Here is a 57671-nt window from a genome sequence, read left to right as displayed (position 1 = left end):
AGGTCGGCGGCGACGGCGATGACGAAACCGGCCAGCGTCAGCAGGACCCGGCCGGGTGCACCGGTCAGGCCGATCGCGTCGGCGAGCCGGCGGGCCAGGGTGGTGGCGCCCGCGGAGGCGGCGAGCGAGAGGAGGCAGACCGCGCCGAGGCCGGCCAGGACGACGCAGTCCCAGGCCTTGCGCAGGACGGCGTTGCCGGGCACCTCGGGCAGCCGCCAGACGGTGCGGATCGCGCCGCGCATCGTCTCGACCCAGCCGAGGCCGGAGATCAGCAGCAGGACGCCGCTGATGACGCCGACGGTGGCGGCGTTGGCGACCAGGGCGTCGAGGTCGAGGGAGTCGGCGAGGCCGGCGGCCTGCTCCTCGATCTTCTTCTGGAGCTCGTCCACGCGGGCGTCGGTGAGCGTCGCGGCGGCGATCGCGAGCGCCACGGTGAGCAGCGGGAACAGCGCCAGGAAGCCGAAGAACGTGACCGAGCCGGCCAGCCGGTTCTCCTGGGTGTCGGTGAAGAGCCCGTACGCCCGCCAGGCGCGGCTCCGCATCAGGCGGGCCGCGATCGGCCCGATCACCGGGAGCCGGACGAGGAAATCCACGGGCAAGTCCCCCGTATCACCTGGAAGCGCGATGGACCGCTCCTGTATACCGCGAGGTCAGCGCCGTATCCGGGCGCCGCACGGCGCGGCGCCCCGGCGACCCCTGTGCGGCCCAGAGAGCGGCTCAGTGCGGCCGGCGGGGACGTCAGGAGGCCGAGTCGGAGACCGTGTTCTCCTGGCGGCGGTCGGGCTGCTGGGCCGGGGTGACGTCGCGGGGGGCGGCGGCGGGCCGGACCCGCCGTGCCGCCCGGCCGGCGAGCTGCCGCGTCCGGGCGAGCGCCCGCACGCTCTGGTAGGTGAGGTAGCGGCCGTGGCTGAGCAGTTCGGTCCGGACGCCCTCGGCGCCGGCGGCCGGCCGGTAGCCGGAGGGGCGGAGCCGGGCGCAGTGCTCGGCGGCGCGGCGGAAGAACTCCCGGCGGTCGCCGGGCGGCACCCGGTCGGGCCGGCTGACGACCGTGTTGAGGTGGTGCACCATGCGGCCGAAGACGACGGGCCGCCAGCGGTCGAGGGCGGGGCGGCGGTCGAGGAAGGCGAAGACCAGGTCGTACTGGTCGAAGATGTCGAAGTGCTTGCGGCTGACGGTCGCGAGTATGTTCCCGCCCTGCTTGCGCTGGCGGTAGTGGAGGCCGACCAGGTCGAGCATGGTGATCCGGCCCGCGGCGAGCAGCGCCGGGAAGGTCCACGGCGTGTCCTCGTAGTACCCGGCGGGGAAGGTGAGGCCCTCGGCGTCGATCCAGTCCCGGCGGTAGGCCTTGTTCCAGACGACCATCAGCAGGTCGAGGAGGTCGGGGCGGTCGTCGAGGTCGAAGACGTCCGGGCCCGGGCGGGCGAAGACCGGGGCGGAGGCGGAGCGCACGACGCGGCCGTCCCAGTAGGTGCGGGCGTAGTCGTAGACGAGGACGTCCGGGTCGGCGCAGGCCGACAGGCGGTCCTCGACGGCCTGCAGCATGCCGGGGGTGAGGGTGTCGTCGCTGTCGAGGAAGATCACGTAGTCGCCGGTGGCGACCGCGAGGCCCGCGTTCCGGGCGCGGCCGAGGCCGACGTTGTCCACGAGGTGCAGCACGCGGACGCGCGGGTCGCGCTCGGCCACCGCGTCGAGGATCGCCGCGCAGCCGTCGGGCGAGCGGTCGTCGACGGCGATCAGTTCGAAGTCCGCGCACGACTGTGCGAGCACCGAGTCGAGACACTCGGCCAGGTACTCCTCGACCTGGTACACGGGGACGATCACACTGAAGCGGGGCATTTGCAGCTCATTCTAAGGGGGCGCTCAGCCGACCGTGATCTCCGGACGTCAGTGGACCGGTGACCGGCGCTCGGCCAGCGGCAGACTAGCCGCCGCAGCCCGGAGAGCGCATCCCCCACCGGCCGCGGGCCGGATCGGCCGTGGCCGTACGGTGCGGCGGGCCGGGCGCCGGGAGGACGCCTCCCTCCCGCCGCCGGAGGCCCCGGGCAGGATCCCCGGACCCGCCGAGCACGCGCCCGGGGATGCCGTTCCGCGCCGGAGCGGGACCGGGGGCGCACGAGCGGCGGACGGTAGGATCTCCGTACATCTGTGCCGATTCACCCGCGGCCGACGCCCCCGATGAAAGGCCCGCAACCCCGATGGCCCCTCGACTGTCCGTCGTCGTCCCGATCTACAACGTCGAGCGCTACCTCGAGGAATGCCTCGACTCCATCGCGGCCCAGACCTTCACGGACCTGGAGTGCGTGATGGTCGACGACGGCTCCAAGGACGGCAGCGCCGCGATCGCCGAGGCGTACGCCGCCAAGGACTCCCGCTTCCGGCTCGTCCGGCAGGAGAACAAGGGCCTCGGTGCGGCTCGCAACACCGGCTACCGCCACATCGCCGACGGCACGGAGTTCCTCGCGTTCGTCGACAGCGACGACACCCTGCCGCCCAGCGCGTACGAGCTGATGATCGGCACCCTGGAGGAGACCGGCTCGGACTTCTGCACCGGCAACGTGCAGCGCTTCCGCGCCGTCGGCTACTACCAGTCGGGCGGGCACCGCAAGCCGTTCAGGGAGACCCGGCTGCGGACGCACATCACCGAGATCCCCAGCCTGGTCACCGACCGCACCGCCTGGAACAAGGTCTACCGGCGCAGCTTCTTCGACGGCGCGGGCGTCCTCTACCCCGAGGGCATCCTCTACGAGGACGCCCCCGTCAGCGTGCCGCACCACTACCTCGCCACCAGTGTCGACGTGCTCTCCGAGCCGATCTACCACTGGCGCGAGCGCGAGGTCGGCGAGATGTCGATCACCCAGATGAAGACCAACCCCAAGGGCCTCGTCGACCGGGTCACCTCGATGGAGCTCGTCCGGGCCTGGCTGCTGGGGCAGACCGACCCGAAGTTCAAGCGCTACCTGCGCACCTACGACGAGAACAACCTCGTCGAGGAGATCCCGATGTTCTTCTGGTCCGTCCTCGACGGCGACAAGCCGTACCGGGACGCCTACCAGGAGTGCGTGGGCCGGCTGCTGCGGGCCATCGGCCCGGAGCAGATCCGCAAGCTGCGGGCACCGCTGCGCCTCAAGTACCACCTGACCCTGCAGGGCCGGATGGACGAGTTCGTCGAGCAGCTGAGCTTCGAGAAGGACAGCAACGGCGCCGCCCCGGCCCGCGGCCTGCTCCGTGCCTACGCCGACTACCCGTTCCTGCGCGGCGGCCGCAGGAGCGTGCCCGCCGACGTGCTGCGCCTCGACAACGCGCTCGTCATGCGCAGCCGCCTCTACGAGGCCTCGTGGGAGGACGGCCGGCTGCGGCTGACCGGGCACGCCTTCCCCGAGCACCTCGGCGTCGAGCACCGCACCGACATGGTGCGGGTGCTGGTGCTGCGCGAGGCCAAGGGCCGCCGGGTGCTGGCCCTGCCCGCCAAGGCGCAGTTCAGCCCCGAGGCGACCGCCAGCTCCCCGCACGACCTGTACAGCTGCGACTGGGCGGGCTTCTCCGCCGTGATCGACCCGAAGCGGCTCAAGCACCGCGGCAACTGGCGCGAGGGCTCCTGGCGGGTGCTCGTGGCCGGCGTCGGCAAGGGCGGCGTGTACAAGGGCCGGATCTCCGGCGGCTGGAGCGACACCGCCGAGTACCTGCCCACCCACTGGGTCGAGCAGGACGTCCGCGTCGTGCCGTGGCTCAAGGAGAACCACGTCAACCTGCGTGTCGAGAAGGTGCGGGCGAGGGTCTCGGCCGTCACCGCCGAGCGGGGCCGCGTCACCCTCACCGGCCGGGCCGTCTCCGGCATGGACCTCGCCGGGGCGCAGCTGCGGCTGCTGCACGTCGAGTCCGACCGCGACCTCCTCTTCCCGCTGGAGCTGACCGCGCCCGTCGGCCGCGAGGTGCCGTTCACCGCGACGTTCCCGGTGGTCGACCTGACCGCCGTCCGCGAGGCGTGGGACGCCCTCGACCCGCTCTCCGCCGAGCGCCTGCGCGACCGCTGGGACACCGAGCTGCGGCTCGCCGACGGCACCACCGTGCCCGTCGTCCTCGACGACCGCGAGAACCCCGAGCAGCTCGACCTGCCGATCGGGGCGGACACCCGGGCGCTGTACACGAAGGCCTCGCCCAGCGGGTACCTGCAGTTCAACGACCAGGTGCTGCAGCCCGTGATCGACGAGATCACCGCGGCCACCGGCACCGAGGGCTTCCTGGTCAGCGGCTCGTTCCCGCTCGCCGGCACGCACCGCTACGAGCTGGTGATCCGCCACAACTGGCGCGAGGAGGAGCACCGCTACCCGGTCGAGATCACCGACGGCCGGTTCCGTGCCGCCCTGCCGGCCGTGCCGACCGCGTCGTTCGCCGGCGACGTGCCGCTCGCGCAGGGCACCTGGGAGGTCTACTTCCGCCCCGACGGTGCCGACGCCACCGCCTTCTGGCCGACCGCGCTGCTCGCCACCGCCAGCCACACCACGCTCCCGCTGGAGGTCGAGGCCCGCGGCAAGCGGATCACCCTGGAGCGCCGCGACTTCGACCGGCTCTCGCTGGAGTCGCACCAGGACCTCCTGCCGGAGGAGCGCAGCGGTTACGGCCAGCGCAGGCTCCGCAGGGCGTTCCCCGACCTCCAGGCCCGGCCGCTGACCGACACCGTGCTGTACATCGGCCCGCTCGGCAGCCGGTACGCGGACTCGGCCCGTGCGATCCACGAGGAGCTCGTGCGCCGCGGGGCGCCGCTGCGCCACCTGTGGACCTCCGAGGACATGCAGGCCGACCTGCCGCAGACCGCGGAGCCGGTGCGCCAGTGGAGCCCGGAGTGGTTCGAGGCGCTCGCCACCGCGCGGTACGTGGTGACCGGCACGCACCTGCCGGAGTTCTTCACCCGCCGCGACGGCCAGACCGTGCTGCAGACCTGGCACGGCACGCCGCTGAAGCGGATCGGGCACGACTTCGAGAAGATCTGGTTCACCGACGCGGAGTACCTGAAGCACCTCGACCGGGAGGTGCCGCACTGGAGCCTGCTGGTCTCGCCGAACCGGTACTCCACGACCGCGCTACGGCGTGCCTTCCGCTACGAGGGCGAGGTCGTCGAGTCCGGTTACCCCCGCAACGACGTGCTCTTCGCGGCCGACCGCGAGAAGACCGCGGAGCGGGTGCGCGAGCGCCTCGGCCTGCCCGAGGGCAAGAAGGTGGTGCTGTACGCGCCGACGTTCCGCGAGGACCGGCGGCGCCCGCAGGACGGCTACCAGTTCGACCTGCGGCTCGACCTGGCGGCCGCCCGGGAGGCCCTCGGCGACGACCAGGTGCTGCTCGTCCGCACGCACGACATGGTGTGCGGGCAGGTCGCGGACGCCGGCAACGGCTACGTCTGGGACGTCTCCACCTACCCCGACGTGGCGGAGCTGCTGCTGGTCGCCGACGTGCTCGTCACCGACTACTCCTCGGTGATGTTCGACTTCGCGAACACGGGCCGGCCGATCCTCTTCTTCACGTACGACCTGGAGCACTACCGCGACAACCTGCGCGGTTTCAGCTTCGACTTCGAGGCCTCGGCGCCCGGTCCGCTGCTGGCCACCTCGGAGGCCCTGGTCGAGGCCCTCGGGCGGGTCGACCGGGTCGCGGCGGAGCACGCCGACGCGTACGCCGCGTTCCGCGAGGTGTACGGCGACCTCGACGACGGCCGGGCCGCGGCACGCGTCGCCGACGCGCTGCTGGGCTGAGCACGGCGGCGGCCGGGGGATCACCCGATCCCCCGGCCGCCGGTTCGGGCTCGACGGATCCGCTCCTCCCTGGGGAAATTCGCAGAAACTGCCGGTTGACCTGCGCGTCGGCAGCGGTGTGAGATGACATCCGCAGGTCCCGTCAGTGCCGTCGCCGCTCCCCCGGCCCTCCCCCAACCGACACGACGCGGGCCGCCGGCCCCACCTGGCCGACAGTGTCTCGGAGAGCCGTCCCAGATGACCACGACCACCGCCGCGCCCGCCGACGCCCGCACCGGGCCGACCCCGGACGCCGAGCCCGACCCCTCCCCCGTCTTCGGTGCCCGCGCGCTCCGCTGGACGGACGCCGGCCTGGAGATCACCGGCTTCGCGCATCCGGGCGACCGGAGCACCGGCAAGCTCGCCGCGGGGTTCACCTCCCTCGTCCTGGAAGCGGGCGGGCGGGCGCGTCCGCTGCGGGTCCGCACCCGGCAGGTGCACCTGCCGGAGGCGACCGACGAGAGCGGGCAGAGCCGCTTCAACCACGACTGGTCGGGCTTCACCGCCGTCGTGGACCCGCGGCGGCTGATGCGGCGCGGCGAGTGGCGCAACGGCACCTGGCGGGTCGGCGCCGTCCTGCGGGCGGGACTGCGCCGCCAGACGGGCCCGCTGGCCCCGCACTGGTGCGGGTCGGGCGAGTACCCGGTGCCGCAGTGGGTCGACCGCGACGTCCGGGTCGTGCCCCACTTCAACGACCGGGGGCTGCGCCTGCGGGTCGAGAACGTGCGGGCGCGGATCACCTCCGCCGCCGTCACGGACGCCGTCCTGCGGTTCGGCGGCCGGGCCGCCGCCCTTCCGGCGGACAGCGTGCTGCGGGTCCGCCACCGGGGGTCGGCGGCCGAGCTGGTGCTCGCCACCGCCCTCGCCGACGGCGCGTTCACCGCGGACCTGCCCCTCGCCGGGCTCACCGGCGACGGCCTCGGCACCGAGGAGTCGGAGCAGTGGGACGCCGAGTTCCTGCTGCCCGACGGCAGCACCGTCCGGGCGGTGCTCGACGACCGGGAGGGGCCGCTCGCCGCGCTGCACGACCTGCCCGGCACCGGCCGCGTCCTGCAGGTCAAGCAGCTCTCCGACGGGTACCTGCAGCTGTGCGTGCAGCGCAGCGGCGTCCTGGTCGAGGGCATCGCCCCGGCCGAGGGGGGTTTCGACCTCGCGGTACACGCCGTGCTGCCGGGCGACGGCCCGCTCGAACTGGTCCTGCGGCACGGGAACGGCACCGGTGAGGTCCGGCTGCCCGTCGCCCGGGCCGACCGCGCCACCGTGCACCTGCCGGCCTCCGTCCGGGCGTCCGACGGCGTCCCGCACCCGCTCCGGCAGGGTGTGTGGGACCTGCGGCTGCGGCCCGCCGGCGACCCGCAGGGCGAGCAGTCGCTGATGCTCGCGCCCGCCGCGATCACCGCCCTGCCCGTCTCCGTCGCGGCCGGCGGCGGCAAGCACGTCCTGCTGCAGCGCCGCTGGCACGACACGCTGGTCCTGGACTCCACCCCGGTGCTCGGCGCGGCCGAGCGCAGCGCGTACGCGCAGGAGCAGTTGCGGACGACCGGCTACCGGTCGGCCCGGGAGCGGCCGCTGCGCGACGCGGTGCTGTACGACGTCTTCGGCGGCCGCGGCTACGCGGACTCCCCGAAGGCCGTGCACGCCGAGCTGCTGCGGCGGGGTACGCCCGTGGAGCACCTGTGGGTGGTCGACGACGCGCAGGCCGAGGTGCCGGCGGGTGCCCGCGCGGTGCGGTCGCACAGCACCGAGTGGTACGAGGCGCTGGCGACCTGCCGCTACCTGGTGGGCAACACGCACTTCCCGGACTTCCTGGAGCGCCGCGAGGGCCAGGTGGTCGTGCAGACCTGGCACGGCTCGCTGCTGAAGCGGATCGCCCACGACGTCGACAACGCCTGGCTGGCCGACCACGGTTACCTGGAGGCGCTCGCCCGGGAGGTGCCGCAGTGGAGCGTGCTGGTCTCGCCGAGCTCCTTCGCGACGCCGGTGCTGCGGCGGGCGTTCCGCTACGAGGGCGAGGTGCTGGAGTCGGGTTACCCGCGCAACGACGTGCTCTCCGACGGCTCGGGTGCGGACGCCGTCCGGCGGCGGCTCGGGGTGCCGGACGGCAAGCGGATCGTGCTGTACGCGCCGACCTGGCGGGAGGACCAGCAGCGCGCCAACGGCGACGGCTTCGAGCTGGGCCTGCGGCTCGACGTGGCGGCCGCGCGGGCCGCGCTCGGCGACGACCACGTGCTGCTGGTGCGGCCGCACGCGCACGTCCGGGAGCCGCTGCCGGGCGCCGGCGACGGGTTCCTCTTCGACGTCGGCGACTACCCGGACGTCCAGGAGCTGCTGCTGGCCGCGGACGTGCTGGTGACCGACTACTCGTCGATCATGTTCGACTTCGCGATCACCGGCCGGCCGATCCTCTTCTTCACGTACGACCTGGAGCACTACCGGGACACGCTGCGCGGCTTCTACTTCGACTTCGAGGCCGAGGCGCCGGGGCCGCTCGTCCCGACCTCGGCGGAGCTGGTGGCGGCGCTGCGCGACGTGGCCGGGCCGGGCCGGGTCACGGCGGCGCACGCGGAGGCGTACGAGCGGTTCCGGGCGGTCCACTGCCACCTGGACGACGGTTCCGCCGCCGCCCGCGTGGTGGACCGGATGCTCGCGCTCGGCTGAGCCCGCGGCGACACGGCCGGCCGCACGGGCGTCCCCGGGTTCCGGCCCGGGCGCGCCCGTGGGGCGGCCCCGGCGGGACGCGGACCGTCCCGTACACCGGCCCCACCGCACCCGATCGGGAGTTCGGGTCCACGGGTAGGGTGGGCCCACCTCCGTCCCGGCGAATCTAGGCAGACCGATGACCGCACTTCTCGACGGCTCCAGGGCCGAGGATTGGGACCACGCACGGCACGCACGGCGCGTACCGGACCGCTGGCGGCTGCCGCTGGCCGTCGGGGCCGGGGTCCAGCTGGTGCTGCTGGTGTGGTGGGCCGCCTTCTCTCCCGGGCTGACCAGCTACGACTCCGCGGTGTACGTCTCCCAGGTGACCAGCGGGATCTGGACCTCGGAGCACTCGGTGGCGTACAACGCGCTGGTGTGGCTGGCCGTGCACCTGCCGGGCCGGCTCGCGGTGCTGACGCTGGCCCAGACGGTGCTGGCGTCCGCGGCGCTGGCCTACACCTGCGTCGCGATGCGCGGGCTGGGTGCCCGGGGCCGGTGGACGGCGCCGATCGCGCTGCTCCTGGCCGTGGCACCGCCGACCGGTGCGTTCGTGGTCTACATCTGGAAGGACGTGCCGTTCACGCTGTGCGCCGTCCTGGTCTTCGCGGCGTCGGTGCGACTGGTCGCCCGCAAGGCGGGGCGGATGGACTGGTGGATCCTCACGGCGGCGATGGTGGGCCTCGGCCTGTTCCGCAACAACGGCCTGGGCGTGGCGCTGATCGCCGGCCTGGCGCTGGCCGTCGCGATCCGCGGGCGGCGGGCGAGGCTCACCGTGCTGACGCTGTTCGCCGTCGGCGTGTCGCTGCTGTGCCAGCTGGCGGTCTACCCGGCGATCGGGATCAAGCAGCCCGCGAAGAGCTCGGTGTACTCGCTGAACTACCACGACGTGGCGGTGGCGTACGCCGCCCAGCCCGCGCTCTTCAGCGCGGCCGACCGGCGGGTGATGGCCCAGGTCACCCCGCTGGAGGACTGGACGCGGGGCGGCGGCAACTGCTTCGTCTCCGACCAGCTGGTGCTGGCCTGGAACTTCGACCGGCCGGCCGCCGAGCGCGTCAACGACCGGCTGATGGCGATCTGGACGAAGATCGCGAAGCAGCGCCCCGACCTGATCATGAACGCGCGGATCTGCCGCGGCCACATCGCGTGGGCCCCGTTCCCCGGCCCCGCCGAGAAGAACGCGTACACCTGGATCGGCGACCCGGCGCCGGCCCCGAAGGACCTGTACGGCGTCGCCGCCGCCGGCCAGCCGATGGCGTCCAACCCGAACCGCACCGCGGTGTACGCCCACCCGGTCTCGACCAAGCTCCGGCACGCCGCGGTGTTCTGGTACAACGCCGCCAAGACCAGGCAGCTCGACTGGATCCTCTTCCGCGGCGCGACCTGGTGCTACCTCGGCTACGCGGCGATCGTGCTCTTCGCCCGCGGCCGCCGGATGCGGTCGGCGTACGCGCTGGCCGGCGTCATGGTCGGCTTCCAGCTGACCGTGCTCGCGGCCAACCCGGCACCGCTGTACCGCTACATGGTGGCGCCGCTCTTCATCGCGCCGTTCTGCCTGGCGCTGATCCCGGCCCGCCGCTCGCGAGCCGGGGAACGCCGCGCCTGACCCGCGCCCCCGGCGCGGCTACCCGCCGAACGGGTAGCCGCGCCAGGGCCGCCAGACCTCGTCCGGACCGAACCGGGAGAGCCCGAACCCGGGCACGGTGAACTCCGCCGAGAAGCCGCGCGCCTTCTCGTACGCCTCGTCGAGGACGTCCTCGGCGAGGTCGTGCGCGACGGTGACGTGCGGGTGGTACGGGAAGGCGAGCTCACGGGCCAGCGGCCCGGAACGGACCGCCGCCTCCAGCGCGCGGCACTCCTGCGCACCGCCCTCCACCCGGACGAACACCACCGGCGAGACCGGCCGGAACGTGCCGCTGCCCTGGAGCAGCATCGGGAACGGCCTGTGCACGGCCGCGACCGCCAGCAGGTGCGCCTCGATCTCCGGCAGCAGCGCCGCCGGCACCTCGGTCGGCGGCAGCAGGGTCACGTGGGTGGGTATGGACCGGGCGCGCGGGTCGCCGTGGGCCGCGCGGGCGTCCTGGATCTCCGTGCCGTACGGGTCCGGGACGGATATCGACACGCCGATGGTGACGGTCTCCGGGAGCTCCGTGAGCCCCGGGAGACCGCCGCCGTCGGGAACGGGTCCGGCCGTCTGCCGCATCAGCGCTTGGGCACCAGGAAGCCGATGCGGTCGTAGACCGTGGCGAGCGTCTCGGACGCCACCTCGCGGGCCTTCTCGGCGCCGAGGCCCAGCACCCGGTCGAGCTCCGCCGGGTCGTCCAGGTAGCCCTGGGTGCGGGCCTGGAACGGCGTGACCCACTCGGTGAACAGCTCGGCCAGCTCGGTCTTGAGCGCGCCGTACATCCGGCCCTCGAAGTGCTCCACCAGCGCGTCGATCGACTGCCCGCTCAGCGCGGAGTGGATGCGCAGCAGGTTGGAGACGCCGGCCTTCTCCTCCTCGTCGTACGAGACGACGGTGCCGGTGTCGGTGACGGCGCTCTTGAACTTCTTCGCGCTGGCCCTGGGGTCGTCCAGCAGGTTGACCAGGCCCTTGGTGGAGGAGGCCGACTTGCTCATCTTGGCCGTCGGGTCCTGGAGGTCCAGGATCTTGGCGGTCTCCTTGAGGATGTACGGCTTCGGCAGGGTGAAGGTGGGGGCGTAGCGGCTGTTGAAGCGCTCCGCGAGGTCGCGGGTGAGCTCCAGGTGCTGGCGCTGGTCCTCGCCGACGGGCACGAGGTCGGCCTGGTAGAGGAGGATGTCGGCGATCTGGAGGATCGGGTAGGTGAAGAGGCCGACGGTGGTGCGGTCGCTGCCCTGCTTGGACGACTTGTCCTTGAACTGGGTCATCCGGGAGGCCTCGCCGAAGCCGGTGAGGCAGTTCATCACCCAGCCGAGCTGCGCGTGCTCGGGCACGTGGGACTGGACGAAGAGCGTGCAGCGCTCCGGGTCGAGGCCGGCGCCGAGCAGCTGGGCCGCGGAGATCCGGGTGTTCTGCCGGAGCTGCGCGGGGTCCTGCTCGACGGTGATCGCGTGGAGGTCGACCACCATGTAGAAGGCGTCGTTGGCGTCCTGCAGGGCGACCCACTGCTGGACGGCACCGAGGTAGTTGCCGAGGTGGAACGAGCCCGAGGTGGGCTGGATCCCGGAGAGCACCCGGGGACGATCCTTGACCGGACCTGCGACCGCTGCATTGACCATGCGGGCCATTGTTCCAGTTTCACCGACCACTCAGGAAACATCTTCCGCGTGAGCTTCGACCGGTGTGACGGCACTCACCCGGATCCGCTCGATCCGGCGCCCGTCGAGCTTCGCCACGGTCAGCAGGACACCGCCGCCGGTGGCCACCTGGTCGCCCGGCTCGGGCAGCCGGCCCAGCTCGCGGACGAGGAAGCCGGCGACCGTCTCGTACGGGCCCTCGGGCAGCACGACGCCGGTCTCGCCGGTGAAGTCGGCGAGGTTGAGCAGGCCGTCGAGCTCCATGCCGCCGCCCGCGAGGCGGCGGGTGGCGGTGGTGTCGAGGGCGTCGTACTCGTCGCGGATCTCGCCGATGACCTCCTCGACGAGGTCCTCCAGGGTGACGATGCCCGCGGTGCCGCCGTACTCGTCGACGACGATGGCCAGGTGGTGGCCCTCGCGCCGCATCTCGCCCATCGCCTCCAGCACCCGCTTGGTGGCGGGCAGCAGCTTGACCGGGCGGGTCAGTTCGCGCACCCGCACCGCCTGCACGCCGCGCGCGCCGTAGAGGTCGCGGACGTGCACGAAGCCGGTCACCGCGTCGTACGAGCCCTCGACGACCGGGTAGCGGGAGTGCGGGGCGGAGTCGGTCTCCGGCCGGACCTCGGAGACGAGGCGCTCGGCGTCGAGGAAGGTCACCTCGGTGCGCGGCTTCATCACCTCGCGCAGCTGGCGCTCGCCCGCCGCGAAGACGTCGTTGATCAGTGCCCGCTCGTCGCTGCCGAGCTCGGTGTTGGCGGCGACCAGGCCGCGCAGCTCCTCGGAGCTCATCGAGCCGCGGCCGGCCGCCGGATCGCCGCCGAACAGCCGGACCATGAGGTTGGTGGAGTGGCCGAGCAGCCAGATCACCGGCCGCAGCACCATCGACATGACGTCGACCACGGGTGCGGCGAGCACCGCGATGGAGTCGGCGCGCTGCAGGCCGATGCGCTTGGGGGTGAGCTCGCCGAGGACGAGCGAGGCGTAGCTGATGACCAGGGTGAGGACGACCAGGGCGACGGCGTCGGCGACCCCCGCGGACAGGCCGAGGCCGACGAAGAGCGGCGCGACCTTGCCGGCGAGGGTGTCGGCGCCGAAGGCCGCGGAGAGGAACCCCATGCAGGTCACCCCGACCTGCACGGCCGCCAGGAAGCGGTTCGGGTCGGCGGCGAGGTGCGCGGCGCGGGCCGCCCGCCGGGTGCCGACGGATTCGAGGGCGCGGATCTGGCCCTCGCGGAGCGAGATCAGGGAGATCTCGGCGACGTTGAAGAGTCCGCCCAGCATGATGAAGACGAGGACGAGCGCGGCGTCCCCGAGAGTTTCTGCCACGGCCCGAGTGTAGAAGCCGTGGCGACGCGGAACGGCCGGGCGCCCCCGGGGGGCGTCCGGCCGTCGTTGCCGCTGCGGCGGCGCGGGTCGTGCGTCGGCTCAGATGAGGCCGAGCTCGGCGACCGCGTCGCGCTCCTCGGCGAGCTCCTGGACGGACGCGTCGATGCGGGCGCGCGAGAAGTCGGAGAGCTCCAGGCCCTGGACGATCTCGAACGAGCCGTTCGCGGTGGTGACCGGGAACGAGGAGATCAGGCCCTCCGGCACGCCGTACGAGCCGTCGGAGACGATGCCCATGGACGTCCAGTCGCCGGCCGCGGTGCCGTTGACCCAGGTGTACACGTGGTCGATGGCGGCGTTGGCGGCCGACGCGGCGGAGGAGGCGCCGCGGACCTCGATGATGGCCGCACCGCGCTTGGCGACGGTCGGGATGAAGTCGTTCTCGACCCAGGCCTGGTCGGAGCCGGTGGCCTCGAAGCCGCTCTTGCCGGCGATCTCGGCCTGGAAGAGGTCGGGGTACTGGGTGGCGGAGTGGTTGCCCCAGATGGTGACCTTCTTGACGTCCTCGACGGTGACGCCGGCCTTCTTCGCCAGCTGCGCGACGGCGCGGTTGTGGTCGAGGCGGGTCATCGCGGTGAAGCGCTCGGCCGGCACGTCGGGCGCGTTGCGCTGCGCGATGAGGGCGTTGGTGTTGGCCGGGTTGCCGACGACGAGCACCTTGATGTCGTCCGCGGCGTTGTCGTTGATGGCCTTGCCCTGGGGGCCGAAGATGCCGCCGTTGGCCTGCAGCAGGTCACCGCGCTCCATGCCGGCGGTGCGCGGGCGGGCACCGACGAGGAGGCCGACGTTCGCGCCCTCGAAGGCGGTCGCGGCGGAGTCGGTGATGGTGATGTTGCGCAGCAGCGGGAAGGCGCAGTCGTCGAGCTCCATGGCGACGCCCTCGGCGGCCTTGAGGCCCTGCGGGATCTCCAGGAGGCGGAGGTTCACCGGCACGTCGGCGCCGAGCAGGTGGCCCGAGGCGATGCGGAAGAGCAGCGCGTAGCCGATCTGGCCGGCTGCTCCGGTGACGGTGACGTTGACGGGGGTGCGAGTCATTTCTACCTACTCCAGCAAATCGCCAGGTGCCCCAGGCACGTCGTCGGCGCACTGGAGCCGAGGATAATCTCTCGATATCGAGAGACCTGCGTCAGGTTATCGCAAAGGCAAGCGTATGCCTCCCGCCCGGACGTGGCTGATGCGTCACACAGTGTGCGACCCCCGCGGCGGCTGCCGCCGAGGGGCCGCACACGGCGGCGTCCGGGCGGCCGCCCGGGCGTGGCGGCCGCCCGGACGGGCCCGTCGGCCTGCGGCCGCCACCGCGATCAGCGGCGCGGACGGCCCACCAGGCGCCCGATGTCGTCGACGACGCCCAGGTGCAGCCAGGGATCCGGCTGCGCGACCAGGGTCAGCAGCACGACCGCACCGCCCAGGAACGCCAGCACCCCGACGTCGGTGAACCTGCTGCGCACGGCCAGCATGCCGACCTCCGGCAGGGCGAGCCGGAGCACCGCGGCCAGCAGGAGCGAGCCGCCGAGCACGAGCAGCCCGACCTTGAAGTCGCCGAACCAGGTGACGGCGACGCCGAGCCCGGCGACCGCCAGCACCAGCGATATCGGCCACTGCCGGACGGGCAGCGTGTGGCTGCGGCCCGCCGCGGCCGCCGAGCCCTCCGGCGGCAGCGTGCCGGTGGTCCTCGCCGGCCGCCGCCGACTGCGCACGGCCCGTACCGCTCCCATCGGGATCAGCGGCCGGCGCGGCGCTCGGCCGCCACGACGATGTTGTTGAGCAGCATGGCGCGGGTCATCGGGCCCACCCCGCCGGGGTTGGGGGAGATCCAGCCGGCGACCTCGGCGACACCCGGGTGCACGTCGCCGACGATCTTGCCCTCGCTGCGGCTCACGCCGACGTCGAGCACGGCGGCGCCGGCCTTGACGTCCTCGGGCTTCACGAGGTGCGGCACGCCCGCGGCGGCCACGATGATGTCGGCCTTGCGCAGGTGGTAGGCGAGGTCGCGGGTGCCGGTGTGGCACAGCGTGACGGTGGCGTTCTCGCTCTTGCGGGTGAGCAGCAGGCCGATCGAGCGGCCCACGGTGACACCGCGGCCGAGCACGACCACCTCGGCGCCGTCGATCTGCACGCCGTGGCGGCGCAGCAGCTCGACGATGCCGAGCGGGGTGCACGGCAGCGGGCCCTCGATGCCGAGGGCGAGGCGGCCGAGCGAGGTGGGGTGCAGGCCGTCGGCGTCCTTGTCCGGGTCCATCAGCTCCAGGACGGGGTTGGCGTCGAGGCCCTTGGGCAGCGGCAGCTGGACGATGTAGCCGGTGCAGGCCGGGTCGGCGTTGAGCTCGCGGACGACGTCCTCGACGTCCTGCTGGGTGGCGGTGGCGGGCAGTTCGCGCTGGATGGAGGCGATGCCGACCTCGGCGCAGTCCTTGTGCTTGCCGTTGACGTACCAGCGGCTGCCCGGGTCGTCGCCGACCAGGACGGTGCCGAGGCCGGGGAGGACGCCCCGCTCCTTGAGGGCCGCCACGCGGACGGCGAGTTCGGACTTGATCGCGGCCGCGGTGGCCTTGCCATCGAGAATCTGGGCAGTCATGGGTCCATTCTCCCGGATCGCCGCGGGCCGCCGCGCCGCGGGCCCGGGACAGGGCCGCGGACCGCCCCCGGAGCGCGCCGGAGGCCGTACGCGCCGTGGTGCCCGTCCGGGCGCCGTGGCCCCGCGCACGGGTCGGCGCGGTGTCCGCCGGGCCCCCGGCACGGGCCCGAGGAGGCCTCCCGGGCCCCGGACACGGAGCGTGCGGATCGGGTTGCGGTTCCGCCACATTTGCGTCCGGGACCCGGGCGCGGCTGGACACCACGGCGTGGTAAGGCCACGATGTCCCGAGCAATCTCTGCGGCCCACGTCCTGGTGACAGGCCATCGGGGACCACGGGGGACGATCGTCGGGGGAACACCAAGTGAGCAATCCGTACCAGCCTGACCCCTACGGCGGTTACGGCCAGCAGCCGCAACAGCCGTACGGGGCGCCGCAGTACGGCGCACCGCAGTACCAGCACCCGCAGCACCCGCAGCAGCAGCCGCAGCCGGGGTACGGCTACCCGCAGCAGCCGCAGCCCTACGTCCCGCCCGGGCCTGTGGTGATCCAGGCGAACTCGGCGGCGACCGCGTCCGTGGTGCTCGGCTTCATCGGCATCCTGACGTCGTGCTTCTACGGCGGCTTCATCGGCCTGGTGGGCCTCGGCGTCGGCATCGCCGGCCTGAACCGGTCGAACCGGACCGGGGTGGGCCGCAACGCGGCGGTCGGCGGGATCGTGCTGAACGTCCTCGCGGTGCTGACCTCCATCGGCTTCCTGGTCTTCTACCTCAGCGTCCCGACGACGTGAGCGTCCCTGCGCCCTCGCCCGCCGGTTCGCTGACGGCCCGTTGGCGGCGCACGGCCGACTCGGTGTCCGGCGGGCTCATGCGGGTGCTGCTGCGCGGTGCCGGCGGCGCGGCCGCGGCGGTGGCGGTGGCCCGGTTGCACGACGCGCACGACCCGGGCGTGCTCTGCCTGCTGCGGCGCTTCACCGGGATCCCCTGCCCGGCCTGCGGCAGCACGACCGTCTTCATCGAGGCCGGTCACGGCCACTGGGCGGCCTCGCTGGCCGCGAACCCGGTGACCGTCGCCGCGGCGGTGGCGCTGCTGTTCGCGCCGCTGGGGCCGGGCCGCTGGTGGTGGGGCCTGTCGACCGGCCGCCGCAACGCCCTGATCGGCACGGCCTTAGTGCTGGCCTGGACGTGGCAGTTGAACCGCCTCGGCATCTCCCGTCCATGAACTTCGCGGTACCCGGCGGGAATTGATCCCCGCAGTGTCGGGGCCGTCCGCTAGTGTCCCACCCGGTCGGCGCGACCTCCTTGCCCGTCCCCAGGTTTTCTCCGCTGTCCGTCCCACACACTTCCTGCCCGGAGGCACCGATGAGTTACCCGCCCGACCCGAACAACCCTTACGGCAAGCAGCCCCCGCCGCCCGGTTACGGCTACCCGCAGCAGCCCCCGCAGCAGCAGCCGGGCTACGGCTACCCGCAGCAGCCCCCGGCCCCCGAGTACGGCTACCCGCAGCAGCCGCCGGCCCCCGGCTACGGCTACCCGCAGCAGCCCCCGGCCCCCGGCTACGGCGACGGCGGCTACGGCATCCCGCAGCAGCCGGGCTACGGCCACGGCGCCCAGGTGCAGCAGTTCTACGCGGGCTGGGGTTCGCGGGTCGCGGCGTACATCGTCGACTACCTGATCGTCGGCGTGCCGACCGGCATCCTCTACGGCATCGGCGTGGGCGTCGGCGCGGAGCAGGCCACCTGCACCAGCGACCCTGACACCTTCGCCTACAGCTGCACCGGCGGCGGCATCTCCGGCCTCGGCCTGGCCATCATGGGCATCGGCTGGCTCATCGCCATCGCGGGCGGCCTGTGGCTGGTGTACCAGGAGGGCACCACCGGCCAGACCCCCGGCAAGAAGCTGGTCAACATCCGGGTGCTGCGCGAGGCCGACGGCCAGCCGCTGGGCTTCGGCATGGCCTTCGTCCGCAAGCTGTGCCACATCGTCGACGGCTTCTGCTGCCTCGGCTACCTGTGGCCGCTCTGGGACGCCAAGAAGCAGACCTTCGCCGACAAGATCATGAGCTCGGTGGTCGTGAAGTCGCAGTGACCTGCTGACGCGTGACACGCCGAAGGCCCGCACCGGACCTTGGGTTCTAACGGTCCTCGCAACACCCGCGATCTGTGGGAGTTGCGAGGACCGTGGGCGTTGGGCGTGATGATCTTGCTGGGTTGCGGGAGCGTTTCCTGGAGCGGCTGGATGTCGTAGGCAGCGTGACCGTGGCGGCGCGTGAGCTGGGGATGAACCGGAACACTGCCTTCGCCTGGGCCCGGCCGGGGGTGTCGCGCGTCGGGAGGCGGTCCGGCAAGTCGGGGTGAACGAGCGCACGGCCAGGGACTGGGACCAGGGCGTCAAGAAGAGCGCCACGACGCGGACCTATCCCGACGGCCGCCATGTCGACTACGCGGCAGGAACCGTCACGATGGGCCGTGTGACCACAGCACCCGTGGGCCTGGCCGCCCTGGACAAGCAACTCCACCCGAGGTTCCTGACGCTGGCCGAGCGCGAGCGGATCCGCGATCTGCGCGCGTCAGGCCACTCGTTGCGGGCGATCGGACGCACCCTGGACCGGCCGGCGAGCACGATCAAGCGGGAGCTCGGCGCGAACTCCGGCAGCGAGGACTACCACCCCTACGCGGCCCACCGGGCGGCCGCCGCGCGCCGGCCCCGGCCCAAGGAACGCAAACTGCCGCGCGAGGGCCGACTGCGCCGCTTCGTCCGGGACGGACTGCGCAGACGGTGGTCGCCCGAGCAGATCTGCCACGCTCTGCTGAGGGAGCATCCCGACGACGAGAGCATGCGGGTGAGCGTGGAGACGATCTACCAGGCGCTGTATTTCCAGGCCGCGGCGGTCTGAAGCGGGAAGTGCAGGCAGCCGTCCGCTCCGGGCGGACCCGCCGCAAGCCACGCCGGAACCCTGAGTGGCGTACTTCCCGGTTCATCGACCCGATGGTGATGATCAGCGACCGCCCCGCCGACGTCGAGGACCGGGCCGTGCCCGGTCACTGGGAAGGCGACCTGATCCTCGGTGCGGGCGGGCGCTCAGCGATCGCCACCCTGGTCGAGCGAAGCACGCGTTACACCATGCTGGTTCACCTGCCGGGCGGAACCCATGACGCCGAGACCGTCCGCGACGGGCTCGTCCGCACCGTCCAGACCCTGCCCGCCCACCTGCGCGGTTCTCTCACCTGGGACCAGGGCAGCGAGATGGCACGTCACAAGCAGTTCAGCATGGCCACCGACATGCCCGTCTACTTCTGCGACCCGGCCTCGCCCTGGCAACGCGGCTCGAACGAGAACACCAACGGGCTGCTGCGGCAGTACTTCCCGAAAGGCACCGACCTGAGCCTGCATGGTCCCGAAGACCTCCAACACGTCGCCCAGGAGCTCAACGGCCGCCCACGCAAGACGCTCGGCTGGGATACCCCAGCCGAGCGCCTACGTGATCTACTCACCACCTGAAACCACGTGGTGTTGCAACGACCCCTTGAACCCAAGGACGGTGCGGGCCTTCGGCGTACCGGATCAGTGGAAGAAGTGCCGGGTGCCGGTCAGGTACATCGTGACGCCGGCCTCGGCGGCCGCCGCGACGACCTCCTCGTCGCGGATCGAACCGCCGGGCTGCACCACGGCCCTGACCCCGGCCGCCACCAGGATCTGCAGGCCGTCCGCGAACGGGAAGAACGCGTCGGACGCGGCGTACGCGCCCCGGGCGCGCTCGCCGGCCCGCTCGACCGCGAGCTTGCACGAGTCGACGCGGTTGACCTGGCCCATGCCGACGCCGACCGAGGCGCCGTCCCTGGCGAGCAGGATCGCGTTGGACTTGACGGCCCGGCAGGCCCGCCAGGCGAACGACAGCTCGGCGAGCTCGTCGGCGGTGAGGGCCTCGCCGGTCGCGAGGGTCCACGTCGACGGGTCGTCGCCGTCGGCGTCCACCCGGTCGACCTGCTGCAGCAGGACGCCGCCGCTGATCCGGCGGACCTCCAGGCCGTCGCCGGGGGCGGCGGCGGCACGCAGCACGCGGAGGTTCTTCTTCTTGGTGAGGACCTCCAGGGCGCCGTCCTCGTAGCCGGGGGCGACGACGACCTCGGTGAAGATCGGGGCGATCTGCTCGGCGAGCTCGACGCTCACCGGGCGGTTGACGGCGATCACGCCGCCGTACGCGGAGACCGGGTCGCAGGCGTGGGCCTTGCGGTGCGCCTCGGCGACGTCCGCACCGACCGCGATGCCGCACGGGTTGGCGTGCTTGATGATCGCGACGGCCGGGCCGTCGTGGTCGTAGGCGGCGCGGCGGGCGGCGTCGGTGTCCATGTAGTTGTTGTAGGACATCTCCTTGCCGTGCAGCTGCTCGGCGCCCGCGAGGCCGCCGGTGCCGTCGACGTACAGCGCGGCCGCCTGGTGCGGGTTCTCGCCGTAGCGGAGCACGTTCTGGCGCTCCCAGGTGCCGCCGAGGAACGCCGGGAAGGCCTCCTCCGCCTCGGTGTAGCCGGACTCCTCGAACCAGGAGGCCACGGCGACGTCGTAGGCGGCGGTGTGCGCGAACGCGGCACCGGCCAGGCGCTTGCGGGTCAGCAGGTCGAAGCCGCCGTCCTTGACCGCGCCCAGCACGTCGTCGTAGCGGGCCGGGTCGACGACCACCGCGACCGAAGGGTGGTTCTTGGCCGCGGCGCGGACCATCGACGGGCCGCCGATGTCGATCTGCTCGACGCACTCGTCGGGGGTGGCCCCGGAGGCCACGGTGGCCTTGAACGGGTAGAGGTTCACCACGACGAGGTCGAACGGCTCGACGCCGAGCTCGGCCAGCTGCGCGCGGTGCGACTCGAGGCGCAGGTCGGCGAGGACGCCGGCGTGCACGCGCGGGTGGAGGGTCTTCACCCGGCCGTCCAGGCACTCCGGGAAACCGGTGAGTTCGGAGACCTCGGTGACCGGCACGCCGGCCGCGGCGATCCGGCCCGCGGTGGAGCCGGTGGAGACGATGGTGACCCCGGCGGCGTGCAGGCCCTGGGCCAGCTCCTCCAGTCCGGTCTTGTCGTAGACGCTGATCAGCGCGCGGCGGATCGGGCGTACGTTCTCAGAGACGGGGGGCGTGGTGCTGGAGGCGGCGCTCATGCCGGGATCCATACCTTTCGGTCTTCGATGCGGTGGCCTTCGCGGGCCAGCCGGCCCACGACCTCGACGAGCAGCGTGCGCTCGACAGTCTTGATGCGCTCGTGGAGCGCTTCGCCGCCATCGGCGTGGTCGGCGTCGCGGACCTCCACGACGCCCTGCGCGATGATCGGTCCGGTGTCCACCCCGGAGTCGACCAGGTGGACGGTGCAGCCGGTGACCTTCACGCCGTAGGCGAGGGCGTCCGGCACGCCGTGCGCACCCGGGAACGCGGGCAGCAGCGCGGGGTGGGTGTTGACGGTGCGGCCCGCGAACGCGGCGACGAACGCGGGGCCGAGGATCTTCATGAAGCCGGCCGTGACGACGAGGTCCGGCCCGTACCCGGCGACCGAGGCGGTCAGCGCGGTGTCCCAGGCGGCCCGGTCGGGGTGGTCGGCGATGCGCTGCACGAAGGTGGGGATGCCCGCGGCCTCGGCGCGCTTCAGGCCGGCGATGTCGGCGCGGTCGGCACCGACCGCCGCGATCACGGCGCCGTACGCAGGATCGGCCGCCGCGTCGATCAGGGCCTGGAGGTTGGTGCCGGAGCCGGAGACCAGCACCACGAGGCGGGCCGGACCGGGCGTACGCGGCGGGAAGACTTGGGCGGAAGCGGCGGCCACTGCGCGATTCTCCGTACGTCGTGCGCCCGCTGGTACGTCCACCGTCGGTGGGGCCACTACGGGCGGCAGGTCGAGCCGGGGCGGGACCCCCGGGGTGTGCCGCTGCGCTGCGGGGCCCGGGAACCGATGTGAGCTGCTGACCGTCACCACGATAACGGCTGGTCGGAGGCGCTTCGTAACCGCGGGGCCACGCTACGCGCGTAGTTGAGATCGGGATCTCGCCCGCGCGCGCCGCACCGGCCCCACCGGCCCGAGGACCGCACACGGCAGGGCGCCTCCCGGTGCGGAACCGCCTGCGGGATCATTGGAGGCGCAGGCCCGCTCCGGCGCGGCCCCACGCCCCCGGACGAGAAGGAATGGCCGACACCATGAGCAGCGGAGACGACACCGGCGAGCGCAACCCGTTCGCGCCGCCGCCCGCGGACGCCCCCGACCGGCCGTGGCGGCCCCGCACCCCGCAGCAGCCCCCGCAGCCCCCGACGGACGGGCCGGGCGACGACGGCGACGAGCGCCCCCGGGTGCCGCCCCCGCACCCGTGGAGCCCCGGCTACCGCGGCGGCTGGTCCGAGCCGCAGCCGCCCCGCTACGACCCCACCGACCCGGTGCAGCGGCGGGCCCGGCACGCCCTCAGCGCGGGCATGGCCGGACTCTTCTGCGCCATCCTCGGCCTGCAGTACGTCGCCCTGCTGCTCGGCGCACTCGCCCTCTACTGGGGCATCTCGGCGCTGCGGTCGGACCGCTCCCCCGCAGCCCCGCAGGACGCACCGCCGACCGGCAACGCCACGGTCAACCCGCACGGCATCGGCAACGCCCCCCTCGGCGGCATGCCCCGGGTCCAGCCCTCCCGCCCGCAGGTGCCGGCGGCCCTCGGCGGCCTGCTGACCGGCGGAGTCGCCCTGGTCTTCACGCTGAGCGTGTTCGGCGCCCAGCTCTACTACCACGACTACGTGACCTGCCGTCAGGACGCCCTGACCACCGAGGCCGCGCAGAACTGCGGCGAGCTCGCCCCCGACCTCGTCGTGCAGTTCCTCGGCCCCGCCGCGGGCTGAGCGGGCCGCACTCAGTCCTCCGCCGCGTCCCCCACCGACCGGGGGCCGCGGCGCCACGGCGGCACGGCCGGGGCGAGCAGGGCGACGACGGCGTGCAGGCCCGCCCGCAGGTGCGCCGAGGCGGTGCGCAGCCGGACGGCGGCCACCGCCCCGCGGCCGCGCCACGGCCGCCCCCCGGAAGCGGAGACGGCGGACTGCGCCGGGACGGCGGCCCGGGTAGCGAGGACGGCCGCGCCCGCGCCGGCCGCCCGGAGGAGCAGCCGGCGGGCGATCAGCGCACCCGGCAGGACGACGGCCGCGCACCAGCCCGCCGCGGCGAGGGCCGTCTGCCACGCCACCGGGCCGAGCGCGGACATCCGGCCCGGCGCCAGCGCACCGCCCGCCAGCCACGCCACCGCACCGGCCACCGCGCCGACGCCGAGTGCCGACGCCAGCGCGGCGGCGGCGGTACCGCCGGGGTGCCAGACCCGGACGGCCGTCCGGCCCGCTGCCGCCCGTCCGAGGAGCAGCGCGGGCACCACCCCGGCCGCCAGCGGGAGCGCCCCCACGGCGAGCGCCCAGCCCGGGCCCGCCGGACCGCCCGGCACGAGCTCGAACAGCGGGAACTCCGGCAGCGCACCCAGCCGGGTGCCGAACGGCGAGACGACCGTGCCGGCGCCGACGGCGAAGCCCGGTCCCAGGGCGAAGGCCGCCGCCCAGACCAGCGCGTTCGGCAGCAGCAGGGCGCAGGCGAGCACCAGGCCCAGCACCCCCGCGATGCGGTCGGCCAGCCCGTCGGCGGAGTGCCCGGCGTCGCCGACCAGGACGGCGACCGTGAGCAGCGTCCCGGCGCCGGCCACGAGCCCGGCCAGCCAGGCGGCCGCGGCACGCCCCGTGGCGGCGGCCGACCCGCGCGGCGGGGCCCAGCCGGGCAGCCGTTCGGTGAACGCCGGTGGCAGCGCCGGGACCGCTGCGCCGTGCGCGCCGCAGAACCCCCAGGCGAGGCCCGCCGCCGCGACCACCGCGACCGCGACGAGGGCGGGCGGCGCGTCGGCCCGCAGCACCGCGTCGGCGCGGCCGCACTCGGCGGCGGCCCACGCGGCCACCGCGAGGTACCCGGCGCCCAGCGGCAGCAGCGCGCGCGGCATGCCGGTGCCCTGCGGGGTGCGGGCGGCCGCCCGGGCACCGGCCCGGCGCAGCAGCAGCACGCTCACGACGGTGAGCAGCAGCGGGGTGACGGTCACCGGCGCGCCGGCGGGCCCCCGGGTGAGCGGCGCGCCGTGGCCGAGCAGCCAGACGGCGCAGGACAGCCGGAGCGCCCCGCGGGCGGTGACGTCGCCGTACGGGGTGAGCACCCAGAGTCCGAGGACGGGGACGGCGATCACCGAGAGGGCCGCGAGGGCCGTCCGGGCTCCGGTCAGGACCTCCACGACGACCGAACGGCTGCCCAGGTCGCCCGGCAGGCCCAGGAGCGGCCGGCCCATCAACTGCGTCATGGGCCACATGCTCCCAAGATCACCCGTTGTGCCCCGTGAAGCGGCAAACCTTCGCCGTGTCCCGGATTATCACTTCATGTGCCTTTTCAGATTCTGCAGCCACCCTGAGGCCCTCAGGTGACCGCACCGTCGAAGGCCCACCGCGCCGAGGAGGAGCCCGCCGGGGACCCGGCCCGGGACCCCTCCCGTCAGGCGCGCGACGATGCCGCCCGCCTGCTCGCGCGCCTCACCCGGCGCGAGGCCCAGGTGCTCGCCCGGTTCACGGCCGGCGACGACACCCGTGCCGCGGCCGCCGCCCTCCGCATCGCCCCCGCCACCGTCCGGAACCACCTCCAGCGGGCGATGCGCAAGCTCGGCGTCGAAACCCGGGAGGACGCCGTGCGCCTGGCCGCCCTGCTCGCCGCACCCACGCCGACGGCACCTGCGGCACCGGCCGCGTCGGCCGCGCAGCCTGCGCCGACGGCGGGGCCGACGGGGCCGGTACCCGGGGTGGACGCCGCACCGGACGGCCGGGCGAACCCGGCCGGGGAGCCGGAGACCGCGGAGCCCGGCGCCGCAGACGAGCCGGCGAGCGTGGACGAGCCGGCGGGCTCGGCGGGCTCGGAAGGCTCGGCGGGCTCGGAAGGCTCGGCGGGCTCGGAAGGCTCGGCGGGCTCGGAAGGCTCGGCGGGCTCGGAAGGCTCGGCGGCTCCGGCCGTACCGGGACCTCCCGCCCCTGCCTTCGAGGTCTTCAGCGCCGCCGTGCACACCCGTCTGGTCCAGCAGACCTACCTGCTGACGGGATCCCCGCAGCGGGCCTCCCGCATCGTCCGGGCGGTGCTCGGCGACGCGGCGCTGCAGTGGGACGAGGTCTCCGCCCGGCCCGATCCGGAGGGGCAGGTGCGCGCCGCGGCGTTCGAGGCGGCGCTGTCACCGTGGCACCGCGGCCGGTCGCGGCCGACCGGCCCGGACGCCGCCCTGCTGACCGCCCTCGGCCGGCTCTCCCGGCCGCAGCGCCGGGCGGTCGTCCTGCACGACGCGGTGGGCCTGCCGGCGCCCGTCCTGGCCGCCGAGGCGGAGTCCTCGACCGCGGCGGCCGAGCGGCGGGTGCTGGCGGCCCGGGCCGAGCTCGCCCGGACGGTGCCTCAGGTGGTCGGAGCCGATCCGCTCGCCCCGGACTTCGGGCCCGGGCTCGGCGCCCTCCTGCACGACGCGGCGGTGCGGGCCTGCCCGCCGGTGCCCGCGCCCGCGCCGGACCGCCTGGTGTCCGACGCCCTGCGCCGCACCCGGGCGACCACCGTCGCGGCGGGCCTGCTGGTGCTCGCCGTGGGCGGCGCGGTGATCACGACCCTGGTGACGGCCGGCGGCCCGCCCGCACCCGCGCGGGCCCCGCAGGTGGCGGTGGCTCCGCCGCCGCAGGTCTGCTCCTCGGCGGGCACCGGCAGCTCCGGCCCCGCCCTGCCGGGGCGCACCGCCGGGCTGCGGAGCCCCTGGTGCAGCCCGGTGCCGCCGGAGCAGCAGGCCGTGCCGCCCGCGGCGCCGGACGGAGCCGACCGGCAGGACGGGGACGGCGCCCGGGGTGCCGGGCTCCTGCCGCGCCACGTCGCTCCCCTGCGGGCGACCGGCCCGGCCGGGTCGGTGGCCGCGGTGCCGCACCTGCTGCCCGCCTGAACGGCCCACGGGCCCGGGGCCCGGGGGCCGCCGGTGCAGGGCCGGGAACGCCCGAGGGCGCCACGGACGGGATCGTCCGTGGCGCCCTCGGGTGTGCTGTCGGCCGGGCTGCCCTACTTGGCGGCCGCGAAGAGCTCGCGGGCCAGGCGGGCGGTCTCGGACGGCGTCTTGCCGACCTTGACGCCGGCGGCCTCCAGGGCCTCCTTCTTCGCCTGGGCGGTGCCGGAGGAGCCGGAGACGATGGCGCCGGCGTGGCCCATGGTCTTGCCCTCGGGCGCGGTGAAGCCCGCGACGTAGCCGACGACCGGCTTGGTGACGTGCTCGGCGATGAAGGCCGCGGCACGCTCCTCGGCGTCGCCGCCGATCTCGCCGATCATCACGATGACCTCGGTCTCCGGGTCATCCTGGAACGCCTTGAGGGCGTCGATGTGGGTCGTGCCGATGACGGGGTCGCCACCGATGCCCACGGCCGAGGAGAAGCCCAGGTCGCGCAGCTCGTACATGAGCTGGTAGGTCAGCGTGCCGGACTTCGAGACCAGGCCGATCTTGCCGGGGCCGGTGATGTCGGCGGGGATGATGCCCGCGTTCGACTGTCCGGGGGAGATCAGGCCGGGGCAGTTCGGGCCGATGATCTGGGTCTTGGAGCCCTTGGCACCGGCGTACGCCCAGAAGGCGGCCGAGTCGTGGACCGGCACACCCTCGGTGATGACGACCGCGAGGCCGATCTCGGCGTCGATCGCCTCGACGACGGCGTCCTTGGTGAACTTCGGCGGCACGAAGATGACGGTGACGTCGGCACCGGTCTTCTCGATGGCCTCGGCGACGGTGCCGAAGACGGGCACCTCGGTGCCGTCGACGTCCACCGTGGTGCCGGCCTTGCGCGGGTTGACGCCGCCGACGATCTGGGTGCCCGAGGCCAGCATGCGGCGGGTGTGCTTCATGCCCTCGGAGCCGGTCATGCCCTGGACGATGACCTTGCTGTCCTTGGTAAGGAAGATAGCCATGGTGTGAGTCCCCTTCCTTACTTCGCGTTGGCCAGCTCGGCGGCGCGGTCGGCCGCACCGTCCATGGTGTCCACCTGCTGAACCAGCGGGTGGTTGGCGTCGGTCAGGATCTTGCGACCCAGCTCGGCGTTGTTGCCGTCCAGACGGACGACGAGCGGCTTGGTGACCGCCTCGCCCTTCTCCTCGAGGAGGGCCAGGGCCTGCACGATGCCGTTGGCGACCGCGTCACAGGCGGTGATGCCGCCGAAGACGTTGACGAAGACCGACTTGACGTCGGTGTCGCCCAGGATGATCTCCAGGCCGTTCGCCATGACCTCGGCGGAGGCGCCGCCGCCGATGTCGAGGAAGTTGGCGGGCTTCACGCCGCCGTGGCTCTCACCGGCGTACGCGACGACGTCCAGGGTGCTCATGACGAGACCCGCGCCGTTGCCGATGATGCCGACCTCGCCGTCGAGCTTGACGTAGTTGAGGCCCTTGGCCTTGGCCGCGGCCTCCAGCGGGTTCGCGGCGGCCTTGTCCTCGAGCGCCTCGTGGTCCGGCTGGCGGAACTCGGCGTTCTCGTCGAGGGAGACCTTGCCGTCGAGCGCGATGATCTTGCCCTCGCCGGACTTGATCAGCGGGTTGACCTCGACGAGGAGCGCGTCCTCGGCGATGAAGACCTTCCACAGCTGCTGCAGGACGTCGGCGACCTGGTCCGCGACCTCGGCCGGGAACTTCGCGGCGGCGACGATCTCGGCGGCCTTCTCCGGGGTGCAGCCCTCGTTGGCGTCGACCGGGATCCTGGCCAGCGCGTCCGGGTTCTCCTCGGCCACGACCTCGATCTCGACACCGCCCTCGACGCTGGCCATCGCCAGGAAGGTGCGGTTCGTGCGGTCGAGCAGGAACGAGACGTAGTACTCGTCCTTGATGTCCGCGGTCTGGGCCAGCATCACCTTGTGGACGGTGTGACCCTTGATGTCCATGCCGAGGATCGCCTCGGCCTTGGCGACGGCGTCCGCCGGGTCGGCGGCGAGCTTGACGCCACCGGCCTTGCCTCGGCCACCGACCTTCACCTGAGCCTTGACGACGGCGCGGCCGCCGAAGCGCTCCGCGATCTCGCGGGCGGCTTCCGGGGTCTCGATGACGTCGCCGTCAAGCACGGGTACACCGTGCTTGGCGAAGAGGTCCCTCGCCTGGTACTCGAACAGGTCCACGTGTGTTCGTCCTTGTTCGTGGTCGCGGATTGTGTCTCTTCGAGCGTGCCACGGCAGGATCTTCGCTGCGGATTTCGTCGGAGCTGCACGGGTACGCAGAGCGTCGGCCTTGCGGCCCACGCAGCCCCGGGCGCATCGTCAATCAACACGCGCGTCACGTCCGTCTGGCAGGTTATCCCCGGACGACGTGCGTGTTTCGCCGGAGGCCCGGTCGGCTTTGGTGAGAACCGTCACAACGGGTGCACCGGGGGCCCGGAGGCGGCCTGCTCACGTCGGGCGCGCCGCCCCGGTGAGATCCGGACGGTCATCACCCGACCGGGTGAAACCAGGCATCCCGGCCCGCCTGCCCGGCACCGCCCGGAGCCGTCATCCGTGGTCCGGCACCGGCAGCGGACGCTTCTCGATCGCCGCGGCCATGATCTCCGGGAAGACGTCCGGGGTGCAGGCGAACGCCGGGGCGCCGAGCGCGGCCAGCGCCGCGGCATGGGCGTGGTCGTACGCGGGGGCGCCCTCGTCGGAGAGCGCGAGCAGCGCGATGAACTGCACGCCGGCGGCCTTCATCGCCGCGACCCGCTTGAGCATCTCGTTGCGGATGCCGCCCTCGTAGAGGTCGCTGATCAGCACCACGATCGTCTCCGAGGGCCGGGTGATCTTCGACTGGCAGTACGCCAGCGCCCGGTTGATGTCGGTGCCGCCGCCCAGCCGGGTCGCGAAGAGCACGTCCACCGGGTCGGTCAGCTGCTCCGTCAGGTCGACCACCGAGGTGTCGAAGACGACCAGCCGCGTCGTCAGGCTGCGCATGGACGCCAGCACCGCGCCGAACACCGCGGAGTGCACCACCGAGGGGGCCATCGACCCCGACTGGTCGATGCACAGGATGACGTCCTTCTTCACCGACCGCTGGGCGCGCGCGTAGCCGATCAACCGCTCGGGCACGACGGTGCCGCGGCCGTCCGGGCCGGCGTCGGGCAGGTAGTTCTTCAGGTTGGCGCGGATCGTGCGGTCCCAGTCGATGTCGCGGTGGCGCGGACGGTTCACCCGCGCGGAGCGGTCCAGGGCGCCGCCGAGGGTGGCCCGCGTGCGGTCGGCCAGGCGTCGCTCCAGGTCGGCCACGACCTTGCCGACCACGGCCCGGGCGGTCTCCCGGGTGGTCTCCGGCAGCGCGTGCTTCAGCGACAGCAGCGTGCCGACCAGGTGCACGTCCGGCTCGACGGCCTCCAGCATCTCCGGCTCCAGCAGCAGGCGGTCCAGCCCGAGGCGGGCGATCGCGTCCTGCTGCATCAGCTGCACCACGGTGGTCGGGAAGTACTCCCGGATGTCGCCCAACCAGCGCGCCACCTGCGGCGCCGAACCGCCGAGCCCCGCACTGCGGGCGGCACCGCGGCCCTCCGCGCCGCCGCCCCCGGCGGCACCGCGGTAGAGGGCGGCGAGCGCGCCGTCCATGGCCGCGTCCCGGCCCGTCGGGCGGTGGCCGGTGCCGTCCGCCTCGCCGCCGAGCACCAGCCGCCAGCGGCGCAGCCGCTCCGCGGCGGGATCGAGCGGGGCGTGGGTCGCGGTCATGGCACTCCTCGATGCAGAACGGGTCGGGGCGGCGGCGGGTCGGCCGGTCAGGTGTTGCGGCCCTGCGGCTGCCGCGGGATACGCGGCAGACCGACGGGCGGCCCGGACACCGCGCCGGGGGCCGGCAGGCCGAGCAGCAGGGCGAGCACGGGCAGGACGGCGTCCGCACGGGCCTCGTCGAGGTCGACCGGGACGGCTGCCACCCGGGCGGCACCGCCGCCCAGCGGGCCGGCCGCGGCCCGCTCGCCGATGGTGCGGCGCACGCCCGCCTCCAGGCCGGAGAACGTGCGGCGCAGCACCGGCAGCAGGTCGACCAGGGTGTCGCCGGGCACGCCCGTCAGCCAGTCGTCGAGCAGGCCGAGCAGCCGGGCGTCGTGCAGCAGCAGGGCGCCGCCGCCGGTGAGGAAGCCCTCGATCCAGCCGGCCGCGTCGGCCGGGGCGCCCGCCGGGGAGAGCACCAGGCCCATCCGGCGGCCGGCCTCGTCGGAGCCCAGCCGGCCGTCGTCCAGCAGCAGCCTGACCGCGCGGCCGCGGAGCAGCCCTGGCACCCCGGTGGCCGGGCCGCCGGACGGCTCGCGGGCGGCGAGCGAGCGGAGCGCTCCGGCCCACCTCCCGGCGGCGGAGTCGTCGGGCGCGTCGGAGGCGTCGTCGGCGTCGGAGGCGTCAGAAGTGCCGGGTGCGCCGGGTGCGCCGGACGAGAGCAGGCCCACGGCGGTGTGCACGGCGTCGAGGTGGGCGCGCATGGCGGCGGCGCCGTCCGCGTCCAGGCCGGTGCAGGCGGGCGGCAGGCCGATGCTGATGCGCTCGGCGAGGGCGTGCGCCACGCCGTCGAGGGCGTGGCCGTCGGTGGAGCGGACGTCGCCGTAGCGCAGCGCCCGGACGAGCGGCGGCAGGGCCGCGGCGAGGTGGGCGACGTCCGTGTCGAGGGCGGCGCGGTCGGCGAGCACCCGCATCACGGACGGAAGGGCGCCGGTGAGCCCCGCGAGCAGGCACTGCTCGACGAGCCGGGTGAGGTCTGCGAGTTCGGCGGCGTCCACGGCGTCCCGGGCGGCTCGGCCGCAGGCCGCGTCCTCCACGGTGGTGCCCCAGTGCGCGGCCTCGACGACCCGCACGGCGTACTCGGGCTCCCAGCGCAGCCGCCAGGTCTCGCGGAAGGTACCGGTCGACCCCGTGGTGGTGCGGCCCGGCTCGCCCCAGCCGATGCCGAGCAGGCGCAGCCGGTGCAGCAGGCGGGAGCGGCTCGCGTCGAGGTCCTTGCGGAGGTCGAGGACGAGCTCGCGCTCGGCGGCCTCCGGCTTGAGGCGCAGACTGCGCTGGAGCCGGGCCAGGTCGCGCTGGAGCGGCACGGCGGGCGCGTCGTCGGGCACCTCGCCGAGCGCGTCGCCGACGACCAGCCGCTCGTGCACGAGGGCCAGGGCGACGTCCGAGCCGTCGCACAGGACGGAGCGGACGGCGTCAAGGGTCTCGCCGAGCCCGGCGAGGGGGCGGCCGCGCATCACGGCGAGCGTCTCGGCGAGCCGGACGGCCTCGATGACGTGGGCGGAGGAGACCGGGTGGTCCTCGGCGCGGAGCAGCTCGGCGACACCGGTCATCCAGCGGGTGACCGGCCGGTCGGGGCTGGTGAACAGGTGGTGGTACCAGCCGGGCGAGTCGATGCCGGCGCCGTAGCCGGTGTGCTGGGAGAGGCGGCGGTGCGTCCACGGCACCCAGGTGATCTCGGTCCTCAGCCGGGGCAGGCCGGTGAGCAGGGCGCGGTCGTGGGCCGCGGTGGGCATCGTCTGCAGGGCGGGCACGTGCCAGGCCCCGCAGACGACGGCGATCCGCTGGTGGCCGGCCCGGCGGGCGGCCCGGATCTGCTGGCGCATGTACGCCTCGCGGAGTTCGTCGCGGCGGCCGGCCGGGCCGGCGGCGCCGTCCTCGCGCAGTGCGGTCATCGCCTCGGCGACGGCGGCGAACGGCGCGAGCGCGTCGTCGCCGGGCGCGCGGTGCTCGACGACGTCCTCCCACCAGCGCTCGGGGTCGTCGTGGCCGGCCGCCCGGGCGAGGGCCGCGATCGGGTCGCCGAGCGGCTCCGGCCCGTCCTCCCCGCCGGACGTGCCCCCCGGCACGCCCGACGGGTGGTCGGCGAGGGCGAAGGTGTGCGCGGCCGGGAGGTCGACGAAGCGGACGGACACGTCGTGGTCGACGGCGTACCGCACGGCGACCCACTCGGGCGAGAAGACGGCGAACGGCCAGAACGCGGCCTTCGCCGGGTCGTCGACGACGTGGGCGAGCAGCGCGACCGGCGGCTTCATGTCCTTGTCGGCGGCCAGGGCGACGATCGTGTCGGCCTCGGGCGGGCCCTCGATCAGCACGGCGTCGGGCCGCAGCTGCGCCAGGGCGGCGGCCACCGCCCGGGCGGAGCCGGGGCCGTGGTGGCGTACGCCGAGCAGGGTGACCTCTGCGCCCATGGGGCGGCACCTCCTCATCGGTGGGTCGGACGGGTCGTGGGAGTCGGACGGGCGGTCCGGTCAGCGGGAGTGCTCGCGGGCGGCGCGGTAGAAGTCCTTCCAGCCGTCGCGCTCACGGAGCACGCCCTCGACGTACTCGCGCCACACGGCCTGGTCGGCGACGGGGTCGCGGACGACGGCGCCGACCACGCCGGCGGTGACGTCGGCGGCCCGCAGGACGCCGTCACCGAAGTGCGTGGCGAGGGCGAGGCCGTTGGTGAGCACCGAGATCGCCTCGGCGGTGGAGAGGGTGCCGCTGGGCGTCTTGACCTTGGTGCGGCCGTCGGCGGTGAGGCCGGCCCGCAGCTCGCGGAAGACCGTGACGACGCGCCGGATCTCCTCGGCGCCGCCCGGCAGGTCGGGCAGGTCGAGGGAGCGGCCGAGCTGGTCGACGCGGCGGGCGACGATCTCGACCTCCTCCTCCAGCGTGGCGGGCAGCGGCAGCACGACGGTGTTGAAGCGGCGGCGCAGCGCGGAGGAGAGGTCGTTGACGCCGCGGTCGCGGTCGTTGGCGGTGGCGATCAGGTTGAAGCCGCGCACGGCCTGCGTCTCGTCGCCGAGCTCCGGCACCGGCAGGGTCTTCTCGGAGAGGATGGTGATCAGGCTGTCCTGCACGTCGGCCGGGATCCGGGTGAGCTCCTCGACCCGCGCGATCTTGCCGTCGGCCATGGCCCGCATGACGGGCGAGGGCACGAGCGCCTCCCGGCTGGGGCCGTTGGCGAGCAGCTGGGCGTAGTTCCAGCCGTAGCGGACGGCCTCCTCGGGAGTGCCCGCGGTGCCCTGGACGAGCAGCGTGGAGTCGCCGCTGATCGCGGCCGCGAGGTGCTCCGACACCCAGGTCTTGGCGGTGCCGGGCACACCGAGCAGGAGCAGCGCCCGGTCGGTGGCGAGCGTGGTGACGGCGACCTCGACGATGCGGCGCGGCCCCACGTACTTGGGGGTGATCACGGTGCCGTCGGGCAGCTCGCCGCCGAGCAGGTAGGTGGCGACCGCCCACGGCGAGAGGCGCCAGCGCGCGGGGCGGGGGCGGTCGTCGGCGGCGGCGAGCGCGGAGAGCTCCGCGGCGAAGGCGTCCTCGGCGTGGAGGCGGAGGACTTCACTCGAACGAGTGGTCGTCTCGGTGGTCATCAACAACTCCTGGGTACGGGCCGCCGGACATGGCTGTGACAGGGCGCGGGTCGGGACGGGCGGATCGGGGCGTGCGGGACCGCCGTACCGGCCGGGGTGCCGCCGGGACACGGCCCGGACGGCGGCCGGACACCGGCCGACCAGGCGTTTCGTACGCCCTTGCGGCCTGCTGGAACAACCATGCACCGGGCCACTGACAACCCCGGCCGTCCCGGTGACCGGCCGTCAGTTCGCCGCGGCCGGGGCGGCTCCGGCCGCCCGGCGAATGTCAGTGCCCCCTCCTAGCGTCGTCGGCATGGAGGAACGCTGGAGCAACGAACACGTCCTGTCGCTCGCGCCCGACCAGGCGTCGCTGAAGGCGGCCGGCAAGCTGTCCGCGCCCGCGCCCTGGACGGAGGCGGGCTGGGGCGGCGGCGCCCTGTGGGGCGCGTGCAAGGGCAGCGGGCGCACGCCGTACCACGCCTGCGTCGACCTCGCCGGGCCCGCCTACACGTGCACCTGCCCCAGCCGGAAGTTCCCGTGCAAGCACGTGCTGGGGCTGCTCCTGCTGTGGAGCGCCGGCTCTGCCGCGGTCGCCGTGGACGCCGAGCAGCCCGCGCGGGTCGCCGAGTGGCTGGCGAAGCGTCAGGAGAGCGCCGTTCAGAAGGCGGTGCGGCAGGCCGAGCGCCGCGAGGCCGCCAAGGACGACCCGGCGGCCCGCCGCCGGGCGGAGCAGCGCGCCGCCCGGGTCGCCGCGGGCGCCCTGGAGCTGCGGCTCCGCCTCGCCGACGGGATCCGCCACGGCCTCGCCGACCACGCGGCCACCGCCTCCGGCTGGGACGAGGTCGCCGCCCGGATGGTCGACGCGCAGGCCCCCGGCCTCGCCGCGCGCGCCCGCGAGCTCGCCCGCACCCCCGAGGACGACCTGCTGGAGGAGTACGCGTTGCTGCACCTGCTGGCCGGAGCCTACGGCCGCGTCGAGGAGCTGCCCGCCCCGCTGGCGGCGACCGTGCGCACCCGGGTCGGCTTCACCACCGCCACCGACGAACTGCTCGCCGGGCCGACCGTCCGCGACCGCTGGCAGGTGCTCGGCAGCCGCGACACCGCGGACGACCGCCTGACCACCCGGCGGATCTGGCTGCGCGGCGCCAAGACCGGCCGCCCCGCCCTGCTGCTCTCCTTCGGCAGCGCCGGCAAGGCGCCCGAGCTCGCCCTGCCCACCGGCCGGGTGGTGGAGGCCGAGCTGGCCTTCCACCCCGGCGCGCGCCCGCTGCGGGCCGTGCTCGGCACCCGGCACGGCGAGCCCGGGACGGACCCGGACGGGCCGCCGCCCGGCGTCTCCCCGGCGGAGGCCGTGGCCGGCTACGGCGAGGCGGTCGCCGACGACCCGTGGCTGGACTCCTGGCCGGTCGTGCTTGCGGAGGCCGTGCCCGTCCTCGGCCCGGACGGCTGGCAGTTGACGGACGGCGGCAGCGCCGTCCCCGTCCGGCGAGGGTCGGCGCCCGAACAGGCGCTGTGGCGGCTCGCCGCGCTCTCGGCGGGCCGGCCGCTGACGCTGTTCGGCGAGTGCGGCCACGCCGGCTTCGCGCCGGTCACCGCCTGGAGCGCCGACGGCCGCCCGTTCGGGGTCGGCCAGTGAGCGCCACGGCGGGACCGCCCGACGACCACCACCGGACCCACGCGACGGGAGGCAGGCCGTGACGGCCCCGACCACCACCACCGATGACACCTGGTCCGAACTCCGGACCGCCGCCCTGCTCGGCACGGACCGCCGGCCGCTGCCGGAGCCGGTACCCGGCACCCCCGCCGCCGCCGCGGCGGCCACGGTCGACCGCGCCGACCCGGCGACGGCCCTGCTCGACCTGGCCGCGCTCGCCGCCGTACGGCGCCGCGCGGGCGCCCGTCCGCTGCCCGCGCCCGGGCTTCCGGCACCCGCCGGGGCCGACCGGCGTCCGGAGGTGCCCGCGGCGGCCGCCCGCCGCCTCGGCGTCCTGCTCGGCCGGGGCCACGACGGCACCCTCGCCAACCTGGCGGAGCTGCTCCCCCAGTGGCTCGCGGCCGCCCGCGGGCACGGCTACCGGCTGCCGCCCGTCCACGTGCCCGCCCTGCTCGACACCGCGCGCGGCCGCAGCGAGCTGCGGCCCGACGTGGTGGCCCTGGCCGGGCCGCTCGGCCGCTGGCTGGCCGAGCGGAACACCGACTGGCGGTTCGTCACCCGCACCGCCGCGGAGGACGATCCGGCCGGCGACCGGGCGGCGGGCGAGCAGGTCTGGCAGGAGGGCCTGTTCGCGGAGCGGGTCACCCACCTGACGCGGCTGCGCCGGCGTGATCCGGCGGCCGGTCTCGCCCTGCTCGGCAGCACGTGGGGCACCGAACGGGCCGAGGACAGGCTGCTCTTCCTCGACGCCCTGCAGGACGGTCTGTCCGCGGCCGACGAGCCGTTCCTGGAGGCCGCGCTCGGCGACCGCAGCAAGAACGTCCGCACCACCGCCGCCGAGCTGCTCTCCACCCTGCCCGGTTCGGCGCTGGCCGCGCGGATGGCCGAGCGGGCGCGCGCCTGCGTGCGGCCGCTCGACGACCGGCTCGCCGTCACCCCGCCCGCCGACTGCGACGCGGCGATGCAGCGGGACGGCATACCGCTCAAGTCGCCCACCGGACGCGGGCAGCGCTCGTGGTGGCTGGGCGAGATCGTGGCCGCCGCCCCGCTCGCGCTGTGGACGGACGGCTCCGGGCTCACCCCGGACCGGCTGGTGCGGCTGCCGGCCACCGAGGACGGCGACGCGGACGGCACCGACCGGTCCGCCGAACTGCGGGAGGCGTGGGCCCGGGCGGCGGTCCGCCAGCAGAACGCCCCGTGGGCCCGTGCCCTGCTCGGTCCCGCGCCGCGCCCCGGCACCGCCGACCGCGGCGCGGGCGCACCCGCGAAACTGCTCGCCGTGCTGCCCCCCGCCGAACGCGCCGCCTGGACGGCCGCGTTCGTCCGCACGCACGGCCTCGGCGACGCGTTCCAGCTGCTCGGCGCCTGCGCGGCACCCTGGACACCGCCGCTGTCCACCGCCGTCGTCGCCGCCCTGGAGCGTGCCGCGGGCTCCGGCGCGTACCCGTGGAGCCACAGCGGGGTGCTCGGCATGACCGAGCGGGCGCTCGCCCCGGAGGCGGCGGCGGCCGTGGAGGCGCTCGCCACGGACGCCGCGCCGGAGACGGCGTGGGCCGACACGTTCGCGCGGCTCGCCGGGACGCTCCGCCTGCGGGCGGTCATGCTCGACGAACTCGCCCCCTGACGGCTCTCCCCGGCAGCCCCCTGACGGCCCGACGGGCGGGCGGGCGCGGCCGGAAGGCCCGCGGTCAGCCCGCCGGGCGGAGGTTGGCCTCGACCCAGGTGACGACCGACTGCATCGGGGTGCCCGGGGTGAAGACGTCGGCGACGCCGAGCGCCTTGAGCTCCTGGATGTCCGCGTCCGGGATGATGCCGCCGCAGAAGACCTTGATGTCCTCCGCCTCGCGCTCCCGCAGCAGCTCCAGCACCTTGGCGCAGAGCGTCATGTGGGCGCCGGAGAGGATCGACAGGCCGATGCCGTCGGCGTCCTCCTGGATCGCCGTGTCGACGATCTGCTCGGGCGTCTGGTGCAGGCCGGTGTAGACGACCTCCATGCCGGCGTCGCGCAGCGCGCGTGCGATCACCTTCGCGCCCCGGTCGTGGCCGTCCAGACCCGGTTTGGCGACGACCACGCGGATCGGCCCTGACACACCCATGACTGCCTCCTGGACGACGCTGTCCACCCGACCGGCCGGTCCGGTCGGACCGGGCGCGATGTTAACAGCTTCTAACATGCCTGAGGGGAGGGTAACCCACGGCGGCCGCGCCGCGGTTTCGCCGGTCGACACGAGGGGAAAATCAGAGAGCCACCGACCGGGCACTCCCGGTCACCGGAGACCGTGACCCCCGCGCAGGCCACCGCAGGGGCCCCCGCGCCACCCTGCCGGGGAGATCCGCATGACGATCCCGTCCCGGCGGACGGCCGTCGCCGTCCGCGGCGCCGGCCCGGAAGCCGCCGCCACCGCCCACCACCCGGCCCACCACCTCGCCGGCATCCCGCCCGAACAGCGGGCCCACCCCTGCCCGGGCCGACCCGTACCGTCGGCCGTCCGGCCCCGGCCCGACCCCGTGCTGCTGCTGCACGGCACCGCCGACGACCGTGCCGTCCTCACCCCGCTGCGCCGCACCCTGCACCGGCACGGCTGGACGCACCTGCACGTCCTCAACCACGCGCCGCTCGGCCGCGACGTCCGTGCCGCCGCGGTACTGCTCGCCCGGCACGTCGAGTGGGCCGTGCAGGCGCACGACGGCCGCCCCGTCGCCCTGGTCGGCCACGGCCTGGGCGGCCTGATCGTGCGCTACTACGTGCAGCGGCTCGGCGGCCACGCGCTCGTCACGGCCGTCGTCACCCCGGCCACCCCGCACGGCGGCACCACGGCCACGCCGCTGCCCGGCCCGCTCCCGGTGGCCGGTCGGCTCCGGCCCGGCGGCGGCCTGCCGGCCGAGCTCGCGCTGCCCGCGCCGGAGTGCGGCACCCGGTTCACCGCCGTCCACGCCGAGCCGGACGGGACCGTGCCGCCGCGCGCGAACGCCCGGCTCGACCACCCCGGCCTGCCCGCCGTGCGGGTGGCCGCCCCGGAGGCCGGCCCCCTCGGCCTGCCCGCCCGTCCGCCGACCGTCACGGCCGTGCACGAGGCTCTGGAGCGCTGGGCCGCCGGGCCGCTGACGGAGCGCCACGCGTGCTGAGGTGCGCACGTCCGCCCGGTACGCGATCAAGGCCGTCGGCTGCCCGGTGGACACCGGCACGCCCGTCCACGCGGCCGCCGACGGCACCGTGACGACCGGCTGGAGCGCCGCGTACGGCCGCCTGGCGATCGTGACCGCCGCCGACGGCCCGAGACCCGCTGCACCGCGGCAGGGTCAGAGCTTCTCGACCGGTGCGTAGCGCAGCAGCAGCTGCTTGCGCCCCGTGGAGCCGAAGTCGATCGTCGCCTGCGCCTTGTCGCCGACACCCTGGGTGGCGACGACCGTGCCCAGACCGAACGTGTCGTGGGTGACGCGGTCGCCGACGGCGAGCGGCACCACCTCGCGGTCGGTCACCTTGCGGGCGGTCTTCGCCCAGCCGGGCTGCGGCGCGGCCGTGGTGGAGCGCGCGGAGCCCCCGCCGGAGCCGTACGACCGGGACGAGCCGGAGGAGGACGGCGAGAAGCCGCGGGCGGCGGGCACCGCCGCGGCACCGGTGCGCTTCCACTCCACCAGCGGCTCCGGGATCTCCTCCAGGAAGCGGGAGGCCGGGTTGTAGGAGGGCTGGCCCCAGGCACTGCGGAGCACCGAACGGGTCAGGAAGAGACGCTGCCGGGCACGGGTCAGGCCGACGTACGCGAGGCGGCGCTCCTCCTCCAGCTCCTTGACCTGGTTGAGGGCCCGCATGTGCGGGAAGATCCCGTCCTCCATGCCGGTGAGGAAGACCACCGGGAACTCCAGGCCCTTGGCGGTGTGCAGGGTCATCATCGTGATGACGCCCTGGCCCTCCTCGTCGTCCGGGATCTGGTCGGAGTCGGCGACCAGGGCGACCCGCTCCAGGAAGTCGGCGAGCGAGCCGATCGGCGGGGTGCCTTCGGCGTCCTCGCCCTCGGGGCGCTCCCCCGGGTCCTTCTCGTACTCGAGGGCGACGGAGGCGAGCTCCTGGAGGTTCTCGATGCGGGTCTCGTCCTGCGGGTCGGTGGAGGCCTGGAGCTCGGCGAGGTAGCCGGTCTCCTCCAGCACGGCCTCCAGCACCGCGGCCGGCCCGGCGCCGGACTCGACGACCTGCCGCAGGCCCGCCATCAGGGCGTTGAACTTCTTGACGGCGTTGGCGGAGCGCGCGGCCATGCCGTACGCCTCGTCGACGCGCTGCAGCGCCTGCGGGAAGCTGATCCGCTCGCGGGAGGAGAGGGCGTCGATCATCGCCTCGGCGCGGTCGCCGATGCCGCGCTTGGGCACGTTGAGGATCCGGCGCAGCGGCACGGTGTCCTCGGGGTTGGAGAGGACGCGCAGGTAGGCCAGGATGTCGCGGACCTCCTTGCGCTCGTAGAAGCGCACGCCGCCGACGACCTTGTAGGGCAGGCCGACCCGGATGAAGACCTCTTCGAACACGCGGGACTGCGCGTTGGTGCGGTAGAAGATCGCGACGTCGCCGGGGCGGGCGTGGCCGCCGTCGGTGAGGCGGTCGATCTCGTCGGCGATGAACTGCGCCTCGCCGTGCTCGTCGTCGGCGACGTAGCCGACCACCCGCTCGCCCTGGTCGCCGGCCGTCCAGAGGTTCTTCTTGCGCCGGTTGGTGTTGCGTTCGATGACGGCGTTGGCGGCGCTGAGGATGGTCTGCGTGGAGCGGTAGTTCTGCTCCAGCAGGATGGTGGTGGCGTTCGGGTAGTCCTCCTCGAACTGGAGGATGTTGCGGATCGTCGCACCGCGGAAGGCGTAGATCGACTGGTCGGCGTCGCCGACCACGCAGAGCTCGGCCGGGGAGATCTGGGCGAGCCGGGCGGCGGTCGGGTTCACGAAGTCGCCGTCGGCGGTCATCTTCGGGGCGTCGCCGAGGGCACCGCCGGAGAGCTCCCGGACGAGCGTGTACTGGGCGTGGTTGGTGTCCTGGTACTCGTCGACCAGGATGTGCCGGAACCGCCGCCGGTAGTGCTCGGCCACGTCGGGGAAGGCCTGGAGCAGGTTGACGGTGGTCATGATGATGTCGTCGAAGTCGAGGGCGTTCGCCTCGCGCAGGCGGCGCTGGTAGAGCGCGTACGCCTCGGCGAGCTTCTTCTCCGTCGGGTTGGAGGCCTGGTCGGCGTAGGTCTCCTCGTCGATCAGCTCGTTCTTGAGGTTGCTGACCTTCGCGGTGAACGACTTCGGCGGGAACTGCTTCGGGTCGAGGTCGAGGTCGCGGCAGACGAGGCCCATGAGGCGCTGCGAGTCGGCCGAGTCGTAGATCGAGAACGACGAGGTGAAGCCCAGCAGCTTCGACTCGCGGCGCAGGATCCGCACGCAGGCGCTGTGGAAGGTCGACACCCACATCGCGCGGGCCCGCGGGCCGACGAGCTCCTCGACGCGCTCGCGCATCTCGCCGGCGGCCTTGTTGGTGAAGGTGATCGCCAGGATCTCGCCCGGCTGCACGCCGCGCGCACCGAGCAGGTACGCGATGCGGTGGGTCAGCACCCGGGTCTTGCCGGAGCCTGCGCCGGCCACGATGAGCAGCGGCGAGCCGTGGTGCGCGACGGCCTCGCGCTGCGGGTCGTTCATGCCCGCCAGCAGCTGCTCCGGGTCGATGACCGGGCGGGCCGCGCCGTCGCGGTACCAGGCGTCGCGGTCGGGCTGCGCGGCGTAGTCGGTCTCGAAGAGACCGTCCGGGATGGCCTCCTCGTACGGCGGCTCCTCGTCCGTCGGGGGCTCGTCCTGGGCGGGGCTCGACCCGGGCGAGGGGCTCTCGAATCCGGGGAGCGGGAGGTCGTCAAAGAGGCTAGTCATGGCATTCCGAGTGTAGGACCCCCCGCCGACACACCCGGCCGGTCCGTCGGAACGCGTCCCCGGCGCTACGGCGCGTCCGGATAGACGAACACCACGAAACCCCCGTACGCCGCCGAGGCGAGCGCCATCGAGCCCAGCAGCACCATGAGCGTGGCCCGGGAACGCACCCGCACCAGCCCGTTCGCGACCGGGAACAGCAGCGCGAACGCGGGCAGCAGGAACCGCGCCCGGGAGTTGAAGTACGCGGCGTCGCCGAGGGCCAGCACCAGCATCGCGGCGCTGAACAGCAGCAGGGCGGGGGGCTGCCGCTGGATCACCGACACGGCGAGGAGGACCACCGAGCCGGCCAGCACCGCGGCGACGACGATGTCGGTCAGCCAGACCGTGTCGGCGTCGGTGAGCAGGCCGCGGAGCGACTCGTACGTGGTGCGGCCGAAGTCGAAGTGCGAGCGCCAGGCGTCCTGCACGCGGAAGTAGGCGTCCCAGCGGCCCTTCACCGTGCCGACCCAGGCGAGGAAGCCGGCGAAGCCGAGCGGTGCGATCAGCATGCCGAGCGCCGTGCGGAGGTTCCCGCGCCCCCGGGCCAGCTCCCACAGGGCGGCCGCCGAGACCGCTGCGGCCAGGGCGACGCCGGTGGGCCGGGTGAGCCCGGCGAGGGTGCAGATCACACCCGCCCAGACCCAGCGGCGGGTGATCGCCGCGTGGAGCGACCACGCGGCGAAGGCGGTGAACAGCGGCTCGGAGTAGGCGGCGCTCTCCACCACCGCGTACGGCGTCACGCCCCAGAGCACGGCGGCGATCACGCCGACCCGGTGCCCGTAGAGCCGGGCGGCGACCGCGTACACCCCCCAGGCCGCGGCCAGCGAGGCCGTCCAGGCCACGGCCAGGGCGGCCGGGGCGGGGCCGACGGGAAGGACGGCGTGCACGGCGCCGATCAGCGCCGGGTAGGTCGGGAAGAAGGCGTACGGCTCGTAGAGGCCGTACGGGCCCTGCACCGGAACCGTCCCGCCGTAGCCGTGGGCGGCGATCCCGGTGTACCAGTGCGCGTCCCAGAGGGTGGCGAGCCGGGCGAGGCCGGGCCGGTCCCGCCTGGCACCCCAGACGACCACCGTCAGGACGCCCAGCGCCCGCACCGCGGCGAAACCGAGCAGTGCGGGTGCGGCCTTGCGGAGCGCGTCGCGGAGCCGTGATCCGCGGTCGTCCGTCGGTGGTACGGCGGTACGGACGGCCTGCTCGACGGACACGGGTACCTCGTTGGCGGGGCTGGGCCCGGCACCGGCCCGGAGGACGCCCGGGTGGAGCCATGACCGCGAAAGGCGTGGCGGCACCTCATGATGACAGCCCCCGCGGGCACGGAATGCAAACCGGACGTCAACAACCGGTGACGGTCACCCGGACGAGCGCTCCAGCAGCGCGACCGTGAGACCGCGGACCCGCTCGACCCTGGTCTGCGTGTAGGAGGCCCGCAGGGCCTGCGCGTCGGCGGCCGGGAAGCCCTTGAGCGGGTCGGTGCCGTCCTGCATGGTGACCACCCAGATCCGGGGCGCCCCGCCGAGGCAGTCGGCAGGACGGGTGCACGCCGAGGGGAAGAGGTCGTCGCGGTCCACCGCGTCCTTCGCGACGAGGACGTCCTGGAGGTGGACGCGCTCGGGCAGGTAGTACTCGATCTCCAGGTCGAGCATCATCCAGGCGGCGCTGCCGCGGGCCGGTGCGAAGGCGTCGCCCGGCCGGTAGCCGTCCGCGATGATCCGGGCGGCCGCGCGGCCGTCGGTGTACTCGTGCGCGGTGCTGGTGCGGAGCTTCTGCTGGTCGGGCACGCCGAGCGCGACGACGGCGACGAGGCCGAGCACGCCCAGGGCCCGGGGGCGCAGGGCGTTCAGGGCGGCGGCGGCCAGCACGCACCAGGCGGGCACGGTGTAGAGCTGGTAGCGCTCGAAGAAGTAGACGCTGGAACCCTGCGAGACGAACCAGCTCAGCAGGATCGGCAGGGCGGCGACCACGCCGATCTCGAAGGCCGGACGGCGGCGGCTCGCCCAGCCCGCGGGGACCGCCGCGAGGGCCAGGACGCAGCCGCTGAAGAGCGCCGAGCCGAACATGTTGTGCCAGTAGTCGACGAAGGTCTGGAGCGTCGGGGTGTGCAGCCACGAGATCTGCCGACCGACCTGGCGCTGCCCGAGCTTGACCAGCGGAACGACGGGTACGAGGCCGACGAGCACCGCGACGGGGAAGCGCACCAGCAGGCGCCGGTCGCGGTCGCGCTGCCAGCGCAGGAGCACGATGACGGCGTGCCCGGAGAGGAAGAGCAGCGACACCATGTGGAACAGCCCGGCCGCGGCGACGGCCGCCGCGTACGGCAGCCAGCGCAGGACCGAGGGCCGGTCGAGCGCGCGCAGCAGCAGCCACGTGGCGGCGGCGACGGCGAGCACCACGAAGCCGTAGGAGCGGGCCTCCTGGGCGAAACGTGAGACGGACGGCACCGCCGCGAAGAGGACGCCGGCGAAGAGCCCGGCCCGGGTGTCGAAGAGCTTCCGCGCCGTCAGCGTCACGAAGGCGGCGGCGCCCGCCAGGGCGAGGGCGGAGGGCAGCCGGAACATCGCCGGGGAGTCGCCGAAGAGGCCGATCCACCCGTGCATCAGCAGGTAGTACGCGCCGGAGACGGCGTCGACGTGCCGGAGCATGTCGAGGAGCTCACCGGTGCTGCGGGTGGCGGCGCTCCAGGTGGCGAGTTCGTCCCGCCAGAGCTGGGGACGCGAGCTGCCGCGGAGGCCGAGGGCCAGCGTCAGCAGGGCCGGCCAGATCCAGACGGTCCTGGCCGGCAGGTCGCGGGCCCTCCCCGTCGACCGTCCCGCCCCGGACCCGGTCGACCCCGGGCCTGCGTGGCGGTCTCGGTCAGCGACACTCGCGCTCATTGCGGTCGGTTCTCCGTGGCTGCTCGTCGTGCGGTGAAGGACGGTTTCGCGCCCTGAGCCCGGTCAGCCCTTGCGCCCGCCCCCTGTCGGTGCGCTGCCGGCGGCGCGCACCTGCCGGAAGGCGGCTTCCATGTGACGCTTCAGGAACGGCGCGAGGGGCCGTTCGATCAGACGGTGCACCAACCAGGCGGCAAGCATCATAAGCGCTGTGACCGTGGCGAGCGTCGGGTAGGGGTCGAGGTGGCGGCTGATCCGGGTGATGAGCTGCCAGCCGATGACCTGGTGCAGCAGGTAGAGGGGGTAGGTGAGCGCGCCGGCGACGGTCAGCCACTTCCATCGCATCCAGTTGAACGCGCCGAGGCCGGAGGCGGCGACGACCGCGAAGGCGAGCGTCGTGATGCCCACCGTGATGCCCCAGGAGAGGTGGTGGCGGGTGCCGTACTCGTAGCCGCCGATCACTCCGCGCATCTGGTCCTGGGAGATCAGCCAGCAGAAGCCGAGCATGCCCCAGAGCAGCAGGTTCTGTCCGAAGCGGTACATCAGGTAGATCGTGATGCCGCCGATGAAGAACCACGCGTAGGTCGGCTGGAAGATCGTGACCAGCAGGGGCATGTCGACGGAGCCGGCGATGAGCGCCATGAAGCCCCAGATGCCGCAGAAGGCGAGCACGCGGCGGTAGGTCAGGCCGATGGCGACCATCACGCCGAAGAGGATGTAGAAGCGCAGTTCGGCCCAGAGCGTCCAGTACACCGGGTCGATGTTGTCGACCCCGAGCGGCATGTTCGTCATGGTGAGGTTGGTGAGGATGCGGGTGGGGGTGGGGCGGTGGGTGTTGTCGCCCCAGATCTTCGGCACCACCAGCAGGACGCCCGCGGTGAGCAGCACGCAGACCCAGTAGGCGGGGAAGAGGCGCACCACGCGGGAGGTGACGAAGTCGCCGACGGAGCGGCCCCAGCACGACATGCAGATCACGAAACCGCTGATCAGGAAGAACAGCTCGACGCCCGTCCAGCTGTAGGCGCCCACGAGGTGGCCCAGGGGCATCAGCTTGCTCGGCGAGCCGTGCCAGATGTCGGGGAAGCGCTCGACCCCGAGCCAGTGCCAGGCGAGCACGCCGAGCGCGGCTATGAGGCGCAGCCCGTCGAGGACGTAGAGCCGGGGGCGCTTGGCCGGGGCGGCCGCCCGGGGCGCCTCGGCCGGCACGGAGGGAGGGGAGTCCTGCTCCTGCACCAGGTGCGTCTTCGGGTGCTGGACGGGCACCGCGCCCCGTGCGTTGTCGGTGAAGGTCATCAGCCGTGCGCTCTCGTCGGAGGGGGTTCGCCCGGCCGATCGTGGGATCCGGAGCGGGCCGGTCCCAGGCGGGCCGACTCATCTTATAGACAGATGAAAGAACTTTGAGAAGTGCACGCAAACGACCAGCTCAGGCGCCGTACGACGGCCCGGAAGGAGCCGGCGGCCCCCGCTCAGCGGGTGACGACGGTCGCCCTCCAGAGGCGCGCGCACGCCGTCACGGTCGCGGCGAGGAGCACGAGGTTGCGGATCACCAGCACCGTCGTGACCGCACCGCTGCCCCGCACGACCTCGTCGAAGAAGAGCGGGAACTCGACGGTCGTCAGGGCCGCGGCGAGCACCAGCAGGAGGACCACCGGGCGCTGGACCGTCGCCCGGAACGACAGGCAGACGGCGCCCACCCCGAGCAGCCAGACGAAGTACTGCGGGCTGATCACCCGGCTCGTGGTCGTGAAGACGAGCACCGCGGCGAGCGCCGCGTCGGCCGGGGTGGACGCGGTGAAGGTGCGGGCCCGCAGCCGCCACAGGAGCAGCCAGCAGAAGCCCAGGACGCTGAGCGCCACCAGCACCCGGCCGACCGTCTCCACGTGCGGTCCGACGAACTCCATCGAGCCGTAGCGGTACTCGATGCGGCCCGGGTAGCCGAAGAAGTGCCAGACCAGCAGCACGGTGCCGCCGAGCGACTCGAACTCGACGCCCCGGCCGCCCTGGGAGTTCAGGAAGTCGAAGGGGCCGTCGAAGAGCGCCCAGGCGAGCACCGTCAGGGCGGCCGCCGAGGCGGCGAACCCGCCCACCACGCCCGCCGCGCCACGGCCGCGCGGGGCGCCGAAGACCGCGAACGCCGGCCACACCTTCACCAGGGCGCCCACGGCGGCCACCGCGCCGCCGAGCCACGGCCGGCGCTGCAGGCACAGCAGCGCCGCGACCGCGAAGAAGGTGACGACGACGTCGTAGCGCCCGTACGGCACGAAGGTGAGCAACGGCAGCCCCAGCACCCACACCCGGGCACCGGCCAGGCTGCGGCCCTCGCCCCGGGCGGCGGCGAGGAGCCCGGCGGTGACGGCCAGGTCGACGACGGCCACGACGACCACGAAGCCCTGGACGTAGTCCACGCCGGGCACGAGCTCGGGTGCCAGGATCACCGCGGCGGCGCCCGGCGGGTACTGCCAGGTGACGTCCCCGACCGGGAACGAGCCGTCGAGCAGGCTCTCCGCCCACCGGCGGTACAGGTTGGTGACCTCGCCCGTGACGTTCTCACGGCGCGAGTAGAGCGTCGCCACCATGATCAGCCGGGTGCAGACCCAGTAGCCGAGCAGGGTCAGCAGCTCCGGGGTCCAGGTCTCCCGGCTGCGCAGGACACCCCACCAGGACCGGGCCCGGGAGGCGCCTCCGGTGCCGAACGGCCGTTCCTGCACGTCAACGACGGTGTCGGGCATCGTGCTCCGTAGCCGGGTGGGGGCGGGTCACCGGCGTGCCGGAGGGGCACGGCCGGACGACCATTATGGCCGGGCCGTGCCCCTGCGGCGGGCACCGCGGCGGTGCGGCCACGGCGCCGCCGCCGCCGCGGGTCAGACCAGCCGGCGGGCCGTCGCCCAGCGGGTGAGTTCGTGGCGGTTGCTCAGCTGGAGCTTGCGCAGCACCGCGGAGACGTGGCTCTCCACCGTCTTCACCGAGATGAAGAGCTGCTTGGCGATCTCCTTGTACGCGTAGCCGCGGGCGATCAGGCGCAGCACCTCGCGCTCGCGCTGGGTGAGGCGGTCGAGGTCCTCGTCGACCGGCGGGGTGTCGGTGGCGGCGAAGGCGTCGAGGACGAAGCCGGCGAGGCGCGGCGAGAAGACGGCGTCGCCGTCGGCGATGCGGAACACGGCGTTGACGAGGTCGGTGCCGGTGATGGTCTTGGTGACGTAGCCGCGGGCGCCGCCGCGGATGACGCCGATGACGTCCTCGGCGGCGTCGGAGACGGAGAGCGCGAGGAAGCGCACCCCGCCCTGGTCGCCCATGAGCGGTGCCGAGCGGCGCAGCACCTCGACGCCGCCGCCGCCGGGCAGGTGCACGTCGAGCAGCACGACGTCGGGCCTGGTCTCGGCGACGACCTGCACCGCCGATTCGACGTCGTCGGCCTCGCCGACCACGTCGATGCCGGTGGTCTCGGTGCGGCCGATCTCGGCGCGTACGCCGGTGCGGAACATCCGGTGGTCGTCCACCAGGACGACGCGCGCGATGCGCTCCGGCCCGGGGCCCCCTGTGTCAGTCATCTGCCCTCTCCATCTCCAGCTCGACCTCGGTGCCGCCGCCCGCCGCGGGCCGCACGCGTGCGCTGCCGCCGTTGCGCTTCATCCGGCCGACGATCGACTCGCGGACACCCATCCGGTCCTCGGGCACGGACTCGGGGTCGAAGCCGGGGCCGTGGTCGCGCACGAACACCGACACCGTCCTCCCCTCCACCTCCGCGTAGACCTGGACCGGTCCCCCGCCACCGTACTTGGCCGCGTTGACCATCGCCTCCCTCCCGGCCTGCATCTGTGCGGCGATCCGCTCGTCCATCGGGCAGTCGCCGACGCAGACGAGCTCGACGGGCACGCCGTGGCGGTCCTCGACCTCGGCGACGATCGCGCGGACGTGCTCGGCGAGGGTGTCGGGGGCGGCCTCGGCGACGGCCTCGGGGCGGTACAGCCAGAGGCGCAGCTCGCGTTCCTGGGCGCGGGCGAGGCGCAGCACCTCCTTGGGGTCCTCGGCGCGGCGCTGGATGAGGGTGAGGGTGTGGAGCACCGAGTCGTGGACGTGGGCGGCGATCTCGGCGCGTTCCTGGGCGCGTATGCGGGCGGTGCGCTCGGCGCCGAGGTCCTGCCACATGCGCAGCGCGTACGGGCCGACGAGGACGAGCATGCCGGCGACGACGGCGACGGAGGCCTCGATGACGGAGGCGACGGTGGAGCCGCTGCCCTGGAGGACGAGGAAGCCGACGATGCCGACGACGACGAGCAGCACGCCGGCGCCGACGCGGACGAAGGCGCTGCGGCGCTTCGACCCCTCCTCCAGGCCGAACCAGCGCTGCCAGCGGGAGTCGTCGGCCTGCCGCCAGACCAGGGCGACGCCGACGCCGATGGTGAGCAGCGGCCAGACGTAGGGCTTGGCGGTCTGGATGTGGAGGGCGTTGAGGAGGGCGATGACGCCGACGACGAGCAGGAGGAGGGCGATCAGCTGGCCCAGGCCGCCGGTGCGTCCGGTGCCGGCGGCGGCCGCGGCGGCGTCGGGGGCGGGTTCGTCGCCGGGCAGGCCGTGGAAGGTGCGCTGCAGCAGGTCGCGGAGGCGGGCGATGCCGCGGCGGCGGCCCTTGGTGGGGCCGTCGACGGGGCGGGTGCCGGCGCCGACGCGGACGAAGGCGCCGTTGACGTAGGCCCACTGCGTGGCCGCGCCGGGGGCGGGTTCGCCGATGCCGATCGGCACGACGAACCAGAAGGCGGCGTAGAGGAGGGCGCCGATGCCCTGGGCGAAGAAGAGCAGCACGAACGCGCCGCGCACCCAGCTGACGGGGAGGCCGAGGTGGACGGCGAGGCCGTGGGCGACGCCGCCGAGCATCCGCCCGTGCGGGCTGCGGTAGAGCCTGCGGAACGGCGGGCCGTCCGCCGCCGCGGGGGCCGCCGGGGTGTCGGTCTCGGGGTGCTGGGTCTCGCTGCCGGGTGCTGCCACGCCACAGATGGTCACACGCGCGCGGGGGCGGGTGCATCAGGGTCGGCCCCGGAAGTCCCTCAGGGACGAATCAGGGTACGTCCGGGGCCGCGGGCGGTTGGGCGGGGGCGTCGCAGCCCGCAGGATGGTGCCATGACCGATGAGGAGAGCACGGCCGGGGCCGGGACGGCCGCCGCACCGTCCGAGGACGCGCCGCCGGAGGCGCAGCGCCCGCCGCTGACGCGCAGCGGCCGGCACCGGGTGGTGGCGGGCGTGTGCGGGGGGCTGGGACGGCATCTGGACATCGACCCGGTGGTGTTCCGGGTGGTCGTCGCGGTGCTGTGCCTGTCGGGCGGGCTCGGCCTGTTCCTGTACGGGCTGGCGTGGCTGGTCGTGCCGCGGGAGCCGGTGGACGGCGAGCCGGGCCGCACCGAGCTGCAGCGGGTGCTGACGGGCCGGGTGGACGGGCAGTCGATCGGCGCGGTGCTGCTGACGGTGATCGGCACGGGGGTGTTCTTCTCGTCGATGGGTGACGGCGGGCAGTTGTTCCCGCTGCTGCTGCTGGGCGCGCTGGTGTTCCTGGCCGTCCGGTACGACCCGGAGCGGCGGCGGGCCCGCGGCGGCGGGGGGCGGCCGGCGGGGGCGGAGGCGTCGGACGGCCCGTACGACCGCCTGGAGGAGCCGGTCGAGCAGTTGGACTGGCGGACGTGGCAGCACCGGTTCGGCCACGGCGTGCAGGCGGAGTGGCTGGCCCGCAAGGCGGAGGTGCAGGAGCGGATGCGGGCCGCGCACGAGGCGTACGCGGCCCGCATCGTGCAGGGCGGCGGCGGGGGGCCGGCGCCGTCGGACACGCCGCCGCCGGGTCCGAGCGGCTACCTGTGGGACCCGCGGCACCCGGAGCGCAACCCGTACGGCGGGCCGACGCCGCCGCCGGGGGTTCCGGCGCAGGCGTGGTGGCAGCGGACGGACCTGCCGGAGGGCGATCCGCTGCGCAAGCCGTCCGCGGCCGCGCCGCCGGTCCGCCCGGCGGCGCGGAAGCGGCACCGCGAGGGCGGGCTCGGGCCGGTCGGCGTGCTGCTGGCGGCCGGGGCGGGGGCGGGGGCGTGGCTGGTGACGGACCGCCACGGGGAGCCGGTGCACATCGCCACCGTGCTGGCGGCGGCGCTGCTGGCGCTCGGGGTGGTGATGCTGTTCGGTGCCCGCTACGGGCGGGCGCGGGGGCTGACGGTGCCGGCGCTGGTGCTGGTGCTGGTGCTGGCCGTGGCGGGGGGTTCGGCGTCGGCGCTGCGGGCCGGGGTGGGTGACCGCCTGTGGGTGCCCTCCACGGCGGCGGCCCTGCAGGAGCACTACGACCTGGGCGCGGGTGACGCGACGCTCGACCTGACGCGGCTCGACCCGGCGGGGGCGGAGCTCGGCACGACGGTGCGGCTGGGTGCGGGCGATCTGACGGTGCTGCTGCGGCCCGACGTGGAGGTGCGGCTGACGGTGCGGAGCCTGGCGGGCGACATCACGCTGCCGGACGGCCAGAAGATCTCCGGCCTCGGCAACTCGCACCGGGTGACCCTGCCCCCGGCTGACGGTACGGCTTCGCACGGCACGCTCGACCTCACGCTGAAGGCCGGGCTCGGAGACATCAAGGTGGTCCGGTCATGAGGAAGCACCGGCTCGACGTGTTCTCGCTGATCTCGGGGGTGCTGTTCACGACGGTGGCCGGGGTGTACCTGGTGGCGTCGCTGAACGACCGGACGGTCAACGGACGGATCGTCATCCCCGTCACCCTGATCACGCTGGGCGTGGCCGGGCTGGCGGGCGCGGTGACGGCCGTGGCGCGGCGGGGCCGCGGCGACGAGCTGCCGCCCCCGCCGGAGGAGGTCTGACCGCGGTCCGGGCGCCGGGGGGCGTCCGGCCGCGGTCCGGCCGGGTCAGCTCTGCTGGGCGCCGAGTTCGAGCCGGTCGCCGTTGCGGGTGACGGTGTACCTGGGGAGCGGCTTGGTGGCCGGGCCGTTGAGCACGGCGCCGGTCTTCGCGTCGAAGCGCGAGCCGTGGCAGGGGCAGTAGAGGTTCCCGTCGCGCGGCGCGTCGACGGTGCAGCCGGAGTGGGTGCAGATCGCGGAGAAACCGCAGTACGTGCCGGCCGCCGGCTGCACGATGTAGACGGCGTCGCCGCTGGAGGGGTCCTTGACCTGGGAGGATCCGCCGACCGGCACGTCGGAGGCGGCCACGGTCACCGCGGCGCCGCCCTGTGCGGGGGCGGGGTTGGTCGAACCGGCGGTGCCGGGCGTGGCGGGGCCGGCCGGGCCTGCGGTGGTGGCCGTGCGGTCACGGCCGAAGGTGGCGGTGAGGGAGCCGGCGAGCAGGCCGGCGCCGCCGAGGGCGACGGCGGCGATCCCGCCGTCGAGCAGGGCCCGGCGGCGGACGGCGTCCTCGGCGAGGCCGCGGCGGCGGTCGCGCTCGGCGCGCCGCGCGAGGTAGCCGTCGACGGAGAGGTACGGCGTGCCGCCGAGGAGGATCGGCGTCCAGGCCATCAGGTAGACGAGGTCGTTGCCGAGGTAGTACGGCGAGACGTTCCAGCTGACGGTGAGGAAGAGCATCAGGCTGATCGCGGTGCCGCCGAGGGCGGCGATCCGGCCCCAGAGGCCGAGCAGGGTGCCGAGTCCGACGGCGAGTTCGCCGAAGGCGACGAGGAGCGCGAAGAAGGTCGGCTGGTCGAGGGCGGGCCCGAGGGCCCAGCCGATGGGGCTGGCGCCCTTGACGGCCTGGGTCTGGGAGAGGAACGAGGCGGGGTCGGCGGCCCCCGCGAGGTAGTGGGCGTCGGAGAGCTTGTCGAAGGCCGCGTAGACGAAGGTGATGCCGAGGAAGAGCCGCAGCGGCAGCGTCGCGTAGCGGCTCGCGGTGCGCTGCCAGGCCGCCCGGCCCTCCGGGGTGCGCAGCGACGGCGTGCGCCGCGCGGTGTCGTCCGGCCGTCCGTGTCCGTCGTGCGCCCCGGTCATCCCGATGCCCTTCCCTCGCGGCCTGTCAACTGCTGACAGGTCCGGTCCGATTCTGCCCGTTGCGGTACGTCTTCCGTGGCAGGTCCTGCGGCGTACGCAGCCGCGCCGCCACTCCCTCGTACGGAAGCGGCGGCGCGGATGTTCAATCGGCCTGCGGATGACCGGCCGGCGGGATCACTCCCACTCGATGGTGCCCGGCGGCTTGCTGGTGATGTCGAGGACGACGCGGTTCACGTCGCGGACCTCGTTGGTGATGCGGGTGGAGATCCTGGCCAGCACGTCGTACGGCAGGCGCGACCAGTCGGCGGTCATGGCGTCCTCGGACGAGACCGGGCGCAGCACGATCGGGTGGCCGTAGGTGCGGCCGTCGCCCTGGACGCCGACACTGCGGACGTCGGCGAGCAGCACGACCGGGCACTGCCAGATCTGCTGGTCGAGACCGGCCGCGGTGAGCTCCTCGCGGGCGATCGCGTCGGCCTCGCGGAGCAGGTCGAGACGCTCCTCGGTGACCTCGCCGACGATGCGGATGCCCAGGCCGGGGCCGGGGAACGGCTGGCGCTGGACGATCTCGGCGGGCAGGCCGAGCTCCTGGCCGACCATCCGGACCTCGTCCTTGAACAGCTTGCGCAGCGGCTCGACGAGCTGGAACTGCAGGTCCTCGGGGAGGCCGCCGACGTTGTGGTGCGACTTGATGTTCGCGGTGCCGGTGCCGCCGCCGGACTCGACGACGTCCGGGTAGAGCGTGCCCTGGACGAGGAAGTCGACGGACTCGCCGTGCTCGCCCGCCTCGGCGACGATCTCGGCCTGCGCCTGCTCGAAGACCCGGATGAACTCCCGGCCGATGATCTTTCGCTTCTGCTCCGGGTCGCTGACGCCCGCCAGCGCGGACAGGAAGCGCTCCTTGGCGTCGACGACCTTCAGCTGGACGCCGGTGGCGGCCACGAAGTCCTTCTCGACCTGCTCGGTCTCGCCCTTGCGCATCAGGCCGTGGTCGACGTACACGCAGGTGAGGCGGTCGCCGATGGCCCGGTTGACCAGGGCCGCGGCCACCGCGGAGTCCACGCCGCCGGAGAGGCCGCAGACGGCGCGCTTGTCGCCGACCTGCGCGCGGATCAGCGCGACCTGCTCGTCGACGACGTTGTGGGTCGTCCAGTCGGGGGCGATGCCGGCGCCGCGGTAGAGGAAGTGCTCCAGGACCTGCTGGCCGTGGTCGGAGTGCAGCACCTCGGGGTGGTACTGCACGCCGTAGAGCCGCTTCTCGTCGTTCTCGAAGGCGGCGACCGGCACGACGCCGGTGGAGGCGGTGACGGTGAAGCCCTCGGGCGCGGCCGAGCAGGCGTCGCCGTGCGACATCCACACGGAGTGCTGCGCCGGCACGCCCTCGAAGAGCGTCGAGCCGGTGCGCGACACGTCGAGCGGGGTGCGGCCGTACTCCCGGGCACCGGTGTTGTCGACGGTGCCGCCGAGGGTCACGGCCATCAGCTGGAAGCCGTAGCACATGCCGAAGACCGGCACGCCGGCCTCGAAGATCGCCCGGTCGAGCCGGGGGGCGCCCTCGGCGTAGACCGACGACGGCCCGCCGGAGAGGATGATCGCCTTCGGGTTCCTGGCGAGCATCTCGGCGACCGGCATGGTGCTCGGCACGATCTCGCTGTAGACCCGCGCCTCACGCACCCGGCGGGCGATGAGCTGGGCGTACTGGGCACCGAAGTCGACGACCAGGACGGTGTCGTTCTCAGGTACGGACTGGTCCGGGGAAGCAGAGGACACGGACGGCCTTCCGGCGGGGGTGGTGAGGAGTCTGGGGCCGAGTCTACCGGGCGGCTCGAACGCTCAGGTTTCACCCGCTTGCCGACCGCCCCCGCCGTGACCGCGCCGGGCGCGGAATCGTTGCACCGGACGACCGTACGACCGCACCGCGCCCGCCAGGCCGGGGAGGCACCGCACGGTCGGCAGGACCACGCGTGGATCCCGATCCGGTCCACCGCTGGCGCGTGGCGGGCCCGGCCCGCCGTGGGACCGCGCCGCGGTGCGACTGCCGGGCAGCAGGGGACAGCGACCCCGGCCGCGACCGGACGGAACCGGCGGGTGGGACGGTCGGCGCCGGCGCCGACCGCCCCACCCCCAGGACGTCGCACCCCGGCCCGTGCCCCCGGGCCGTACCACCCCTCGGCCCTCCCGTCCCACCCCTCGGCCTCCGGGTGCACGCCCCTGTGCGCCCCGGCTGCAACTACTACGGAGCGTAGTGGAAGCTTCCGTGCCCGAACCGGCCGCACGGCTCGAACGCACCCGCGCCCGGCCCGGGAACGGAGGGATCACCACCGGGAAACGGACTGCGTCGAACTGTGCCGAACCGGTTGCACTGCACGGCTTCCGTCCATCACGATGCTGGTTGTGGGGGTTGGCCGACCGCCTGTCGACGGCGGCGTGCACCGGGCCCGGACATCCGACCGGACCGGCGCCGACAACGGTCGTCCCCTCACGCTCCGTGAGGGCCGTACCCGGCCCGCGCACGCGACGCAGCCCGCACACCCGCGAGCGGCCACCGCGCACCAAGCCATCCGACGAGACGGCGCACTTCCCCCGGCGCCGTCGCCCCAGCACACCGGCGCAGCCCTGACGCCGTGTGCTGATCGACAAAGGGCCCCGTTCCCCCGCGGGGCCCTTTGCCCTGTCCGGGGCCGGATCCCGCTGCGGCGGGCGGCGGGCCCGTCGCCGGAGCGTCAGTCACGGGTGCGTCAGGCGCGGGTGCGCCAGTCCATCACCTCGGACCCGAACGGGACGGTCGGCGGCTCCGGCGCGGCCACGGGCTCCACGGACGGCTCGGCCCCGCCGGCAGGGGGCGCGCCGATGCGGACACGCGCCGGCCCGACCCTCCCGAACACCGCCGGCAGCACCAGCGCCCCGACCGCGGACCACACCGCGTTCGCCACCAGGACGCCGACCACCCCCAGGGACCACGCCACCCCCCGCCGGGTCGGCTCAAGGCCCAGGGAGTACCGGTCGGACAGGCCCGCCACCACCATCAGGGCACTCAGCAGCACCGTGTGCAGCACGGCCAGCCGCACCCGGGCACGCGGGTCCGGCCGCAGCCGGCACGCCCACCCGGCCAGCACCAGAGCGGCCACCACGGCCGCGGGCACCGTCCACCACGCCCAGGACACGGCACCGGGGTGCAGCAGGGAGAACGCCTCCGGCCCCGTGTCGGTACCCCAGTTCTCCACCCGGATCTGCGCCCCGGAGCCGAACGCCAGCAGGAACAGCCCTCCGTCGAACGCCATCGGCACGACCGCCCACAGCGTCGGCCCGTCGTCCCGCAGCGCCGCCAGCACCACGACGGCGGCCCCCGCGAGCGCGACGGACGTCACCGCCGCGGCCGCCGCCGCCCGGGCCGGGGCGCGCCACGGCGCCACCCGGGGCGGATCCGCCGCCCGGCCGTGCACCGCCAGCGCCGTCGCGCCGGCCAGCAGCACCGCCACCGGAACGGTCGGCCACAGGCTCGGCTCCACCAGGTAGGAGCCCCGGCCCGGGAAGTCCGGGAACGCCGGCACCCGCACCCGCCCGGCCAGGCCGAGCAGCACCACGACGACGCCTGCGAGCACCCCGGTCCGCCCCGCCTCCGCGAGGGCCGTACGGGCGTCCGCCCGCGGGCCGCGGCGGCGGGCGGCCCGCAGGCCGAGCCACAGCAGGACCGTCCACAGGACGGTCAGCAGCAGCATGCCGCCGGACGTCACCTGGGAGTTCAGCCCCAGCGTGCCGTCCGAGTCGCCGGCCGAGCGGGTCTCCGTGGCGGCGCCGAACGCGGCGAGCACCCGCGCCATGCAGACCCGGAGCCGGGAGCCGTAGTCCCCCGCCGGGAAGCCGCCCCCGGGCTGCGCCAGCAGTGCCGCCGCCACCAGCAGCAGCACCGTCGGTGCGAGCAGCGCCCGGGCGGCGGGGGCCCAGGGTGCGAGAGCCCGGCCGAACGCCGCCGGCCCGCCGCCGCGCGGCTCGTACGGGACGCCGCGGCCCCAGCGGCCGGCGGCGGACGCCGCGCCGCTGCCGGCCTCGGCCTCGACCTCGACCGCGCCGATCAGCCCGGCGGACACCGGCTCGCCGGGCCGGTCGAAGGACCTCCCGCAGTTCGCACAGCTCCGCGCCCATCCCGCCGACGCCGCCCCGCAGCCCGTGCAGATCGCCATGCCGCTCCCCCCGGTCGCGGCCGCTCCCCGCACCGGCCGTTCGAGTGCCGTTTATCCCACCGGCCGCGACGGGCTGTCAATCATGAACAGTTCAGGCCGGATCCCGGCGGGCCGGCACCTCGGGCACGGGCAGCAGCGGCAGCCGCAGCTCCCCGAACGCCCCGGCGGGCACCGCGGGCCGCCGCGGCGGGACGGCCCCGACCCGGCGGTAGTCCTCGCCCTGCGCGGGCCTCGGGTCGGCCTCGCCGTTGTTCGGCCAGAGCGACATCGCCCGCTCGGCCTGCGCCGTGATGGTCAGCGACGGGTTGACGCCGAGGTTGGCGGAGACCGCGGCGCCGTCCACCACGTGGATGCCGGGGTGCCCGTGGAGCCGGTGGTACGGGTCGATCACGCCCTGCTCCGCGTCCGCGCCGATCGGGCAGCCGCCGAGGAAGTGCGCGGTCATCGGCATGCGCATCAGCTCGCCCACGTTGGTGCCGGCGAAGCCGTTGATCTCGTCGGCCAGCAGGCGGGCGGCCTCCTCGCCCTCGGGGATGTGCTCGGGGTTCGGCGCGCCGTGCCCCTGCTTCGCCGTCAGCAGGCCCTTGCCGAGGCCGGAGGGCTTGCGGAAGGTCGTCAGCGAGTTGTCGAGGGACTGCATGACCAGGCCGATGATCGTCCGCTCCGACCAGCGGCGCTTCGAGAGGTTCCGGACCGACAGCACGGGGTGCCGCACCGTCGTCGCGAGGTAGGAGAGCAGGTTCGAGCGGCCGTGCGGGAACTGCAGGATGGTCATCAGGCCCATCGCGTTCGAGCCCTTGCCGTAGCGGACCGGCTCGATGTGGGTGTCGCCGTCCGGGTGGATCGACGAGGTGATCGCCACCCCGCGGCTGAAGTCCGCCCGCGGCTCGCCGGTCTTCCGCCGGTAGCGGCGGTCGCTGGTGAGCGCACCGACCAGCGACTCCGAGTTGGTGCGGGTCAGGAAGCCGAGCCGCCCGGAGATCCGCGGCAGCCGGCCGGTGTCGCGCATGGCGTGCAGCAGCGTCTGCGTGCCGTACGTGCCGGCGGCGACGACGACCTGCCGGGCGCGGATCACGCCGCGCCCGCCCTTGCGCCGCCGGTCGGTGGGCACGGTGGTGACGGCGTAGCCGCCGTCCGGGTCCTCGGCGAGGTCGACCACCGTGGTGAGCGGCCGGATCTCCGCCCCCGCCTGCTCGGCGAGGTGGAGGTAGTTCTCGATCAGCATGTTCTTGGCGCCGTGGCGGCACCCGGTCATGCACTCGCCGCACTCGGTGCAGGCCCTGCGGGCCGGTCCCGCCCCGCCGAAGTACGGGTCGGGGACCTCCGCGCCGGGGGTGCACCGCGCGGTGCCGTCGGCGTCCCCGCCGTCGCCGAAGAACACCCCGACCGGTGCGAGGTGGAAGGTGTCGCCGACGCCCATCCGCTCGGCGGCGGCCCGCAGGTGGGTGTCGGCGGCGGTCACCGTCGGGTTGAGGCGCACGCCGAGCATCCGCTGCGCCTGGTCGTAGTGCGGGGCGAGCTCGTCCTGCCAGTCGGTGATGCCGGCCCACTGGCGGTCCTCGAAGAAGGCCTTCGGCGGCACGTACAGCGTGTTGGCGTAGTTGAGCGAGCCGCCGCCGACGCCCGCGCCCGCCAGCACCAGGACGTTGCTCAGCAGGTGGATGCGCTGGATGCCGAACAGGCCGAGGGCCGGGGCCCACAGGTAGCGGCGCAGGTCCCAGGAGTTCTTCGGCAGGGTCTCCGCGCTCCAGCGCCGGCCGGCCTCCAGGACGGCCACCCGGTAGCCCTTCTCGGTGAGCCGCAGGGCCGCGACCGAGCCGCCGAAGCCCGACCCGACCACCACGACGTCGTAGTCGTATCCGCCGTTGTCCGCCATCTGCCGCTGCTCCTTCGAGGGTGGGGGCGCTACCGGGTCCGACGGGTGGCTACCGGAAGCGGAGGGTCTTCAGTGCCTTGAGGCCGGTGGTGAGCAGGGCCGCGAACCGCTGGTCGTCGAGGCCGTGCGAGGGCCCGATCGGCATCAGCCGCTGGGTGGCGATCGTCTGGCCCTCGGTGAACCGCAGGATGCCCTC

43 protein-coding genes and 2 pseudogenes (2 of these 45 running past the window's edge) are annotated in these 57671 nt (G+C 74.4%); 15 read left to right on the top strand and 30 right to left on the bottom strand.

Annotated features, from left to right (window positions below; genetic code table 11):
• Together OG335_RS22830 and OG335_RS22825 are read right to left on the bottom strand one after the other, a co-directional pair.
• Positions 1-593, bottom strand: the 5' portion of a protein-coding gene (locus OG335_RS22830) for a YihY/virulence factor BrkB family protein (RefSeq protein ID WP_405012979.1). The gene continues 319 nt to the left of window position 1, outside the view; only the first 593 of its 912 coding nucleotides appear in the window; the start codon lies at positions 591-593; its stop codon lies beyond the left edge, outside the window.
• Positions 594-738: 145 nt separating this feature from the next.
• Positions 739-1836, bottom strand: a complete 1098-nt coding sequence (locus tag OG335_RS22825) for a glycosyltransferase family 2 protein (protein WP_405012978.1) — start codon at positions 1834-1836, stop codon at positions 739-741.
• A gap of 359 nt (positions 1837-2195) precedes the next feature.
• Here OG335_RS22825 and OG335_RS22820 point away from each other — a divergent pair, with 359 nt between their 5' ends.
• The 3 genes from OG335_RS22820 (at position 2196) to OG335_RS22810 (ending at position 10086) form a co-directional block, all read left to right on the top strand.
• Positions 2196-5744, top strand: coding sequence for a CDP-glycerol glycerophosphotransferase family protein (locus tag OG335_RS22820; protein WP_405012977.1), 3549 nt, complete (start codon positions 2196-2198; stop codon positions 5742-5744).
• Positions 5745-5981: 237 nt separating this feature from the next.
• Entirely contained in the window at positions 5982-8441 is a 2460-nt protein-coding gene (locus OG335_RS22815; protein WP_405012976.1) for a CDP-glycerol glycerophosphotransferase family protein, read from the top strand.
• Between the two features lie 178 nt (positions 8442-8619).
• Complete coding sequence (locus OG335_RS22810; protein ID WP_405012975.1) at positions 8620-10086, top strand: hypothetical protein; 1467 nt, start codon at positions 8620-8622, stop codon at positions 10084-10086.
• Between the two features lie 18 nt (positions 10087-10104).
• Here the strand turns inward: OG335_RS22810 and OG335_RS22805 are convergent, their stop codons facing one another.
• From OG335_RS22805 to OG335_RS22780, 6 genes are all read right to left on the bottom strand, one after another.
• Positions 10105-10683 carry a 2'-5' RNA ligase family protein gene (locus tag OG335_RS22805; RefSeq protein ID WP_405012974.1) on the bottom strand — a complete coding sequence of 193 codons (579 nt, stop codon included), beginning with the start codon at positions 10681-10683 and terminating at the stop codon, positions 10105-10107.
• On the bottom strand, positions 10683-11720 hold the full coding sequence (gene trpS, locus OG335_RS22800) for a tryptophan--tRNA ligase (RefSeq protein WP_405012973.1): 1038 nt from the start codon (positions 11718-11720) through the stop codon (positions 10683-10685). Before trpS ends, OG335_RS22805 begins: the two co-directional genes overlap by 1 nt.
• 30 nt (positions 11721-11750) lie before the next feature.
• Positions 11751-13064, bottom strand: a complete 1314-nt coding sequence (locus OG335_RS22795) for a hemolysin family protein (protein ID WP_405012972.1) — start codon at positions 13062-13064, stop codon at positions 11751-11753.
• A gap of 99 nt (positions 13065-13163) precedes the next feature.
• A complete protein-coding gene (locus tag OG335_RS22790) occupies positions 13164-14156 on the bottom strand; it encodes a malate dehydrogenase (protein WP_405012971.1) in 993 nt (330 codons plus the stop codon).
• Between the two features lie 266 nt (positions 14157-14422).
• On the bottom strand, positions 14423-14818 hold the full coding sequence (locus OG335_RS22785) for a DUF3017 domain-containing protein (protein WP_405012970.1): 396 nt from the start codon (positions 14816-14818) through the stop codon (positions 14423-14425).
• Positions 14819-14841: 23 nt separating this feature from the next.
• The gene (locus OG335_RS22780) at positions 14842-15696 is read right to left on the bottom strand and encodes a bifunctional methylenetetrahydrofolate dehydrogenase/methenyltetrahydrofolate cyclohydrolase (protein ID WP_405012969.1); all 855 of its coding nucleotides are present in this window, start codon (positions 15694-15696) and stop codon (positions 14842-14844) included.
• A 361-nt stretch (positions 15697-16057) separates the two neighbouring features.
• On the opposite strand from OG335_RS22780, the gene OG335_RS22775 reads away from it, so the two are divergent.
• The 4 genes and pseudogenes from OG335_RS22775 (at position 16058) to OG335_RS22760 (ending at position 19193) form a co-directional block, all read left to right on the top strand.
• Positions 16058-16483 (top strand): hypothetical protein, encoded by a 426-nt coding sequence (locus OG335_RS22775; RefSeq protein ID WP_405012968.1) that lies wholly within the window; start codon positions 16058-16060, stop codon positions 16481-16483.
• Complete coding sequence (locus tag OG335_RS22770) at positions 16480-16914, top strand: DUF2752 domain-containing protein (RefSeq protein WP_405012967.1); 435 nt, start codon at positions 16480-16482, stop codon at positions 16912-16914. Before OG335_RS22775 ends, OG335_RS22770 begins: the two co-directional genes overlap by 4 nt.
• A 140-nt stretch (positions 16915-17054) precedes the next feature.
• Positions 17055-17780 carry an RDD family protein gene (locus tag OG335_RS22765; RefSeq protein ID WP_405012966.1) on the top strand — a complete coding sequence of 242 codons (726 nt, stop codon included), beginning with the start codon at positions 17055-17057 and terminating at the stop codon, positions 17778-17780.
• Positions 17781-18153: 373 nt separating this feature from the next.
• Positions 18154-19193: pseudogene (locus OG335_RS22760) on the top strand (IS30 family transposase).
• Positions 19194-19256: 63 nt separating this feature from the next.
• Here OG335_RS22760 and purH read toward each other — a convergent pair.
• On the bottom strand, positions 19257-20840 hold the full coding sequence (gene purH, locus OG335_RS22755) for a bifunctional phosphoribosylaminoimidazolecarboxamide formyltransferase/IMP cyclohydrolase (RefSeq protein ID WP_405012965.1): 1584 nt from the start codon (positions 20838-20840) through the stop codon (positions 19257-19259).
• Positions 20837-21496 (bottom strand): phosphoribosylglycinamide formyltransferase, encoded by a 660-nt coding sequence (gene purN, locus OG335_RS22750; protein WP_405012964.1) that lies wholly within the window; start codon positions 21494-21496, stop codon positions 20837-20839. The genes purH and purN overlap by 4 nt, the downstream gene beginning before the upstream one ends.
• A gap of 368 nt (positions 21497-21864) precedes the next feature.
• Here purN and OG335_RS22745 point away from each other — a divergent pair, with 368 nt between their 5' ends.
• Positions 21865-22545: a hypothetical protein gene (locus tag OG335_RS22745; RefSeq protein WP_405012963.1), complete on the top strand. Its 681-nt coding sequence runs from the start codon at positions 21865-21867 to the stop codon at positions 22543-22545.
• Positions 22546-22556: 11 nt separating this feature from the next.
• Here the strand turns inward: OG335_RS22745 and OG335_RS22740 are convergent, their stop codons facing one another.
• Positions 22557-24020 carry a DUF6350 family protein gene (locus tag OG335_RS22740; protein WP_405012962.1) on the bottom strand — a complete coding sequence of 488 codons (1464 nt, stop codon included), beginning with the start codon at positions 24018-24020 and terminating at the stop codon, positions 22557-22559.
• Between the two features lie 117 nt (positions 24021-24137).
• Here OG335_RS22740 and OG335_RS22735 point away from each other — a divergent pair, with 117 nt between their 5' ends.
• Positions 24138-25670 (top strand): LuxR C-terminal-related transcriptional regulator, encoded by a 1533-nt coding sequence (locus OG335_RS22735; RefSeq protein WP_405012961.1) that lies wholly within the window; start codon positions 24138-24140, stop codon positions 25668-25670.
• 113 nt (positions 25671-25783) lie between these two features.
• Here the strand turns inward: OG335_RS22735 and sucD are convergent, their stop codons facing one another.
• The 5 genes from sucD to OG335_RS22710 all read right to left on the bottom strand — a co-directional run bounded on the left by sucD (position 25784) and on the right by OG335_RS22710 (position 33044).
• Complete coding sequence (sucD, locus tag OG335_RS22730) at positions 25784-26674, bottom strand: succinate--CoA ligase subunit alpha (RefSeq protein ID WP_405012960.1); 891 nt, start codon at positions 26672-26674, stop codon at positions 25784-25786.
• Positions 26675-26691: 17 nt separating this feature from the next.
• The gene (gene sucC / locus OG335_RS22725) at positions 26692-27867 is read right to left on the bottom strand and encodes an ADP-forming succinate--CoA ligase subunit beta (RefSeq protein WP_405012959.1); all 1176 of its coding nucleotides are present in this window, start codon (positions 27865-27867) and stop codon (positions 26692-26694) included.
• Positions 27868-28233: 366 nt separating this feature from the next.
• The gene (locus OG335_RS22720) at positions 28234-29427 is read right to left on the bottom strand and encodes a VWA domain-containing protein (RefSeq protein WP_405012958.1); all 1194 of its coding nucleotides are present in this window, start codon (positions 29425-29427) and stop codon (positions 28234-28236) included.
• 47 nt (positions 29428-29474) lie between these two features.
• Positions 29475-31877, bottom strand: a complete 2403-nt coding sequence (locus tag OG335_RS22715) for a DUF5682 family protein (protein ID WP_405012957.1) — start codon at positions 31875-31877, stop codon at positions 29475-29477.
• A gap of 60 nt (positions 31878-31937) precedes the next feature.
• Positions 31938-33044, bottom strand: a complete 1107-nt coding sequence (locus tag OG335_RS22710; RefSeq protein ID WP_405012956.1) for an AAA family ATPase — start codon at positions 33042-33044, stop codon at positions 31938-31940.
• 295 nt (positions 33045-33339) lie between these two features.
• On the opposite strand from OG335_RS22710, the gene OG335_RS22705 reads away from it, so the two are divergent.
• The gene (locus OG335_RS22705) at positions 33340-34662 is read left to right on the top strand and encodes an SWIM zinc finger family protein (RefSeq protein WP_405012955.1); all 1323 of its coding nucleotides are present in this window, start codon (positions 33340-33342) and stop codon (positions 34660-34662) included.
• Between the two features lie 58 nt (positions 34663-34720).
• Positions 34721-36304 (top strand): DUF5691 domain-containing protein, encoded by a 1584-nt coding sequence (locus OG335_RS22700; protein WP_405012954.1) that lies wholly within the window; start codon positions 34721-34723, stop codon positions 36302-36304.
• A 64-nt stretch (positions 36305-36368) separates the two neighbouring features.
• Here OG335_RS22700 and OG335_RS22695 read toward each other — a convergent pair whose 3' ends face one another.
• Positions 36369-36776 (bottom strand): cobalamin B12-binding domain-containing protein, encoded by a 408-nt coding sequence (locus tag OG335_RS22695; protein WP_405012953.1) that lies wholly within the window; start codon positions 36774-36776, stop codon positions 36369-36371.
• A 241-nt stretch (positions 36777-37017) separates the two neighbouring features.
• Between OG335_RS22695 and OG335_RS22690 the strand changes: the two genes are divergently transcribed.
• Complete coding sequence (locus tag OG335_RS22690) at positions 37018-37806, top strand: esterase/lipase family protein (protein ID WP_405012952.1); 789 nt, start codon at positions 37018-37020, stop codon at positions 37804-37806.
• Position 37807: 1 nt separating this feature from the next.
• Positions 37808-38005: a hypothetical protein gene (locus OG335_RS22685; RefSeq protein WP_405015639.1), complete on the top strand. Its 198-nt coding sequence runs from the start codon at positions 37808-37810 to the stop codon at positions 38003-38005.
• Here the strand turns inward: OG335_RS22685 and pcrA are convergent.
• The 7 genes from pcrA to OG335_RS22650 all read right to left on the bottom strand — a co-directional run bounded on the left by pcrA (position 37981) and on the right by OG335_RS22650 (position 48449).
• A complete protein-coding gene (pcrA, locus tag OG335_RS22680) occupies positions 37981-40560 on the bottom strand; it encodes a DNA helicase PcrA (RefSeq protein WP_405012951.1) in 2580 nt (859 codons plus the stop codon). The genes OG335_RS22685 and pcrA overlap by 25 nt on opposite strands.
• A gap of 65 nt (positions 40561-40625) precedes the next feature.
• Complete coding sequence (locus OG335_RS22675; RefSeq protein WP_405012950.1) at positions 40626-41804, bottom strand: glycosyltransferase family 39 protein; 1179 nt, start codon at positions 41802-41804, stop codon at positions 40626-40628.
• A 144-nt stretch (positions 41805-41948) separates the two neighbouring features.
• Positions 41949-43469 (bottom strand): glycosyltransferase family 39 protein, encoded by a 1521-nt coding sequence (locus OG335_RS22670; RefSeq protein ID WP_405012949.1) that lies wholly within the window; start codon positions 43467-43469, stop codon positions 41949-41951.
• 63 nt (positions 43470-43532) lie between these two features.
• The gene (locus OG335_RS22665) at positions 43533-44759 is read right to left on the bottom strand and encodes an acyltransferase family protein (RefSeq protein ID WP_405012948.1); all 1227 of its coding nucleotides are present in this window, start codon (positions 44757-44759) and stop codon (positions 43533-43535) included.
• Positions 44760-44932: 173 nt separating this feature from the next.
• Positions 44933-46195, bottom strand: coding sequence for a glycosyltransferase 87 family protein (locus OG335_RS22660; RefSeq protein WP_405012947.1), 1263 nt, complete (start codon positions 46193-46195; stop codon positions 44933-44935).
• 132 nt (positions 46196-46327) lie between these two features.
• Complete coding sequence (locus OG335_RS22655; protein ID WP_405012946.1) at positions 46328-47014, bottom strand: LuxR C-terminal-related transcriptional regulator; 687 nt, start codon at positions 47012-47014, stop codon at positions 46328-46330.
• Positions 47007-48449 carry a PspC domain-containing protein gene (locus tag OG335_RS22650; protein ID WP_405012945.1) on the bottom strand — a complete coding sequence of 481 codons (1443 nt, stop codon included), beginning with the start codon at positions 48447-48449 and terminating at the stop codon, positions 47007-47009. The genes OG335_RS22655 and OG335_RS22650 overlap by 8 nt, the downstream gene beginning before the upstream one ends.
• A 132-nt stretch (positions 48450-48581) precedes the next feature.
• Between OG335_RS22650 and OG335_RS22645 the strand changes: the two genes are divergently transcribed.
• Entirely contained in the window at positions 48582-50081 is a 1500-nt protein-coding gene (locus OG335_RS22645) for a PspC domain-containing protein (protein WP_405012944.1), read from the top strand.
• On the top strand, positions 50078-50305 hold the full coding sequence (locus OG335_RS22640; RefSeq protein WP_405012943.1) for a hypothetical protein: 228 nt from the start codon (positions 50078-50080) through the stop codon (positions 50303-50305). Before OG335_RS22645 ends, OG335_RS22640 begins: the two co-directional genes overlap by 4 nt.
• Positions 50306-50350: 45 nt before the next feature.
• Here the strand turns inward: OG335_RS22640 and OG335_RS22635 are convergent, their stop codons facing one another.
• The 6 genes and pseudogenes from OG335_RS22635 to OG335_RS22610 all read right to left on the bottom strand — a co-directional run.
• Positions 50351-50635 (bottom strand): ubiquinol-cytochrome c reductase iron-sulfur subunit, encoded by a 285-nt coding sequence (locus tag OG335_RS22635; protein ID WP_405015487.1) that lies wholly within the window; start codon positions 50633-50635, stop codon positions 50351-50353.
• Between the two features lie 234 nt (positions 50636-50869).
• Positions 50870-51418, bottom strand: a pseudogene (locus OG335_RS22630) (DoxX family membrane protein); the annotation flags it as partial.
• A 174-nt stretch (positions 51419-51592) separates the two neighbouring features.
• On the bottom strand, positions 51593-53188 hold the full coding sequence (guaA, locus tag OG335_RS22625) for a glutamine-hydrolyzing GMP synthase (protein WP_405012942.1): 1596 nt from the start codon (positions 53186-53188) through the stop codon (positions 51593-51595).
• Positions 53189-54156: 968 nt separating this feature from the next.
• The gene (locus OG335_RS22620; protein WP_405012941.1) at positions 54157-55599 is read right to left on the bottom strand and encodes a hypothetical protein; all 1443 of its coding nucleotides are present in this window, start codon (positions 55597-55599) and stop codon (positions 54157-54159) included.
• Positions 55600-55690: 91 nt separating this feature from the next.
• On the bottom strand, positions 55691-57475 hold the full coding sequence (locus OG335_RS22615) for a GMC oxidoreductase (protein ID WP_405012940.1): 1785 nt from the start codon (positions 57473-57475) through the stop codon (positions 55691-55693).
• 49 nt (positions 57476-57524) lie between these two features.
• Positions 57525-57671, bottom strand: the end of a protein-coding gene (locus OG335_RS22610) for a succinic semialdehyde dehydrogenase (RefSeq protein ID WP_405012939.1). The gene runs 1488 nt beyond the window's last position; the window shows 147 of its 1635 coding nt (coding positions 1489-1635); its start codon lies off the right edge, out of view; the stop codon is at positions 57525-57527.

Origin of the sequence: Kitasatospora sp. NBC_01539, assembly GCF_045040525.1 — a bacterium.
Lineage (GTDB): Bacteria > Actinomycetota > Actinomycetes > Streptomycetales > Streptomycetaceae > Kitasatospora.
This window is presented reverse-complemented; position numbering and strand designations above follow the sequence as displayed.

Coding starts and splice junctions, on each gene's coding strand:
- OG335_RS22715 (WP_405012957.1), bottom strand. CDS start 31,877: ATGGGCGCAGAGGTCACCCTGCTCGGCGTACGCCACCACGGCCCCGGC.
- OG335_RS22615 (WP_405012940.1), bottom strand. CDS start 57,475: ATGGCGGACAACGGCGGATACGACTACGACGTCGTGGTGGTCGGGTCG.
- OG335_RS22720 (WP_405012958.1), bottom strand. CDS start 29,427: ATGACCGCGACCCACGCCCCGCTCGATCCCGCCGCGGAGCGGCTGCGC.
- OG335_RS22815 (WP_405012976.1), top strand. CDS start 5,982: ATGACCACGACCACCGCCGCGCCCGCCGACGCCCGCACCGGGCCGACC.
- OG335_RS22620 (WP_405012941.1), bottom strand. CDS start 55,599: ATGGCGATCTGCACGGGCTGCGGGGCGGCGTCGGCGGGATGGGCGCGG.
- OG335_RS22780 (WP_405012969.1), bottom strand. CDS start 15,696: ATGACTGCCCAGATTCTCGATGGCAAGGCCACCGCGGCCGCGATCAAG.
- OG335_RS22825 (WP_405012978.1), bottom strand. CDS start 1,836: ATGCCCCGCTTCAGTGTGATCGTCCCCGTGTACCAGGTCGAGGAGTAC.
- OG335_RS22655 (WP_405012946.1), bottom strand. CDS start 47,014: ATGACTGACACAGGGGGCCCCGGGCCGGAGCGCATCGCGCGCGTCGTC.
- OG335_RS22660 (WP_405012947.1), bottom strand. CDS start 46,195: ATGCCCGACACCGTCGTTGACGTGCAGGAACGGCCGTTCGGCACCGGA.
- OG335_RS22710 (WP_405012956.1), bottom strand. CDS start 33,044: ATGACCACCGAGACGACCACTCGTTCGAGTGAAGTCCTCCGCCTCCAC.
- OG335_RS22670 (WP_405012949.1), bottom strand. CDS start 43,469: ATGAGCGCGAGTGTCGCTGACCGAGACCGCCACGCAGGCCCGGGGTCG.
- sucD (WP_405012960.1), bottom strand. CDS start 26,674: ATGGCTATCTTCCTTACCAAGGACAGCAAGGTCATCGTCCAGGGCATG.
- OG335_RS22695 (WP_405012953.1), bottom strand. CDS start 36,776: ATGGGTGTGTCAGGGCCGATCCGCGTGGTCGTCGCCAAACCGGGTCTG.
- OG335_RS22805 (WP_405012974.1), bottom strand. CDS start 10,683: ATGCGGCAGACGGCCGGACCCGTTCCCGACGGCGGCGGTCTCCCGGGG.
- OG335_RS22640 (WP_405012943.1), top strand. CDS start 50,078: ATGAGGAAGCACCGGCTCGACGTGTTCTCGCTGATCTCGGGGGTGCTG.
- OG335_RS22765 (WP_405012966.1), top strand. CDS start 17,055: ATGAGTTACCCGCCCGACCCGAACAACCCTTACGGCAAGCAGCCCCCG.
- purH (WP_405012965.1), bottom strand. CDS start 20,840: ATGAGCGCCGCCTCCAGCACCACGCCCCCCGTCTCTGAGAACGTACGC.
- trpS (WP_405012973.1), bottom strand. CDS start 11,720: ATGGTCAATGCAGCGGTCGCAGGTCCGGTCAAGGATCGTCCCCGGGTG.
- OG335_RS22820 (WP_405012977.1), top strand. CDS start 2,196: ATGGCCCCTCGACTGTCCGTCGTCGTCCCGATCTACAACGTCGAGCGC.
- OG335_RS22705 (WP_405012955.1), top strand. CDS start 33,340: ATGGAGGAACGCTGGAGCAACGAACACGTCCTGTCGCTCGCGCCCGAC.
- OG335_RS22790 (WP_405012971.1), bottom strand. CDS start 14,156: ATGACTCGCACCCCCGTCAACGTCACCGTCACCGGAGCAGCCGGCCAG.
- OG335_RS22665 (WP_405012948.1), bottom strand. CDS start 44,759: ATGACCTTCACCGACAACGCACGGGGCGCGGTGCCCGTCCAGCACCCG.
- OG335_RS22810 (WP_405012975.1), top strand. CDS start 8,620: ATGACCGCACTTCTCGACGGCTCCAGGGCCGAGGATTGGGACCACGCA.
- OG335_RS22690 (WP_405012952.1), top strand. CDS start 37,018: ATGACGATCCCGTCCCGGCGGACGGCCGTCGCCGTCCGCGGCGCCGGC.
- OG335_RS22645 (WP_405012944.1), top strand. CDS start 48,582: ATGACCGATGAGGAGAGCACGGCCGGGGCCGGGACGGCCGCCGCACCG.
- OG335_RS22745 (WP_405012963.1), top strand. CDS start 21,865: ATGAGCAGCGGAGACGACACCGGCGAGCGCAACCCGTTCGCGCCGCCG.
- pcrA (WP_405012951.1), bottom strand. CDS start 40,560: ATGACTAGCCTCTTTGACGACCTCCCGCTCCCCGGATTCGAGAGCCCC.
- OG335_RS22740 (WP_405012962.1), bottom strand. CDS start 24,020: ATGACGCAGTTGATGGGCCGGCCGCTCCTGGGCCTGCCGGGCGACCTG.